The sequence below is a fragment of the Kosakonia oryzendophytica genome, from assembly GCF_027886705.1.
GTDB lineage: Bacteria > Pseudomonadota > Gammaproteobacteria > Enterobacterales > Enterobacteriaceae > Kosakonia > Kosakonia oryzendophytica.
Genome location: NZ_CP115659.1, coordinates 1,838,554 through 1,893,430, shown reverse-complemented (window position 1 = coordinate 1,893,430; position 54,877 = coordinate 1,838,554). Strand labels below are relative to the sequence as shown.

Sequence of the window (54,877 nt, the reverse complement as noted above, 5' to 3'; positions counted from 1 at the left end):
CTTATTTATTTTTTTATCAGACTTTATTATTTACATATAACATTGTTCATTAATATGTCAATTAAGTTAAAAATCGAAAATAGGTTTCATAAATTTCGATGCAAGTGGTTTTTAATACTAAAAAATATCTTATCAACTGGCTATTAACTTTTAAGTGTGTTCCAAAAATTCACTTGCTTATTCGCTAATAGGTCACTTCATCAGAAACTAGTTTCACCTCATATAGTCAGAGTACGTATTACCGGAATCCATTCCGGTAACACATTTTAGATATACTCATGTATCCCTCTGAATAACATTACTGATATTATCTATTTATGTCCATATCCCAGTCCAAAACACTATAATCATCAAAAGATCGTCCCGACTCTATATTTCTTATCAACATATCCTTGACATATAAATCATGAAAAAACATCACCCTTTTTAATAGCTCTGTTATATTTATATATTCATACTTTTCCTTTCCTGTACCATAAGCAGCCTTGTAATACTCAAACTCAGTTAATACTTCCTTCATGTGGATTCGTAGTGCAAACTCAACAACATCTTCATCATTTACATAAATCACTGCATCATCTTTGTTTACACTTGCCATGCTGTATATCCTGTCCACATACAACATTAGCGTTGCTGAAATGGCGAATATCATCGTTTCATCTTTTTTACTCAGATTATCTTTCTTCATCTATATCCTCTTTTTTGATTTTTAGTATTTAATAAAAAAACAGTTAGTATTAACAAAACACCCAAGCATTACGCACAAGCCGTTCTGCAACCTCTTCAAAGTTGACCTCTGTAAGGTTTCCTTGATTTCCTTCTTGTGTAGTAAACTTCTCAAAGTTATGACAAATATGATTAATAGTGAGTCGTATAAATGCGCTCATAAAATCAGCGTCATCAACAAGGTGCGAAATGCTGTCACTACACATATCCTGCATTGTTTTCCAGCTCGCTTCAAAAGAACGCTTTGCCAGATCATAGAACAGCTCAGTAGATGTATTTTTAATTTCAATATTTTTAGTCATGATTACTCCTCATTTTTACATGATATATTTTAACTTACTCTTATTTTCAGCCCCTCAATACGGGGCTAAAACAAAAAACTACTTTTGAGAATCTTTCATAAAATCCATTTCTTTATGAAATGCCTTTAATGCTTTCAATATAAAATCGTTATCAATGAGTCTTGGTGATAACTTTATATCAAAGAATGTATTCCTTACGACTTTAGGGAACATCTGTTTTGCTACTTTAATACTGTCCTTATAAGTATTCATCATGAAAGTTTCTTCATGCTTGAGTTGTTCTACTTGTTCAGGATGGTTCTGAATAATAGAACTCACACGCAATTCAAAGCATTGTTTAGATAAATGCAGTAATATCTTGTTTGCTTCTTTTTTCAGATCTTTATTCATGATTTCTTCCTCTTTATTTAATGCCAAGTTTAGGATAGATTTTTTTGAACTCTCTATAAGAGTATTTTAAATCTTCCATAACTTCATCAATCAAAAAAATACATTCCCCAACATTATTGTCTCTCACCCACTTGAGGAAGTCTGGTTTTGTGATATAAATAATATGATCCATAACCATATTCATATATTTTTTATCATAAAGGTGACGTTCAAATTGATCACCCATTATCTTAAACATGTTTTCCACATAAAGAGCTAAGTTATCCATTGCCATTCTTGAGAAAACTTCAGTTTTATCATTATCAAAGATAAATGATATTTCAGGCACATTTATATTTTTCATGTTATTTTCCTTTTATTAGTTAGATGTATTACGAGAAGCGGTTATAGCTTTATAAATCCACTCATCAACTTCGCTTTCAATGAAAGCAACAGCTCTTTCACCGATTTTTATTTGTTTGGGGAATTTCCCCGCGCTGATAAGTTTATAAATCCACGTCTTGCCGAACCCGGTTTTCCTTATTACTTCTGATAAGCGAATAAGTTTTAAAGTTTTATCTGTTTTGTTTTGAACCATGTTTATCTCCTGTTTTTTTACGTAATATCTTGGATATTTCGTTTTTTAGTATGTTGTTCGATGGAGATAATTCTAGGATTTTGGCTAGTTCTAAACTAGGGATGTTCACCAACCGTGAGTTTCGCGGAAATTTTGGAGGGATACTCTTTATAGGGACGTTCGCAGATTGTGAACATCCCTTGTGTTTACTTTTTGTTTTTATCCGAGGATTTATCGTTAAGTGTTATCACATCAACGATATCCCAATCCTTCAACATATTGTTTTTAATGTAAAAATCATTTAAAACCTTGAAGTACTCATCGTTATCAAGATAACTTTTCGCGTAATCATAATCAGTATCTTTGATGTTCTCACTACTTCTGGCCCCATTATTACCATGCAGGATGTCAGCTAAAATGGTGAAAGGTATGTTCTTACCTTCGTTGTAGAGCTGTTCCCATGAGATCAAATCCATCAAAGGGATGACTTTGTAATCAAGTATTCTTTCAAAGGTCTTATGACCAAACCTAAATTTTCGTTTCGGGGGTTTAGGCGTTTTCAGGTGCTTTTGCCATAGAGCAATCAGTACTTTCAGATGTTCTGCGAGATCGTCACTGCTGGCTTCTTCCAAGTCAATTTCAATCAGCATCTTGTTAGCAGGGTTCATGCCTCCTTGTTTCAGATACTCAGAGATGTAGTCGGAACTCACTGCAACAGGGTCTGTTTGCTCTGAAGTCTCCAGCCGATACATAGCCCGCCCATAGTTGAACAATTGAACTCTGGTCATTGGTCTTACAGCATAGCTATGCGACAGTCTGTGATTGTCTGAAATCCAGTCTGATTTAAGTATCACATCACCACATCGGATTGTGGCATCATGGTATATCGCTTGCATTTGATTATCTTTGCCTGCTGTTTCCCATTGTTGTCTTGTTTTGTAAGCCAACATCCGTCTTTCAAGCTCTGCATAGATTTGTTCTAAGGTGAGGTCTTTCAGGCCATCATATCGGCGTACATCAAACCAAGATAACGCTGCCCTGATTTCTTCCATTTCCTTTTGTGTAGTCATTGTTCTACCGATTGCTTTTGTGTTTCCTAAACGTTAGCCCATTCAACATGATAGAGAAAGTGGAAAAGAGGAGCGGGTTTTCAAAATGGTGTGAACACAGTAAGTGACCTTGGAGGTCAGTGCTTTCACCTTGACTAAACATGATTTATTTAATAAACAATAACCAATTGTTTTTCATCATTTATTTTAACAAAAATAACGACAACTTCATGTTGATAATGAAAGAAAATTTAGATACGTATAGTCAGATGATTATGACAACAACCAATTGTTTTTAATTGACATTTTTACCACAAGAAAACAATAATGATGGTAAATATGTTGGTAAAAATATGGCTATATTTAACAAAGGCAGTAATAACAGGAGATGTAGATGAAGTTCGAGTCCAGTCAGAGGAGCCAAATTTAAGAAGCCTGCTTACGAGCAGGCTTTTTGCTTTTCTACGTCATCACATTTCCGTATCCTCTGGCCGTTGCGAACCCCGCCACGAAACCGTATGGTGAAAGTCCCCTGCCCGTTGGGTTGTCATTGCTTTGTATGTTGAGGAAAAATGGACGCTTTATTTGTCTATGGGACGCTTCGTCCAGGCCATGCTAATGCGCATATTCTGGAAAATATCGGCGGCGAGTGGTTGCCAGGTTATGTAACGGGTACGTTTTACGCGCGTGGCTGGGGCGCCGCTGCGGATTTTCCGGGAATTGTGCTGAATAACGATGGCGCGCAGGTGCAGGGTTATCTGTTTTTATCCGACAACCTGGAGGCACACTGGCCAATGCTGGATAAATTTGAAGACGGCTATGATCGCGTCGAAGTGACGGTAACCACGGTAGATAACCGACACGTCACCGCGTGGATTTATCAGTTACAGCCAGCGGTGTAGCGATATCCAACTTAGGTGATTTACAGACATGATGGATATGAAGCGTTTGATTATTTCACTCTTGCTGATTTCTCCGGCCGCCCTTGCCACCGATGAGTTGTCGCCGCCCGAAAGTGCAGTCCTCATTTTTAATCGATGGTATATCGGGCCGCTTTAATCACGAGGCCTTAGCAAAGGCCTCGTCGCAGGACGGACATGAATGACGCTTGCGGGCCTGAGATATCCTTGCGGATAACCCTCATCTTTATTTCATCCAGTAATTCAGCACCACAGCGCACGTCCCGTTTGCGGCAATTGTCATGAGCAAATTGGGCTGGTTATTTTCACTGGTACAAATCGGAACAATATATACCAGCGAGTTTGGGGCCGGTCTTTGCGATTGTCCATTCATCACCACATGACCGCCAAGCGCATTTTGAGGGCAGACTGCACCCGTGGCACTATGAACACCGGGGTCGAAACCACATTTTTCTCGGTATATCGCTATCCAGGACTTATTATCAATTTTAGGATCATTGGTTGAGCCAATAACATTTAAGAATTGTTGTCCTTGATTCCAGGTGGTGATGCTATTAAAGGTCGATCTCACTTGCATGTCAGCAGGTGGTACGGATTTCACCTCACTGGTTGTTTGCGTATTTTGCGTATTTACTTTTGCACTACTTGTTTTTTCTCCGGTTTGCGATGAACTACAACTGCTCAGTGCTATAACAACCGCTAATAATGTAAATAGCTTTTTCGTTTTCATACGCCCCTCATATCTCAACAGATTAAGGATAACAAATGAATATATTCACTACATTTAAAAGCAGACGAACGTGTAAAGCGCGATTTCGGTACACGTATTTTCAGCACGAGTCATATTGCAGAGTCGCGCAGGAATTCTGGCAAGCAGATAATCATTTGCCGATGCTTTAATGGTAAATGGCGTGTGTAGTCTTCCGTGGGAATAAATTTCAGCCCAATATCTCCTCTGATCTGTTTTTTATAAAATCAGGTTTATATCAGATTCAGGATATATGCCTGACCCCCTTCGCTTTGTGGTTAAGTTTTCTGTTTTAATGCAGCAAAAATCACATTACTTTATGCACAAAAATGCAAACTTAACATTTTTTTGCAATTCAAATCACAAATCCCATGACAATATCTGCTCCGGAAGTACCCGGAAAATCTTCTGAGGGATTTCAACAGTATGCTGAAATGGGCCGAATCGCCCACGCTTTCTGACTGTTCAGGTGTGGCCTGGCACGCCGGACACGAGGTACCAGAACGCCTCGCTTTTGACCAACGTGTGACTTTTATTCCAGAGTACACCCGCAGTCATACCAGCACTTAAGCGTGCTGTCGCCCCCTTGTCAGGGTCGTGTCGCCTGTCTGTCGTGTTCGTTGAGGGGCAGATGTGCGAATATGTCTCTGTCAACAATCAGCGGGAAGTATCAATGGACATGGGTGAAAAGGTGAAAGAGTACCGGCTCAGAAATGCCTGGTCACAAGAGCAACTGGCTGAGCTGGCCTCTCTTTCAGTACGAACAGTGCAACGTATAGAAAATGGGCATAAACCCGGGCTGGAAACGCTCAGCGCACTGGCCTCCGTATTTAATGTCAACGTTTCTGAACTGTCCGGAAACATGACGCAGGCGGAGGAAACGCTGGATACGCATATCAGTGAGGCCAGACTCCGCGTTGAACAGGAAACGCGTTTTTATCGTGCACTCATTATTGCCCTGTTTGTCTGCAGCGTGCTGATGGTGGTCAATTATCTCTCCTCGCCAGGGAGCTACTGGTCTGTGGTGGTGACATTCATATGGGGTTCGCTTATTGCCTTTCGCGCCCTGAGGATCTTTGTCTTAAAAGATCGCATCGCCACGTGGCAGCAAAAAAGAGTTCAGCGCCTGCTGCGAGAAAAGAACGACCTTTCAGGCCGGGAAAAATAATCAGCAGTGAATAATGGCTGATTAATTCATTTTTATTTGCATAGCCGGGTTATTTTTATAGCCCGGAAACAGTCACGCCTAATCGACGAGGTGAAAACATGTCTTTTTTCCCGTATATCCAAAACACGCCTGCCTGGGTGTGGTTCCTTTTTATTTACCTGCTTCATCGCGGTATTAACGCCCTCTTCGACAGAGAAATGCGGCCGGGCAGATTGTTCTTTCTTCCGGTGTTTTTCCTGCTCTGGGGAATATATGGTATCACGCATGAAATATTTCATCCTGAGCTGAGTTTGTTCATGATGATAATTGGCGCACTGGTAGGCATTGCAGTTGGGTATCTAATATGGCGCTCACAACCGCCGCTCAAATATTCTGATACGCCGGGGCTCATTATTCGCGCCGGAACACCGTTAACCCTGGGGTTAATCATCATTGCATTTAGCCTCAAATATGTATTGACCGCAACTATTTATCTTCATCCCGAATTACGTGAAGCGCAGTCGTTTAGTCTTCTCTTCGGATTACTGACGGGGTTTGTCGACGGTATTTTCTGGGGAGGAACGCTAAGGGTCTTTGTGCCGTGGTATAAAAAAGATCGCCTGCGCAAACACACGCCAATTTAACCCTCGGGCTGTGGCGCAACACGCAAAAAAAGACGACAGTGAGGTGTCGTCTAAAAGTGGAACATCGCGAGCCCCTGTCAGGGTCATGGGAGCCTTCTTATGATGTCTGTTCAGTTCACGGCCAGCCGCAGACCTAAATCTTCCGGATAGGGGGCAAAGTAGTTCTGTTGCAACAGATAGCGATCCGGGTACTCGCCCAGGTAGTGTTTCAGTAGCGTCAACGGCGCCAGGATAGGCAGCAACCCGTTGCGATAATGAAGGATCACGTCGCGCAGTTCGCCCCGCTGTCGGCTGTTCAGATGTTCACGGAAGTACCCCTGAATGTGCATCAGCACATTGGTGTGGTTTTCCCGCGAGGCGGTTTTTTTCAGGATCGCCATCAGCTTTTCACGGTACGCCACAAAGAAGGCGTCCAGATCTTCCCACTCGTGCAATGAGGCAACAAACGGCCCAATCTTGCGGTAGCCCGCCTGATGGTGAGCCAGCAGTTGAAGTTTGTAGCGGCTGTGGAAGTCCAGCAACGCGCGGCGGGTCAGGCCGTTAGCCCGCAGGGTGTTAAGTTCATGGAGCGCAAAAACACGCTCCACAAAGTTTTCCCGCAGCACCGGATCGTGCAGGCGACCATCTTCTTCGACCGGTAACCACGGGTACGCTTCGAGTAGCGCGCGGGTAAACAGCCCTACCCCCTCTTTACGCCCGCGATTGCCCTTTTCATCGTACAGACGCACGCGCTCCATGCCGCAGCTTGGCGACTTGGCGCAGACGATAAAGCCCGACAGCGCGCCCAACCGGGGGAGATACGTGTCGGTAAATGCGGCCATTTTTTCCGTCACATCATCGTGTGGCGCATGGCTGAAGCGCATCCGGAAATCGCCGTCGCTGGTCTGAACCAGGCGCAATGCCGGGCGAGGCACAGGCAGACCGATGGCCATTTCCGGGCAGACAGGCTGGAAAGCCACCCATTGCCCGAGGCCGTCCATCACAAAGCCCATGCGTTTATGGCCACCGTCAAACCGAACAGCAGAGCCGGTTAAACAGCCGCTGATCCCAATAACAGGTTGCGTGTTCATGGCGATCTCCTCTTACTGCGCTTGTCGGGTGAAGAACAGCGTGACCGTTGCAACGGTAATGCCGAATTTCTTCATCCTGGTTTTATTAAAAAGATGTGTGCCGTCCTGCAGATACATCCAGTCATCAAAATGAAGCAGCCAGGTGCTGCCATTGGCTTTTACGTTCATGCTATAGCGCCAGTGAAAGGCATTGCCTGCCGCCTTGCCGGTTGCGATACCGTCAATGTCGCTTGCCGTACCTTCGTAGCGACCATCTGCCGTGCGGCGGATGTGCCACACGCGCTGCTGCTTTTCGCCATCGTCATAGACGAAGCGCTCATTCAGCGTCAGCGTCTCGCCAACCGCGTTGCCGTCGATCTCCACGTGGAAGCGACGCAACTGCTTACCGCTGCGATCCTGCACCATCCCCCACGCCTCGGTTTTCCCGGCGAAATAACGAAAAATATCCAGCGAAGGTTGCTGCTGTCGGTAGTCATCAACTTCCGTGCTACAGCCTGTCAGCAGCATCAGCAGCGCCAGGCCAAGTGTCAGGATGCGTTTCATTTTTCACCTCCGATCAACTGGTTACGCAGTTGTGGGTATTGCGTACGGGAATCGAGCCAGATGGCCAGAAAGCAGCGACTGAACGCTTCGGACTGGCGCTCGCCAAGCGGGGTAAAGCCTTTTTGCGCCGCAGATGCGCGATACCAGAACTGCCCCTGCTTATCGCTAAGCACAAAGGCCAGTTCAGCGCCCGGTGTGACGTCAGGCCAAAGGGCACGCAGCATTCGCAACCAGGCCCCGCTTTGTGGCTGATGCTCCAGAATCCCCTGCGCCTGCCACTGTTCACGGGTGGCATCGACCAGCGCATTGCGATCGATGTCACGCTGGTAGGTGATAATCAGGGCCTGCTCTTGTTCCGGCCCGTGATAGCGGCCATCCGGTGTGAGCAACCGGGAGGTGTAGACGGTAAAAGGCCCCCAATAGAGCGTCGCATCACCGACTTTTTGCCAGTTAAACCAGTCGGCGGCACTGACCGCCGGGGCCACCAGCGTCATCCATAACAACGCCAGTAACGAGGTTCTCATGATCGCTTCCCCATAAAAAGATGGAAAAACAGCATGATCACGAGCCAGCCGGAGGCCATCCAACTCACCACGATGAATGTCGGTTGCAGAAAGGTGATGGCACCCAGACGTTCGCCGATCACATACGCGACCGGACCACCAAGGGTCGCCAGCAACATCAGTAGTACCCCCGGCAGCGTCGTGGTGCAGGTCAGGCGTGTCCAGACGGTGGCAAACATCAGCCACAGCGCCGCCATCCATAGCGGCAGCAGCGCATCGCCGTCAAAGTGAATAAGCCCCGTCCACGCCCATAACGTATCGAGTCCACACCCCGCAACGGCGAGCAACAAAGCATGAAGACGGTGTGCAGGCGATAACATCATGCAGGCGAGGATCGCGAGGGCAAGCCACAGATACAGGCCGCGTTCACGAAACAGCACGACCAGCGTCCAGTAGAGATCGAACGCGACAGTCAGCAGAAAAACCTGCACATAACGTTTCATACCCGCTCCGCCGTCAATTGCACCACGCTGATCGTACGTGCGTTAAACCCGGCTTCGCAGTAGCCGAAGTAGTAGAGCCACATACGGCGGAAGCGGTCATCAAACCCTAATTTTTCGATATCGGGCCAGCCATTGAGAAAACGTTGCCGCCAGTGTGCCAGCGTGCGGGCATAATCTGGCCCCATGTCGAACAGGTTGCGGACAACAAAATCGGTGTGCCGCGTCATCAACTCACTCATCGCGGTGATGCTCGGTAAAAAACCGCCGGGGAAGATATAGCGCTGGATAAAATCAACGCTTTTGCTGTAGTCGCGGTAACGTTGATCCTGAATGGTGATGGCCTGAATCGCCATTTTCCCACCCGGACGTAACCGTGCCTGGCAGGTGCGGAAGAACGCAGGTAGATAACGTTTTCCCACGGCTTCAATCATCTCGACAGAGACCAGTTTGTCGAACTCGCCGGTCAAATCACGGTAATCGCACAACAGCACCTCGACACGATCCTGCAACCCTGCACGGGCAATGCGTGCGGTTGCCCAAGCGTACTGCTCCTGTGACAGCGTGGTAGTGGTGACGCGGCAGCCATAGTGACGGGCAGCATATTCCGCCATCGCCCCCCATCCGGTACCAATTTCCAGCAGGTGATCGCTGGCTGTTAACGCCAGTTGTTCGCACAGACGAGCCATTTTTGCCTGCTGGGCCTGCGCGAGATCCTGATCCTCTGCGGTAAACAGCGCGCTGGAGTAAAGCAGGTCTGCATCCAGAAATTGCGCGTAAAACGCATTGCCCAGATCGTAGTGAGCGGCGATATTCTCCCGCGCCTGCTTGCGGTGGTTGCGCCGCGTCCAGTGCCGCAGTCGCTCAATGGGTCTGCCAAACAGCTGAAAACCGCTTTCCAGGCGCCCCAGCACCTTGCTGTTGAGTGCCAGGATCTGCAATAACGCCGTGAGCTGATTCGTCTGCCATTCGCCATCTATCCAGGCTTCAGCGGCGGCAAGACTTCCCCCCGTGAGCAGACGCCAGTAAACCCCTGGCACAAGGATCTGCACATCGGCGCGCAACGCAGCCGACGCATCACCAAAATGAAAGCTCTGCGCTCCGTCCCGCACCGTGAGCGAGCCTTGACGAATACCATTTAGCAGGCGGAAGAGCACCCATCGCGCGATGCGGACGTTGCGCGAAAGTTCGGGTTCAAGCGCAAAGGCGGGATCGGTCATGGGCGTTCACTCCTGCTAACGGGGTGGTTATAGAGCGGCACACGCTTAAGCCATAGCCGTAGCGCCTGCCAGTAAATGGCGAAGACCGTTTTCAGCGTCATCAACGGAATGCGAATCAAGAGAGACGTCAGGTTTGTGCGCGTCAGCGGCTCGCGGTTCAGCAGCAACGTGGCGTCAAACACTTTTGACTGTTGGTGATTCTCGATGTGCATGCGCAGTACATTGCCAGGGCTGTTGAAGCGCCAGTGGTAGATCATGTCCATCGGGTTAAAGGGGGAGACGTGAAACGCTTTTTCCAGTGGACTCGCCTTGTCATCGACGGCGTAGTAGTGACGCTCGTTCCACGGGGTGTTGCGCACTTCCGCCACGACCCAACGCAGGGTGTCCGTATGGTCATAGCAGTAGTAAAAATTGACCGGATTAAAGTGGAACCCAACGTAACGCAGTTGAGTCAGCAACATGACGCGGCCATCCGGGCGTTCCCCGGTCAGGCTTTCCAACTGGTTAAGGACATTTTCTTTAAGCGGTACGCCCAACGGGTAATCCGCATCGCAGAAAGCGGCAGCGGCAAACCGGTTACGGCGGATCCCCACGGCTGGGAGCAAATCGAGCTCATCCAGATCGAGCCATGCCATAAAAACGCGATAGCAAAACTGGTGCGTTTTCGGCTGGAGTCGACGATGGCGTAAAACGCCCTGATACAGGCAGCTGTTCATCTCAGTTGCCCTCCCCGACAGCTATTCCTTTCACCACATCCAGTGCGCTGCGCACGCCATCTTCGTGAAAACCGTTATACCAGTACGCCCCGCAATACCAGCTCCGTCGGTGACCGTTAATCTCACCGCGACGCGCCTGAGCCCGCCAGCTTTGGGGGTTAAAGAGTGGGTGCTCATAGACAAAGCGCTGCCAGACATAGCGCGCGTCGACCGGCGAGTCCGGATTGAGGGTGACACAGAACAAGGGGCTGCCTTCAGGCAGACCTTGTAAGATATTCATGTTGTAAGTGACACAGGCACGATCCTGATCCCGTTCGCTCAGACGATAGTTCCAGCTTGCCCAGGCACGCTCACGTACCGGCAGCCAGCGCGGATCGCTGTGCAAGACCACCTCATTGCGCTGCCAGCCAATAGCGCCCAACACTTCACGCTCGGCAGGCGCAGGATCGACCAGCATCGCCAGTGCCTGTGCCGAGTGGCAGGCGAAGATCACCTGGTCGAAGCGCTGCTCTGACGCATCAAGCCGGATCGTAACGCCGTCGTCATGGCGCAAGACCTGCTGCACCGGCGTGTTTAGATGTAACGTCAGGCGGTCGCCCAGTTGCGCCAGCAAGGCGCGGATATACTCACGTGAGCCGCCTGGCACCACATACCATTGCGGGCGATCGGCAATATCCAGTAAACCGTGGTGCTCAAAAAAGCGCAAAAACAGCGGTAGCGGGAAGCGACGCATCTCTTGCAGCGACGATGACCAGATGGCAGCCCCCATCGGCAAAATGTAGTGGCGCGCAAAAAAGTGGCTGAAATGGTGCTGTTCAAGGAAGCTTTGCAAGGTGGCATTCTCGTCCACACCTGATCGCAGCGCCTGTTTTGCCAGCCGATTAAAACGCACGATCGCGTTCAGCAGTCCCCAAAATGCCGGGTTAACGAGATTGCGACGCTGCGCAAACAGCGAGAGGAGCGTATGCCCGTTATATTCCAGGCCACTCTGTGGGTTATGAACCGAGAAGCTCATCTGCGTTTTTTGCCCATTGATGCCCAGTTCGCTGAGCAGGCCCATAAAGCGCGGATAAGTGCGATCGTTATAAACGATAAACCCGGTATCAATGGCATACGTACCCTGCGGTGTGGAGATATCCACCGTCGCGGTATGCCCTCCCACTGTCGGTTCTGCTTCAAAAATCGTGACACGATGATGCCCGGCCAGGCGCCAGGCACAGGTCAGCCCGGCAATACCGCTTCCGATAATGGCAATGTTCATGAGCGCACCATCCTGCGCAGCAACACGCGCTGGAAACATTCAGGTAGCCCCGCCAGCAGGCGCAGGAGCAGGCTGAACCCGGTCGGAAAAGCGATGTGATTTTTCCCTTTCGCCAGGCCGCGACGGATGGCTTTCACAGCATCATTGACGCTTACCTGGCCAGGCATAGCGAAATCATTTTTGCGGGTCAGCGGGGTGTCCACAAACCCAGGTGAGACAACCGTGACGGTTATCCCTTTGGGTTCCCAGTCCAGTCGCAGGCTGTTAGCAAACCAGGTCAGCGCAGCTTTAGATGCACCGTATGCTTCGGCCCGGGGAAAGGGCAACCAGTGCGCCATTGAACTGACCAGCACCACGCGATTTCCGGCAACGAGCTGTTCTTGTAGCGCAGCCAGGCAATTTACTGGTCCCAGCACGTTGGTAGTCAGCACCCGTTCCACCAATGCAGCATCCACCACGCCGTGATTGAAATATTCACACGTACCCGCACAGAGAATGACCAGATCGGCATAACATTGCGCCAGTGCCTGGCGACAGGCCTGCGGATCGGTCATGTCGAACAGGCGTACCGTGATATTCGGGCTGTACTGATGGAGTGCTTCCAGTCGCAGCGGATCCCGTCCGCACGCAATGACGCTATGGCCATCATCGGCCCAGGATTTTGCCAGCCCTTCCCCGATGCCGGAGCTGGCACCCGTGATGAGGACGGTCATCATGAGCGCACCCTCCTTTTCACGCCACGAATGGCCCAGCTCAGCAAAGGAAGATGTTCGTAGATCATCTCCCCCGCATCGTAGTAATCACGCTGGCGAATAATCAGGTTGTCCTGCACCTCCACCATAGAGCACCCACCAAGCGCAAGCGCCTTCCCGGCGGAAATGCGTGGATGTGACCAGTGCATCGTCCAACTGACGGCATAACGCTGCCCCTCGCAGACCGGAACGTCGATGGAAAAGCGGCAGTGCTGCACATTAACCAGCAGCCGTGTGAAATACCGCTGGATCGCAACCAGTCCCCGATGCTCACCAAAGGGATCGATGAGTTGAGCGTCCGGGTGATAGAGCGTCGTCAGCGCCGAAGGGGGCTGGTTATCCAGCCCGGCGTAGTACTCAACAAACCGGTTGATGACGGAGGAGAGTGTGCTCATGAGTTTCACCAGGGTTCAGAACAACAGAGTAATCGCATAATTTAAACTTACACAATTACTTTTATTTGTCCAAGTTTTGGTGAAAATATTTTTTATATGTAATAATTATCAATAAGTTATTTATTGTTTCTTTGTGCAGTTGTTTTGCTTTTTTTACGCACACAGCCGTCTTCCGCTCACACGAAGGTTGAGTGGGAAACAGGTGCCGCGTGGGGAAACGGAATCAGAGAGGGATGACGTCCAGGGAAACAACCTGCTGCTGCCAGAGTTCAATCTGCTTTTTGCGCGCAGCGGTGAGTTTGCCGGTAGTGACCAGCAGCCATTTTCGTTCCGGGAAGATTTCAGGCGCAAGCGTGGCAGGCGGAACAGGAAGCACGTCAATGCGGTGGCCCTGCCCGGTACGGGTGAGCGCTTCAAGCCAGATTTCACACGGGTCGGTAAGGTGCCAGCCGGTGATAAGGTAATTATCCCCCGGCGCTTTTTTATCCCCTTCAAGGCAAAACGAGGTGTAGGAGATGATGATGCCGTCGAGCACTTCACGCAGGGTCATCATGGCTGGAATGTTAGCCGAGACTTTACTGCGCAATGGGCGCAAAACTTCCGTGACCAGTTCCGGGCGAGGATATTCGCGGCCTGAGTCGTAGATCAGCTGGCGCAGGGACTCGATTTTGCCCTCTTTCAGCCGCTGTAACATGCTCTCTTGCAGGGTGAGCCAGTTGTTTGTTCTGCGCGCACCGGGCCGTGCCAGCAGAGGTTTCACCTGGCTGACTGGCACCCCTTTTTTCACCCAGTCGAGGATTTTGAGCGCCTGCTGAACATCATCATCGCTGTACAGCCGATGGCCTCCCTCTGTGCGCAGCGGTTTGAGCAGGCCGTAACGACGCTGCCAGGCGCGTAGCGTGGTTGCGTTAATCCCGCAAAGCTGGGCAAATTCACCGATGGAGTAAGACATGGGTACGCCTGATAACAAAGAATACTCTCAATATACTACGAATATTTCCGGTCTGGATGAAGTGCGCCCTGCTTGCGCTACACTTTACGCCCAACTGTGCAAATGAAAGGAGTTCTCATGAAGCTATGGCCTGTGGTGACCGGCGTTGCTATCGCCCTGACGCTGGTTGCCTGCAAATCCCCAACACCGCCGCAAGGCGTTCAGCCCATTACCGGGTTTGATGCCCGTCGCTATCTGGGAAAATGGTATGAAATCGCCCGTCTGGAAAACCGCTTCGAACGCGGCCTTGAACAAGTGACCGCTACTTACGGCAAGCGTCGTGATGGCGGCATTAGCGTGCTTAATCGCGGGTACGATCCGGTGAAGAAAATATGGCGTGAGAGCGAAGGAAAAGCCTACTTCACCGGCACGTCCACCACAGCCGCGCTGAAAGTGTCGTTCTTTGGCCCGTTTTACGGCGGCTATAACGTGATCAAACTGGATGATGATTACCAGTATGCGCTGGTCAGCGGCCCTAACCGCGACTATCTGTGGATCCTGTCACGCACGCCAACCCTTCCGGAAGCGGTAAAACGCGATTACCTCAACACTGCGCGAAGTCTGGGCTTCAGAGTCGATCAACTGGCGTGGGTAAATCAGTAACGCTGTGTGCAAAAGCATTGTTGGTAGAGACGCCGTGCTTTTTAATACTCACGATTCTGGTCTGAAATGACTCGTCAGGAGGCAAGTCACGCCCGCTCTGCGCGAGAGGCGGAAGCTCGCTGTTGTTTCTACCAATGTGACGACATGATTTGATTCGCTATGAAGCAGCACACTGAATTGGCTGCCTGGACAGAGGTTATACCGGAGCAGATAAATTATCAGTCATCCAGGAAACTGCCAGGACAAGAATCTAATGAAACGCTACTTCAGACGACGGGAAAATGAGCGGGTACCAGTGATTGGTTACATTAGTTTAAGCGACGCAACCCGCGAAATAACGGACCACATCATTGGGTCTTACAGCGTTCTCCGGGCGTATAAATAATACGGTGGGTTACCACCAAATACATCGGAAAAAAGCCACTGGAAAACCTTAACACAGTGGCCAGTTTTATTAACCGCTACAAAGAGTATCTCTATGTCGACTGCACTGGCACTGAATGTATAGATAGATTAACCGATATTAATTATCGCGCAATTTAAAAGCAAATGGATATACATAAATAAGGTATCTGTTCTGGTAATTTACGCAACCAAGCGTTTGACCTATACAATTAACGGGCTATTTTCACCTCTCCACACAATCGCAACATAACCTCGACACCGCCTCCACTTTCATTTGTTAACTTTCGGAGTCAAATCATTTGAAAGGAGAGAGTGCAGATGTTTCCACGAAACGAAACTCGATTCGTTCTATTTCCTGGCTGCCAATACATGCTGATTGGATTTAACAATAATAAAGACAAAACTACGATTCTTCTCCTGTATACCGGTAGCAATAATACTGACTTAAAAAAATCAACCAATATCCACTAGCTTACTGACCAAATCGACAATGCCATACGTCTTATAATCTGGCTGGCGGCAATTTCTTGGGGCTTAATTATCGGCACGCCAGGTTCCCGTTGGCTTGCTTTTTAAAGGAAAAATAATGAACAAACAAAGGATCCTACTAGTCGAAGATGATGATGAAATCGCTGCTGTTCTTAAGGCATATCTGGAAAAAGCACAATTTTGTGTGGAGCATGCTGAAAATGGTGTAATTGCACTTGACCGTTTTCGCATGACACAACCCCAGTTAGTTATTCTCGATGTCCGCATGCCCGGCTGGCAAGTATTAACTGCATTACGTCAGAGTGAGAACACGCCAATAATAATGCTAACGGACGACGACGATAATATTGACAAGCTTTCGTCACTCGGTACCAGTGCGAATGAGCACATTGTGAAACCCTTCAACCTTGCAGAAGTCGTGGTACGCACAGAGGCTATCCTGCGCCGCACAACACACGATAATGAGCAGCACGTCATTTTATCCAGTCGCTCAATCGAGATAAATCTCGCCAGACATCGGGTGAGGATACGCCCGACAAATCTGGAGATTGCTCAATGGTTAACAATGACCGAATTTCGTCTTTTAACGCAATTCGTCCGTGAGCCGGAGCGTGTTTATAGCCGTGATGAATTGATAGAGACTTGTATGTTGAAAGGCAACACGCTACCCCGCACTGTTGACAGTCATATCAGTAAACTGCGCAGAAAGCTTGAGGAAGCCGGAGCAGCGAATTTATTGAAAAGCGTCCGTGGTTTTGGCTACCGTCTGGGTGAAAAGAAGTGGCTAAAGGACTCAGCAAACAACTGAACATGCTTATGGATGCCGGATACGCTGAGTTTAAGGAAAACAGTTATGATCTTACTCGAAAATTCCCGCACAGCATAACTCCGGAAATAGCCAAGATCACATGTAAAGAACATGACAAAAGGCCAAAAATGAGCATCTAATATGAAAAGCTGGGCAGAGAAAAATTCATCACGTCCAAATGTGGCGCTGCTTCTTTTTATATTGAAACACCGCATTCATGAAAAGCACTGATACAATTTTAAGGCTTCGGTTTAGTGCTAGCTTCAGTAGCAAACTCAATTAAAGGATACTCTATTTGCTTTTTGGCATACACACTCAGCAAAGCTGAAATATTAAAATGAATAATCATAATGAGGATTACTTATAATACATCATCAATTTGGGTGTGGTTCGTGAGCATGAAAATGAGATGACAATATAGCAAGAATAATTTTTGGTAAAATACTCAAACGGATTATCGCATACGCATAATAAGCAATCAGCAGAAATATATAACTCAATGAGCTGGTGTTATAGTCAAAGGAGTAAGTGCATTTATAATTATATAACTCAGCAATGAAATATAGCCACATTTTAATGTTCGTGGTGCCGGGTGCCTCCCGGTGAGCCTTTGGCCAGTTCCCGCACAAGCTCGCGTTTATCATGGCTGTTATCTTCAAACTGTTACGCCCCTCCGCTTAGGGGGATTCACCACATTTCGTTTATATATTATAAAATATAATTCCCAAAGTTTTTTATGCTTAAACATCTTTCAACTCATCATTTGTTTACGTTTTATTTAATTTCAACACCCCACCAAACCAAGAAAAAAACCCAACTATAGTAAATACAAAAACGCTCCCAAGGAAGATAACATTTATTATTTTTCTGATCTTACGTTTATGCCTTGTTTAATATGTGTAGATTTTATTTTTGCACAAAAAATTAATTACAGAGAGACTAAAGTTTATAATTAAGGGGCCGATGACTTACTCGACCAATACCAAGCCTGGAATTGGCTAAATAAATTAAAAAGGAGAATTCACATGTCCGTTATTAATACGAACACGTTATCGCTAATGACTCAGAATAACCTGACTAAATCTCAGTCCTCTCTGGGATCGGCGATTCAGCGACTATCTTCCGGCCTGCGTATTAACAGCGCTAAAGATGACGCGGCTGGCCAGGCGATAGCTAACCGTTTCACTTCTAACATCAACGGTCTGAATGTTGCTGCGCGTAACGCGAACGACGGTATCTCTCTGGCGCAAACCGCTGAAGGCGCGCTGGGCGAAATCAACAACAACCTGCAGCGTATCCGTGACCTGACTGTTCAGGCACAGAACGGTTCCAACTCTGCGTCCGACATCGACTCCATCCAGGCTGAAGTTAACCAGCGTATGGAAGAAGTTAACCGCGTAACGAAGCAGACCGATTTCAACGGCATCAAAGTGCTGAACACCGGTTCCGGCAGTAGCACTTATAACTTCCAGGTCGGCGCGAAAGACAGCGAGAAAATTGGTATAGACATCAGCTCCAGCGACAGCTACAACCTGGCTGCGGCAGGCACTTCCGGTGCCACGCTGAATACTAAAACAATGGCTTCCGGTGATACCGTTAACGGTATCCAGCGCCAGACTCAGGCTGTTGGTTTCGACGTTCTGCACGGAAAAGTCACCGGCGGTGCAGCTGGTTCAGCTTCCGGCACCACGCCGCTGGCTGACATCGATGCGGCAATCAAATCTGTTGACTCCCAGCGCAGCCTGCTGGGGGCATCCCAGAACCGTTTTGAATCCACAATCACAAACCTAAAAAATACGGTGAACAACCTTTCTTCCGCACGCAGCCGTATTCAGGATTCTGACTACGCAACAGAAGTGTCAAATATGTCCCGCGCACAGATCCTGCAGCAAGCAGGTACTTCAGTTCTGGCTCAGGCTAACCAGGTTCCACAGTCGATGCTGTCCCTGCTGCGTTAATCACAAAATAGCTTATTACCGAAACCGCCTTTATGGGCGGTTTTTACTATTAGCTGGACTGAACACGGCACGGTAGATTCATGCTGTCCGTCGATGAGTCATCACTAAAATGTGAAGGGATGAAAGCACATCAGGAGCGCTGCGGTGATGCAAATTTTGCAGCAATCATTTCAGATGTGGGCTGTATCCCTCCAAGACTCCACTGTTCCGGTTCATGTTCGTCGATCCGGATCCATACTGAACGGCGGAATTCAGGATCGCCTTTCCCCTCAATTTCAACAATAAGGTCAGTCATTCGACGTAGCAGCTCTTTTTTTTGCTCCGCATTCATTATTCCTTTCATGGTTTGCACATTTACGAAGGGCATTGTATTCTCCTTAAATAACTGAGTCTTAAAATCATACCCAGATTAAAAGGCAAATACATATATGTCAAAAGATAAATCATTACCGTACTTGTTGCCTGAGCTTTGCGGGCTTGCTGCGGCGGCAGAACTCCTTGGCGATCAATGGGTTTTGTTGGTTCTCAGGGAGGCGTTTTACGGGGTCACTCGCTTTGAAACTATACGTGCTCATACAAAAATCACGAAGCAAACATTGGCAAACAGATTAAAAAAAATGACTGAACTCGGCCTGCTTTGCAAAATCCCCTATCAAGAAGAAGGGGCACGTGAACGGTATGAATATGTTCTCACCGAAAAAGGTCGCAGCCTTGCGCCGATTCTGATCTCCATGATGGAGTGGGGTCATAAAAACATATTGCACGACTCACCGCATATTGCCTTATCGGATAAAGAAAGCGGAGAAGTACTGCATAGCGCCTTTGTCACGGCAGACGGTAAGGTTGTTGATCCAAAAAACATTCAGATAATCGCGTTTGAAAGCCAATCCGGAAAGGAGCGGATAAGTGACATAGGCAAAATATAAGAAAGCCGACTCAGCAGAGTCGGCTATTGTTCTGGTCAGAGCTTGAAGCTACCAACAACATTTTCGAGTTGGACAGTTTGTTCTTCCATGGACTGCGCGGCCGCCGCCACCTCCTCCACCAGTGCCGCATTCTGCTGCGTTGCGCTATCGAGCTGGTTGATGGCGAGGTTGATCTGGGCAATCCCGCGACTTTGTTCATCGCTGGAAGAGCTGATTTCTGAGATCAGCACACCCACGCTTTCAACTTTGTCCATCAGTCCGTCCATCGTTGTCCCCGCCTGGCGAACCAGTCCGCTACCCTGCTCAATGCTGCTCACTGACTCTTCAATCAGTTTTTTGATCTCCTGAGCTGAGCGGGCACTGCGCTGCGCCAGTGAACGCACTTCAGCGGCCACCACAGCGAACCCTCGCCCGTGCTCACCCGCCCTGGCCGCCTCCACAGCTGCGTTAAGCGCCAGGATGTTGGTCTGGAAGGCGATGCCGTCAATCACACTGATGATTTCCACCACTTTAGAGGAGGACTCATTGATGTTGTTCATCGTGGAGACAACGTTGTTAACCACACTGGCCCCTTGTTTCGCCGCCGCCGAAGCTTCTTTCGCCAGTGTATTCGCCTGCAACGCATTCTCGGCGTTAAGGCGCACAGTGCTGGTCAGTTCTTCCATAGACGCTGCCGTTTCCACGATCGAGGCCGATTGATCTTCGGTGCGCGAGGAGAGGTTCAGGTTACCGCTGGCAATCTGGCGCGAAGCTGAGGAGATCGCCATTGAGCTATTTCCTACCTGCTGCATCAGCTCGTTAAGGAACGAAATAAACTTATTGAAGTTATTGATAATAGCGTTAAATTCCGGGCTCTTACTTTGCGCAAGACGCTGCGTTAAATCCGCACCGCCGCTGGAGAGCGCTTCAATATTACGATTGAGCAACGTCACATTATGGAAAATATTGCGCACAATAATCATCATGATAAAGACGATAAGTATCCCGATAATCGCCTGTACGATGGTGAGCTTGGTCATAATAGCGTCAGACATACTCACCAGGTGGCTGCTCGGAATATCAACCGCCATGAACCACGGGCTGCCGCTAATGGGCAGAACGAACAGGGAATGCGCGCCGTCTTCACCATCGTAGCTCCCGCGCACTTCCGTTGTTTTACCCTGCTCTAACAGACTAACTAACGGTGCCGCTGCCGGAATACCGAGATCGCGGACATTTGAGAGCGCAGGTTTATCCTGTACGGACGAGCCGTTACCGACGATTTTGCCATCTGCTTCAACAATCAACACGCTGCCGTTTACCGCTTTGCCCATATCGACAGCCAGCTGGTTAAAGAAGCCCAACGTCACGTCGATGGTCGCCACACCCCAGGCTTTGCCGTCTTTCCAGATCGCCATTGCACAGTTAGTTCGGGGTTGCGGGCTGGCCGCATCCTGATAGGCTTTCGCCCACGCACACTCTCCTTTTGGCGCATTCATGCCGTCTTTATACCAGGGTTGCTCCCAATATTTTGCCGATTCCGGCTGGTTCCAGACGGTGTTGACTTGCAGGTTGCCGCCTCCGTCGCGGGCATAGAAGGTACTGAATTTGTCCCGAGCCGGATCACGCTGACCAGGAAGAGGCCAAATCCCACCGCCGAACACGTTTAAATCCCCATATTGGTTAACCAGGCGCGGTAATAATCCATCGATTTGCTCACTTTGCAGACCGACAACCAGTTCAGTGATTGAGCGTTGCTGAGCCTTAACACGGTTCATCTGCTCTTTAATCGCGTTACTTTGTAATTCAACCGTCGCCTGAATATTTTTGGTCTCAGTTTCAATAATCTGCGGAGAGACGAAGTGCTTGATAACAATATAGGTTACTATCAATAAGATAACGAAAAAGCTTATAAGCAACAGGCCTATTCGGCCCTGGGTATTTTTCCATGTCATAATAGCAGCACCCGTTCTGGTTGATATTATGTGTAATAACGGCATTTAGTTGAAATTCTTTAATTTAAATCGCGCCGCCGTTTCATATAAAAGCGGCATCTATAGGCCGAAATAACGTTTTATAAAAAAACGTTCTGCCGTTCACATTTTTTAATGTGCCACACATTTTTCTTTAAAAGACAATATCGTCGTAATGAGTCATTTCCCGTGGGTAAATTTTCTTTGATGAAATCAATATTATTTTATCGATATGCGTACATTCTGATGAAGCAGAACAGTACGGGCAGTAACATGCGCGTTCGTACTTTTTTGTCAGGCAAGGTGTCTACGCTCCGGAACGGTAAAGTCATGCTCCTGTGAGGTTCTGACAAGGAGAGTGTTGACCCGACGAGAATACTCGCGGGTCACCATTACAGAGAGGGATTTCGCAGCAACAAACAACAAGGCAGGCTGACGCCTGCCTGTACATTTTTCGCGATAACGTTAGCTAAGTTTAAAAACGGCTACCGTCTCTTCCAGTACCTGCGACTGCTCTTTCAGCGAATGTGCCGCCGCAGAGGCTTCTTCAACCAGGGCAGCGTTTTGTTGCGTGACGGTATCCATTTGTGCAACAGCCTGGTTTATCTGCTCAATGCCCCGGCTCTGTTCACCGGTCGAGAGGGCGATTTCCGCCATTAAGCCGGAAACATGCTGAACGGTGGTGATAATTCGTTGCATGCTTTCACCCGCCTGCGACACCCTTTCACTCCCCAAAAGCACTTGCCTGCTTGAGGCCTCAATAAGTTCCTTAATCTCCTTCGCGGCCAGAGACGAGCGTTGCGCCAGATTACGCACTTCGCTTGCAACGACAGCAAACCCGCGCCCTTGTTCTCCGGCCCGTGCTGCTTCAACTGCGGCATTCAGCGCCAGGATATTGGTCTGAAAAGCGATATCCTCGATTAAGGAGATAATGGTGTCTATTTTGCCGGAGCTGGATTCAATCTCCTTCATCGACATCACCGCATTTTCAACAATCGTATTCCCTTCCTGTGCGGAGTCACGCATTGTTGCGGCAAGCATGTTCGCCTGCTGCGTGTTTTCAGAGGTGTGCTTAACGGTGGACGTCAGTTGTTCCATGCTGGCTGCGGTCTGCCCAAGCGAAGCCGCCTGCTCTTCCGTACGGGCGGAGAGATCGGTGTTACCGGCAGAGATCTCTTCTGCGGCGTGTGCCACGCTCTGGCTGGAAGCACGCACCTGGGTAATGATCTCGACAAGGGAAAGACGCATCTGCTCCAGTGAACCCAGCATCTCGCCAATTTCATCTTTCGAGCCGTTGACCACGGGAATATGTAACTCACCCGCGGCCATCTGCTGGCAATGGATACGTGCGGTATCCAGCGGCGAAAGTACCCGACGTCTGAGCAGAATAAAGATAGCGGCAATAATCAGGGTAAACAGCGCGACAAAAACGCCGAGGGTGACCATGCTGTTCACAAAGCGACTCTGCGCGTCGTTGTTAAGGCGCTGGGCGTATTTTTCGCGGAAAGCGAGCAGGTTATCCAGTGTGATTTCAAACTGGCGATCAAGTTGCGGAATCGTCGTACTGACCAGTTGGTTGAACCGCACCGTGTCGTTGGCACTCGCCGCATCCATCAACGGACGCAGCCCTTCGTCAACATAGGTTTGCCAGGCACGACGATAGGGAGCGGAAAGCGCCTCTTCACCGGCAACCGGTGGCGCAGCCTGATAATTATTAAATGCATCCGTGGCTTTTTGCATCACTGCTTTTGCACTCTCAAGCGACGCCTGCGTTTTCTGTTTATCGCCCAGAGAAGCATTAATCATCGCTTCCATAAGCCGCACGCGCAGGGTGCGACTGTGGTTGATCGGATCAATAACCGACAACACCACCCGAATTTCTTTATTCACATTGTCCAGCGACTGGTTACTGCGAGTCAGTGACCAGAGGTTAGACGCTGAACTGACAAGAAAAATACAGAGTAAAAGGCCGAAAACGAGAAACGAAAAACGCCTTACAGACATGTTTTATCCCTTGGATGAATTTGTTTAAAAAATGACTGCACATTGCGTGCAGCGTACAACAATAATGTTATCGACCATTTCGCATTGAGATTTAACTCAATTTTATTTATTTTCTTAAATCAAATGGTTAGATAGAATATATTACTACCAAAATAAATAAAATAATGACGTTCTGCTTAATTCAAAACTCTTTTTTAATATGTGCATACCAGCAATCAGAAAATATTTCTGGTAACACTGGCGGTGCCCGCCTGGCAAATGATACTCAGCACGAAGAACGTTAATACCTGGCGCTATTTATATAAAACGCTGGTTCGATTTTAAGCCCTCGTAAGCACCACTGTTTTCTAATGGTGAAGAGTGAAAAGAGGGTTTGACAATAATCTGATTTGTTTCTGCTAAAGACACAAGCTGAGGAAGCGTTAATCCTGCGACTTTCTCAATCACGTCATGGCTAAGGCCATTGCTTAGCTGGCTAACATCTCCGGGTTCGCTTGCCAGACGCTGAACGAGTAAGAGGTATGCTAAATTTAATTGATGAATATCATGAAGAAGGTTGTTGTGTTTAATCATTTTTGCACCAGAGAATATATCTAATTAACTGAAGCCTCCCCTGGCAACATCATCCGTCGGCCGCAATAATATATATATAGTGCAAATTAGCTATAAAAATAATGTAAACTTATTTCAGGACGTTAAAAAATAATTAATTATCATTTCGTTAATACAATTATTACCGTTGTCTCGCTACGTTTACTATTGCGTCCGGTTATTTTTACCGCTGCAACTGATTGTAATTTAATGGATATATCAACAATGGGATGAAAATATATTATATTTTCAAAATAAGCACATCTGAACCTTAAGAATAATTAAGAAATAGCGGGCACCGGCGTTAACATATATTTATCTTCCCTGTGTTCCTGTTGGGTGCAAAAAACCGTAAAACAAGAGCGGACACGCAAGGTGTCCGCAACTGTTACTCATTGCCCCATTGATTGAGAAAGTTCGCCACATCATCAATACGACGATCGTCGATACCGGCTTCAGTGGCCATCTCGTGCTGCGCATTCTCACTGATCTCTTCGTTATTCATTAAACGGGTAATCAGCAACTGGAAATAGCGCGCCAGCGCGTCACGTTCTGACTCGTTCACCGGCGAGGCTGACTCGGTCGAGTACTCATCCACGATGTCATAAAACTTAAGCGGTGTATCGTTGTTCATCAATCGTCCCCAGAGGTTAAAGTGGTGTCCGTTGCGGCTTGCATTGTCTGGCCTGGATAATAGCACTCTTATTTTATTTTTCTGCCATCCATGTCGGAGATAAATGTTTAAGCAGCGGTGGATTCGCCAGTCGGCTGAAAATTAGTTATCATCCGCTCCCACTCTTTTTGCGGGCAGCCTGATGTCTACCCTTTTCGATACCTTTATTGCCCCGCCATGCCCGGCCCCGATAGAAACGCTCTATCAGGATGATCATCTGGTGCTTATCAATAAACCCTCCGGACTGCTCAGCCTGTCGGGGAAAAACCCGCACAATCTCGATTCAGTGCATCATCGTCTGGTACAGATATTCCCTGGCTGCACGCTGGTTCACCGCCTTGATTTCGGGACGTCCGGGCTGATGGTGATTGCCCGAAATAAGGCTATTAACGCCGCCCTGTGTCAGCAGTTTAGCCAGCGCAGCGTAACCAAAACGTATACTGCTTTACTTTGCGGGCATCTGGAGGAGGATGAAGGGGTAATAGACGCAGCGATTGCCAAAGATCCGGCAAGCTTCCCGCTGATGACGATTTGCGCCATCCACGGCAAACCCGCGCGTTCCCGCTATCAGGTCATTGAACGGATTTATCGCGAGTCGGAAAACGGGACGTTACTGCCATTGACGCGGGTACACCTTACGCCGGAGACCGGGCGAACCCATCAACTGCGCATTCACTGCCTGCGATTGGGCCACCCTATTTTGGGCTGTGATCTCTATGGCGGTCGTCTGCTGCCGGGCACGGAGCAGACACCGCGGTTGATGCTCCATGCCAGCGAGTTGCAGTTTATTCATCCGGTCAGTAAAACGTGGATCCACGCCCGCCATGCCAGTCCCTTCTGAAAGCCAGGCGCCGGGCGTCGTATCCGGGGATTACCACATCAAATCATCGGGCACTTTAAAATCGGCATACGGATCGTCTTCATCCTGTGCTTCCTGACTCAGCGCACTGTTTAATACGATACTGCTGGCATCACGCTGGGCAATTTTATCCGCTACGCTTGCCGGGATAATCGCATATTCACTCTCACCGTTGTTATCTGCCGCCAAACGCGCAATGGCGAGACGGCCATTAATCAGTTGGGCCTGCGTCTGCTTATCCACCTCGATTTTTTTGATGACATTATTATCGGTGAAGTTAAAACCAATATCGCCTTTTGTAAGGGTGATGCGGTTCATTTCAATGAGCTGCTTCACCTGCGCTTTATACTCTTTCGATAATGCAGCCTGTTTTTGTTGTTCGCTGAGTTGCTTATCACGCTCAAGCTGCGCTTTTTTATTTTCTTCCACTGCTTCTCTTGCCTCACGTGCCTGAACACGTGATTTTTTAGCGGTTCGCTGGACCTTGGCCATTTTTTTACTGGTGACCAGCCCCGCTTTGAGCATCTGTTCTTGTAAGGTGAGTTTTGTCATCGTTGTCGCTACCCGTTAATTAATATGGATGATGTCAGACTTTGAGCATTTTTACCGTGGTATCAATGTCTATCTCATCTTCCGAGAAGATTAACGTCGTTCCCTGAAAGGTGGTGATCGCCAGTTTTTTCAGCGTACGCATTTCGCCCGGCTGCGCGGCTGATTTCGGCCTGATATTCCCCATTAACAAACCGACGGAAAGCACCGCATTCTCTTTGTCGATACGGGCATCGGCAGGCACGTCTTCGCTGTAAACGAGGTAAGATTTGATCGACGTGAGCTTAATGCGCTCGCCGGCGATATAGATGTATTTACTTTCCGGGATGACTTTTACCGCATAGGCGGAGAGTCCCTTGTTATTGGTGGTGGGTTCAAAGGTCACCGCCGCATCTTTTTTAATCAGATCCGGGTTGGCGACCTTAATCACATGAAAATAGCGATTATCGCCATTTTCATCTTTGATAAATCCAAAGCCTTTATCTTTAAACCACGTTGTGATTGTTCCGTTCATCGCCATTACCGCCTGATTAATCGTTTATCTACTCAATTTTTGCAGCGCGCAGTGTAATGCACAATGCCTGCGCAGACCACGTCTTTACGGTCAGTCCGGAGGATAAATTTCCTTGATACGTCTATGCCATGCTACATGTCCGGCATGCACCGATCCCGCAGCGCAAAGCGCTGTACCAGAAATTCTAACAGCAGATGCAACGCGCGTAGCGGATGCTTTCGCAAGCGGTAAACCGCGTCAATGTTCATCGCTTCCGGTTCACAGACTGGCAGGACTCCGTGCGTTATCGTTGGAGCATGCTGTACACTGCGCACAGGCATTACAGGCAGCATTTTACGACCAATGACGGCGTGTTGCCCCGCTCCCGGCAACCGGCATACCTCTGGATGTTCTGAATCAAAACTGGACGCCCTGATGGGCTAACTCAACCGCGAGGCTTTTATGATCGTCACCACAACACCGCGCCTCATCATTCGCGCCTTTACCGACAACGACGCCGCGGCGCTCTTCGACTATCTCGCTTCGCCTCGCGCCCCCTGTTTTTATGATGAGAAACTCAGTTCCCTCGCCGACGCAGCAGAAGAGGTTAATAAACGGTCGCGTGATGCCAGTCAGTTCGCCGTGTCTCTGAAAGAGAGTGACACGCTGATTGGTCACCTGTTTGCCGAAAACCGTGAAGAGCCGGATCCGAATACCTGGTGCGTAGGCTGGCACTTTAATGCACGATATGAAGGTCAGGGTTTTGCCACGGAATCCGCCTCAGCGTTGTTTGATTATTTGTTTAGCGTAAAAGACGCCAGACGCCTGTATGCCTATGTTGAAGACACCAATCTTGCTTCGCAGAAACTGTGCGATCGTCTTCACATGCGCCAGGAAGGCTGTTTCAGGGAGTTCGTCTCGTTTGTCACGGAAGACGGCGAGGAGAGATATGACAACACCTTCGTCTACGCCCTGCTTAAAAGAGAGTGGCAGGCAAGGAATCAATAACGTGTCGGCGGAACGCCAAACATCTGGCGAAAAGCAAACGTGAAAGAAGCCGGGCTGGAGTAGCCAAGATCCAGCGCAACCTGGGTGACGCTCCGGTTATTTTTGAGCATCACAACCGACTCAAGCAGTCGCACGCGTTTTTTCCACTCGCTGAACGCCACGCCGGTCTCCTTTTTAAAACGGCGCGAGAACGTGCGCACCGACATGCCGCAACAGGACGCCCACAGCTCAATGCTGTGCGCGTCGCCGGGCGACTCCTGTATCTGACGGCACACGTTCATCAGCAAGGGTGAACCGGGCCACGGCACCGAAAACCCGGCATCAGGCAACTGTCTGAGCAGCGTGACCAACACGCGCACCAGTTGCGCATCGTCCCCCTCTTCGTCATACATTTCCGGCACATGTGCCGTCGCGTAGTGAATAAACTCACGCACGAAATCGCTGACGATCACCACTTTGCTGCCGCTGTGTTCGATAGCGGCGAAGCCCGCGTCCACATACAGGCTTTCCAGCCGAACATGATGACTGGACAGAATGCTGTGCGGTACATGAGCCGGGATCCACACGCCGTAAAGAACAGGCACGACCAGGGTTTTGCCTTCTATTGCCACGCGCATACTCCCCTCGCGCGCATAGAGAAACTCCGCAAACGGATGCTGATGTTGCTCCACACCCGTATCGTCCGGCAGCGGATAACTGCGAAAGTAGACCGGGCGAGGCAGAGACATCAACACAGGCGCTGGCTGCCCGAAAACAGGCTGACAGGGAGAAGACACAAGCTTAGGGCACATTACAACCTGACCTCTATTCGATGAAGTTTGTCTTGATACCACAGCGCAGGCCGGGCGGGTTTACTGAATAATGAGCGGGCATTAAGCATATTTCACTCAGTTATGAATAATTTACCACCCGGCCATCAGGGAGATAACCTCTTTTCGCAGCAGGTTCGCTCTTCGCGCCAGGCCGCTTATGGCGGGTAGATGTTCCGGCTGACCGACGAAACCGTTGAAGGAAAAATGATGGCTAACGAATGTACCGCCGTTGATGTGAGTAAACCAGACCAATGGCTGCGGATCGTGCAGGAGCTGTTATCACAGGCCGGTATTGTTATTAATGGGTTCAACCCGTGGGATATCCGGGTGCATGACAAACGCTTTTTCAAACGCGTGTTACAGCAGGGCTCTCTGGGTCTCGGCGAGAGTTACATGGAGGGGTGGTGGGATTGCAAGCGCCTCGATATCTTTTTTGAGCGTCTACTGAAGGCGGGTGTGGATCAACAGCGCCCTGCCCGCCTTTACGATCTTGCCCGTATTGCCTTTGCGCGGCTTACCAACCCGCAGTCCCGCAAACGTGCCTGGCAGGTTGGTGAGGTGCATTATGATCTCGGCAACGACCTGTTCAGCCGCATGCTCGATCCCAACATGCAGTACTCTTGCGGTTACTGGAAAGAGGCGGAAGAATTATGCGAAGCCCAGGAGCACAAGCTGGCGCTGATTTGTGAAAAACTTCAGCTTAAACCGGGAATGACACTGCTGGATATTGGCTGCGGTTGGGGCGGATTAGCACTGTACGCCGCCCGGCATTATGGCGTCAAAGTCGACGGTATTACCATTTCGGCGGAGCAAAAAGCGTATGTGGAAATGCGCGGCCACGGGCTGGATATCAACATCCTGCTCCAGGATTACCGCGACCTGCACAAACAATATGACCGCATCGTCTCCGTCGGTATGTTCGAACATGTGGGGCCTAAAAACTATGCCACCTATTTTGCAACCGTGGATCGTTGTCTGAAACCAGAGGGGCTTTTCCTGCTGCACACCATTGGGTCAAATCAAACCGGGCATAACGTCGATGCCTGGATTAATAAATACATTTTTCCTAACGGCTGTCTGCCCTCGGTAAAACACATTGCCACGGCCAGCGAACCCCGGTTTGTCATGGAAGACTGGCATAACTTTGGTCCGGATTACGATAAAACGTTGATGGCCTGGCATAGCCGTTTTAATGAGGCGTGGCCACAGTTAGCCGAGAATTACTCTCCTGAATTTCGCCGCATGTTCAACTATTATCTGACTGCCTGCGCGGGCGCGTTTCGCGCCAGGAATATCCAGCTCTGGCAAATCGTCTTTAGCCGGGGCGTCACCGGTGGACTGCGCGTGGCACGCTAACGCTTCCCACCGGTTTGATTGTTCAATGACATTCGTCCATTGGCGGATAATATAACCCTGCCCCCCTGGCAGACTTTCGCCGCCTGCATAAGCTGTTTCTTACGGCTGAGCAGTACGCCACGTCCGCCAGGGTACGCAGAATTATCCTTATCGCCGGATGGCTATAGTGCCCCCAGTTGCTTCATTAGCGTCAGATTATCTTCGATATGCCAGTTTGCCGTGATTTTGCCTTTTTCCACCTGATAAATATCCGTAGCAATAAAATCGACGGTCTGGCCTTTTCCTTTTAATTTCCCAAAGGTACCGGTGAAATGCCCGCGAAAGTGAAGATGCGACACAACGCGATTGCCAGCAATGATCATCTGTTCAACCTCACAACGCAGATCCGGCACTGCTGTACGAAACCCTCGCGAAGCCAGGATGGCCCCTTCAGGTCCTTGTTTGCGGCCTTCCGGTGGCGTTTTATCGATAAAATCCGCCGCCAGCGCCTTGCGTGCCAGTGTTTCATCACCGGTATTCCAGAATGTTGCATAGCGTCGTGCCGCCGTCTCAACATCCATCAGGTGGGGTTGCGCCATCTCCTGATCCACAATTAACTGTGCGGGTTGAATAAGCGCCTCATCGGCAGCGTGAGCAGCATAAGAAAGCGGCAAACACACCATTACTGCAGCACGCGTTAAATAATATTGTGGTCGTTGCATTGTTTATTCCCTGTTCCTGACATCAGTAGAGTGATATACGGGGTAATCGGTATAGCCTTTGTCACTCCCGCCAAATAGCGTGGCGGGATCGTTTATTTCTTCTAACGGCAAATGATTCTTTAGCCGATACGTTAAATCCGGGTTTGAAATAAATGGGCGACCAAAAGCCACCAGATCGGCCAGATCATCATGTAAAATCTTGTCGGCTTTATCCTTGGTATAATTACCCGCGACGATAAGGGTGCCATTAAAGGTTGCGCGTAACGCTTTGCGGAACGCTAACGGTACCTGTGGCGCGTCGTCCCAGTCCGCTTCCGCCAGATGAATATAAGCAATGCCTTTTTTATCGCACCATGCCGCCAGCGCCAGAATCGCGTCAATCACTTGAGGGTCATTCATGCCACGCTGAGTAATGAAAGGAGAAAGGCGAATGCCTGTACGCTCACTGCCAATCGCATCACTTATCGACGCCAGCACCTCTTGCGCAAAACGGATCCTGTTTACCAGGCTACCACCGTATTCGTCCGTACGATGATTAGAGGTACGCCGCAAAAACTGATCGACCAAATAGCCGTTTCCGCCATGCACCTCAATGCCATCAAAGCCAGCCTCGACCGCATTGATGGCGGCCTGACGGTAATCCTCAATCACCTGCTGAATGTCAGCATGGCTCAATGCTCTGGGCGCAGTACAGTCAACCATCTGCCCTTCACCTTTCTCATTGACCACCCATACTTTGGCCTCAGAGGGCAATGCCGAAGGGGCAACAGGTTTACCGTCAGCGTGAAAACGCGCATGCGACATGCGGCCAACATGCCACAGTTGGGAAAAGATGATCCCTCCGGCATGATGAACGACTTGCGTCACCCGGCGCCATCCTGCAATTTGCTCTGCGGAGTGTATGCCCGGTGTCCAGGAGTATCCCTGTCCTTGCGGGGAGATTTGCGTTGCTTCCGTAATCACTAACCCTGCACTGGCGCGCTGCTGATAGTAATCAGCCATCAGTGCCGTCGGAATATTGCCCGGCTGCGACGAACGCGCACGGGTCATGGGCGCCATAACGATCCGGTTTTTCAGACTGATATGCTTCATCTGATAACGGTCAAAAAGTGAATGTTTGTCCACCGTAAACTCTCCTGTCTGCCATCAATAACGTCACTTTACTTATCGAATTTAATTTTGATAATTGCAGTGGAAGCTGATTCTCTTTTCAGGAAATCCGAATAATGGGCAAACTCGAAGATCTGACGCTACTGGTAGAAGTGGTGAAAGCCGGCGGGCTTTCTGCTGCGGGCCGACGGCTGGCACTCTCACCCGCGACAATGACCGCCAGGCTGAAAGCGATTGAAGAGCGTTACCAAACCCGTCTGTTTAATCGTTCCACGCGCGCAATCAGCTTAACGCGCGCCGGAGAGGCTTTTTTTCATGCCGCGTTGCGGGTGCTGGATGAGATGTCTTATGCAGAGTCCATTCTCACGCAGAAAGAGGGGGTCCTCAGCGGAAACATCCGTATTTCCGCACCGTCAGATTTTGGTCGGCAGTACCTGGGCCCCGCCCTGCTTGATTTCACCCGACTGCACCCGGAGGTGAAAAGTACGCTCTATCTCAGTGAAAATGTCGTCGATCTGGTGTCAAATCGTCTCGATATGAGCGTACGCTTTGGCAATCTCCCTGACAGCAATTTAGTCACCCGGCATATCCGGCCAAACCACAGGGTACTGGTTGCGTCAGTAAACTACCTGCAGCAGGCTGGCACACCCCAAAAAATTGAAGATTTGCATCAGCATCAATGCATTGCGATGGAATTACGCGGCATGCTGATGAATGAATGGCGGTTTGAGCAACAGGGAAAAGCCAGCACCGTTCGTATCACGCCGGCCCTGGTCTGTGATGATGGCGCACTGCTCCGCCAGTGGGTACTTGCCGGTGCGGGCATTGCTGCTAAATCATGGTGGGATGTCAAGCACGATGTGGAGCAAGGGCAGCTTAACGTCCTGTTTGCTGATAGCTTTATCGGTTTTAACCGGCTGGATAAAAAGGATGTCGGCTTGCAGTTTGTTTACCCGCAACGGCGACTGCAACCGCTACAGGTGACTGCTTTCACTGAATTTTTCATCGACTGGCTTGAAAAAACATAACCGGCGTCCGCTTTCCCGCAGGCCTGCCTTGCACAGCAGTATCAAGCCCGCGTGTCTGCGGGCTTGTCAGTAAATGCGGTTACCCTCCAGCCAGAGTTCAGTCTTTTATTTTCCTGACTAGCTCTGCCTCTCCCGCCTCGGTATTTTGTCACTCGCGCAGAATGCCGACGTTAATCCCGCCAGCCCATAGCCGGAGCAACATGCTTAAGGATCGACTCAATCACATGCGTATTATAATCAACGCCCAGTTGATTCGGCACCGTCAGTAGCAGTGTATCCGCTTCGGCAATCGCTTCATCCTGCTTTAGTTGCTCGATCAATTTGTCCGGCTCGGCCGCATAACTGCGACCAAAAATCGCGCGGGTTTTCTCATCCAGGAAACCGACTTTATCGCTATCATCACGGCTGCCGCCAAAATAGGCGCGGTCGCGGCTGTCCATCAGCGCAAAAATGCTCCGGCTGACAGAGACGCGCGGCGTACGGGTGTGTCCGGCTTCGGCCCAGGCATCACGGTAAGCACGGATCTGTTTTGCCTGTTGAATGTGGAAAGGCTCGCCGGTTTCATCATCTTTCAGCGTCGAGCTTTGCAGGTTCATCCCCAGTTTTGCCGCCCATACCGCTGTCGCGTTTGAGCCTGCCCCCCACCAGATGCGATCGCGCAGACCTTCAGAATACGGCTCCGGGCGCAGCAACCCAGGCGGATTGGGGAACATTGGTTGCGGGTTCGGTTTGGCAAAGCCTTCGCCTCGCAGCACGTCCAGCAGCACTTCTGTGTGGCGGCGCGCCATATCAGACTCCGTTTCCCCTTCAGCAGGCTGGTAACCGAAATAGCGCCAGCCATCGATCACCTGCTCCGGGGAACCGCGACTGATGCCGAGTTGCAAGCGACCGCCGGAAATAAGATCCGCCGCGCCGGCATCTTCCGCCATATACAACGGGTTTTCATAACGCATATCGATAACACCCGTACCTATCTCGATATGGCGCGTTTTCGCACCGATAGCGGCCAGTAACGGAAACGGCGAACTGAGCTGACGGGCAAAATGATGCACCCTGAAATAGGCGCCGTCCGCACCTAACTCTTCGGCGGCCACGGCCAGATCGATGGATTGCAGCAAGGCGTCAGCGGCCGAACGCGTTCCGGATTGCGGCGACGGCGTCCAGTGACCAAATGACAAAAATCCGATCTTCTTCATGACGTAGTTGTCCTTCTCTTCAGGGAAATAATCAGCAGAAGAGCACCGGCGACTGTGCCTGCATGCTTCTGCTTTATGTCTCCCCTACTCTACGCATTGCATGCTACGAATAAATATCCTTTGTTTAACATACTGGTTCAAATTAATTGACCAACTCGACGACCTTGTCGTGTGAGCAGGTACGAGTCAGGGGCGTCTGTGTGTTGTTCTTTTCGTTCGACTTTGCAAAGATGTTTTGCACACGATTTCAGACCTGTTACGCCAGCCGGAACAGGCTCGACTTCCTGCGACGTGTGCGGCGTCGAACGGGTTTTGTTTTGAGGATGACGCTATGACCCCCTTTCATCAACTTTCAGCCACGACTCTGGGCGGCCAGTCTGTTTCTATGGTCGACTACGCGGGTAAAGTGGTTCTGGTCGTGAATACCGCCAGCCATTGTGGCTTCACGCCACAATACGGCGGCCTTGAAGCACTCTACGCGAAATATGCCGCCCAGGGTTTGGTGGTGCTTGGTTTCCCCTGCAACCAGTTCGGTAAACAAGAACCGGGTAGTGCCGACGACATCGCGCAGACCTGTCACATTAACTACGGTGTGACCTTTCCGATATTCGAGAAAGTAGAGGTCAACGGCGCCGCAGCACACCCGGTATTTCGTTATCTGAAAAACGAATTACCCGGCGTACTGGGTGGGCGGATCATGTGGAATTTTACGAAGTTCCTGATTGGACGCGACGGTAAACCACTCAAGCGTTTTGCACCGTTCACCACGCCGGAGAAAATGGAAGCCGCAATCCTTGCTGCTCTTGACATCCGCGTGTTTCGGTAAGTCGAACCATTCGGTTCTGAATGTAAAAAGGGGACCACCCCATCGGCGATCCTCCTTTTAAGCATGACGAATTAGCTTTGACAGAAGCGGAGCCGGTTGCCAAACGGGTCATGGACTTCCATCACATCCCCCCAATCTTGCTTAACGATTTCCGGGCGGCCATATCCATAGTGTTTACCGTGTAGTTCATTTCTGAACGACGCAATATTTTTCATCGGAATAAATAGTGTTGCGCCCGGGCTGGCATCACCATGATGTTCAGAAAGATGTAACTGCAACCCCTCTCGGGCAATACCCATATACAGGGGTAACTGGGGTTCGAACCGATGTTCAAACTCAACGCTGAATGACAGAAATTCCAGATAGAACTCCTGTGCTTTTCGGACATCAAAAATGCGCAGAATAGGTATGGGCTTACTGAAATGAATTTGAGAGGAGGAAACCTGCGGGAGCAATGTTGCTGCTGCGGTGTTCCAGTCTCGGAAACCTAACTGGTGAGAAACTATTTCGAGTGCAATGGAATAAGGAATCTTGTGATCGCGCAATTCAAGAGAGGCTTTTAATTTGGCAGCCATTTGTTTTGCTTGCTCGATAGAAATCATATTTTCTCCTGTCGTCAGGAAATGAGGGGGCTCGCATTGCCACAACCCGACCGTCAAGAGTTGTAAAATTAATGAGGTTGAGAACAAACATGCTTTCACCTTTTCCTTTCCGGAAGCGAGCGGCGGGTAGCATGGACCCTGAATGAGGGTACACAGCCTCAGGAAATTTCACAAGTTTTCAGATATAAATGGCGGGATCGACTCCTTCTTCACTTTATACATAAAGGTTGTACTGTGAAAACGATTGTCAATAGATTGAGCATAAAGGGGTATCGTACCGGCTGTTTGCCAGCCAAGAGATCGGTATAATTCACTGGCCACGTCACCCGTTCGTGTATCCAGTACAAGTAAAGATATGCCCTTTCCCCAGGCCATGTTTTCTGCCTGACTCATTAATTGCCGTGCAATACCCTGACGACGTGATTGAGGATGAACAAGTAATTTTGAAATTTCCGCACGGTGGCGACCATTAGGCATGCCACAATAATTAATGATGACTGTTCCGGCTAACACTCCATTGTCACGGGCTACCAGTAACTCACAATCATGGCTTGCAAGACTGTAAATTTTATCTTTCCAGAAATTATCGATGGATAAACGATCTGCCGGGTCGGTGAACCCTACACTTGCCCCGCCCTTGACACAAGACTGCAATACATCGCCTAATTCGGATAAAACCAGGTGAGCCTCTTCAGCGTTGAGCTTTTGATAGTCGATCATGATTTACATACCACCAATAAATAATGTGCACCCAGACTGTCATGAGCCCTGAATGATGAAGATCCTGATAAATGAAACCGCAAGCTATCGCCTTTTTTCAAAGACCAGGCTTCTGCATTCTGCGTAATCGTTAATTCACCATCATATAACCAGAGATAGTGTTCAAGTCCCTGTACCGGTGGCTTCTGATATTCTATGAAAGCACCGGGTCTTAGCTTCCCATCAATCATTTCGCATTTATATTGGTTTGAAGGCGGTATTAACAAGCGGCGCTCAAATCCCTTCTCGTCATCCAGCCACAACGTTTGCTGATCTGCCCGAAACAGATTCTCTGCCACTTGCTCGACCTCATTGAGAAGGCGGGACATCGTCATTCCGTAGACGCTACAGAGTTGATTGAGAACTTCGGCTGTTGGACTGACTTCACCGCGTTCAATCCGTGATAACGATGCCCGGCTTATCCCCGATGCAGAGGAAAGTTCATCCAATGACTGGTTATGTTGCAAACGCAGCGCAGCAAGACGCGCAGCCAGCCTCTGCCTGTAATCGGTGCTACTCATCTTCACCTCCCTTAAATGAGATAAATTTCTCTTTTATGGGATATTACTGAAAACGGATTGCCCGTCAAGCTGAACAGTCGGGTCAGCCGCATTCCGGCGTCGGAATTCGCCCGGCGGCATACCGACGTATTTCGTGAAGGCGACGTTGAACGCACTCGCAGATTGGTATCCTGTCCGGAAGGCAATCTGTTCGATTTTATCCTTGCCACTCATCAAGGCTTTCCTGGCTAACGACATTCGCCAGAAGAGCAAGTACTGCATGGGTGACATGCCGACTGTCTCGCTGAATATGGCAAAAAAAGAGGATCGGGACATCGCACAGTCACGAGCAAGGTGTGCTATTTGCCAGTCAGCGCCGGGTTTTTCATGAATGAGATGCAGCGCTGTGGCGATCTTTTCGTGTTGTAACCCTTTCAGGATACCTGTCGTTTTCGACAGATCCTGGTCGCTGCGCAATGCCTCAACCAGTAACAGTCGCAAAAGCTGCGTCAATACCGCGTCACGCCCGGGTCGCCGGGTCCGGCTTTCATCCAGCAGGAGGTCAAACAAGGTGATGAAACGCCGTTCTCCTTTAATCAGGATCGCGTTGGGCAGTAAAGCGACAATAAGCTGTTTGTCCGATGTGTCGAACTGACAGTGACCCACATTCATGAGCAGTTCAGCCGACCCGGTTGTTGAGCCAATTCGCACGTGTCCGTCGCCAAGCAAGGTTGGCTCCGTAATGCCAGCGAGAGGCGGGGTGCCCGCATTGGTGTTCTCAAACGTGTAAGTGGCGGGTATCAGAACGAAATCCCCGGAAACCAGTAACGTGGGGGCCTTACCGTTAATACTTATCAGGCATTCGCCTTGCAATACAGCACAGTAAAACGCTTCTCCGGAAGACTCCCGGATAATACGCCACTGACCCGCGCCCTCAACGAGTTTTGTATGAGTTGGCCTGGGGTTGAGTAAAGCAACAATATCGGTTAACGGATCTGACATTGGACTCTCTCTCAATGAAAGTGGATTTTTGATTATATATTGTCCAGTTCGTGGCGGCTATGATTGCGGCTCTAGTCAACAGAGAGGATTAACCCATGCCAACTGCACTGATTACCGGATGCTCTTCAGGTTTTGGGCTGGCAACAGCAACACTTTTTTTAGCCAAGGGTTGGGACGTGATTGCCACAATGAGAACGCCTGATGCGACGCTTTTTCCTGGAAGCGACAGGCTGACGATATTGCCGCTGGATATCACTTCCGAGGGCAGCATTGCGGATGTAGTGAAAAAGGCTGGCGCGATTGACCTGCTGGTCAATAATGCTGGCTTTGGCGCCCCCGTCCCCGTTGAACTGACGCCCCTGGCAACCGCGCAGCAATTAATGAACACCAATGTCCTGGGCACACTGTCATTAACGCAGGCATTTCTCCCGCTGATGAGAGCGAAAAAATCAGGGGTGATCATCAATGTTTCTTCATCCGTGACGACCAAAGCGATGCCGCTGATTGGGCTTTATCGTGCCAGTAAAGCGGCGTTGAATGCATGGAGCGAATCATTAGCCATCGAAGCCAGGCCTTTTGGTATTCGCGTTCATGTTGTGTTACCGGGCCGCTCGCCCGAAACGAAGTTTGGCCAAAATGCGCAGGCTTATTTTGGTGGGCGAGACGATCCTGCGTATGGAAAAATGGTCGATGAGTTTATCCAGATGGTTGGCAATTCCCACGCGCCAGTAACGCATGCCGAAGATGTGGCGGAGGCCATTTTTGCCGTCGCGAACGATCAACACGCCCCGCTGTATACCGCTGCCGGTGAAGATGCCCTGCATTCTCTCACCGAAGCGCAGCATCGCTCCCCTTTTTCATACTGATTGTTCCGGGCGAAGATGAGACAAGTAAGGGCAGAGAGAGGGTATCCCTCTCTCTGTTTCTCAGCCACGCGCGGCAAGAAAGTGGCGGCGACTGTCAGTGAAACTCACGCTGCGCAAGCTGCGTTGTGAGCGTTTCGATACGCTCGGCCATTTGTCGGGTCAATTCGGTCAGATGAGTATTCTGTTTCAGCAATTCCAACAATTGTGCCGACTGCTCCTCAGCGACCATCTGGCGCTTCGCCATTGCATCATCCAGATCTTCGCGGTGTTGTGCATCGGCCAGCGCATGTGCCTGATCGCGCTCCGCCTGTCGGGTTTGCGCCAAAAGGATCAGTGGAGCTGCATAAGCAGCCTGAATACTGAACGCCAGGTTGAGCAAAATAAAGGGATAGGGATCAAACGTCACAAAGCCCGCAGTATTGAGGACAATCCACACGATCACCGCGATAGTCTGCCCAATAAGGAAAGTCGGCGTACCAAAAAAACGTGCGAAGGCTTCTGCTCTCAACGCAAACCATTCTTCGCCAAACGTATGCGTAATACCTTTCAAGGGGCGATATAAACGAAATTCTTTATCTGTATGCATATCAAAACTTCCTGCTTCGGGGCATTGCCAGCATCGCCAAAAATTCAGGTATCTGCGGAAGCTGATACCCAACTGTTCGAAAATAGAGAGTACCCTGATGTATACCTGACCCTTCTCCTTCAGAAAGATCCCGGCCATTTAAGATCTGCTCATCGCGCATTGTCGCCTGTCGTGTTTTTTGTAGAGAATGGTTTTGAAGGGGAAAGGTTAATGAGTTTCCCCTAACCAACGCCCCCCGGTATCTTTTAGCCTGTACACAGATCGGCAACAACAGCGTAGAGCCAATAAGGAAGAACTGACTGGGCGCGCCAACAAATGCCCGGTCGAGGCTGTAAAGTGGATTACAGGTGTTCCGGGGTCGATAACCCGCGATCCGTCGCGGTGGTGATATTCACCGGCATGCCCGATCGTCGTTCTAACTCGTCCGTTGCCCGGTTCACATTCACCTCACTCCCCTGCATCACGGCACGCAGCGCTGGCGTAATGGGCAGTGGCACTTTGTTCGTTGATTCAAATTCAGTGCGGTTGCGCGACAACGGCTCGTGAACTTCAATCCAGCGACTGCCGTCCGGCTCGGTGGTGGCTTTCACCGGTTGATCGATAATCTGCACGCGGGTGCCGACAGGCACATTATCGAACAGGTATTTAATGTCAGCATTGCGTAACCGAATGCAACCCTGGCTGACACGCAGCCCGATACCAAAGTTGGAATTGGTGCCGTGAATGGCGTACAGCTTGCCAATATAAATGGCGTACAGCCCCATCGGATTATCCGGCCCGGCCGGAACGAACGCTGGCAGGGTTTTCCCCTGTTTGGCGTATTCACGTCGGGTATTGGGCGTCGGACTCCACGTTGGTCCTTCCTGCTTACGCTCTACGGCGGTGACCCAGTTGCGCGGCGTTTCGCGCCCCGCCTGGCCGATGCCAATCGGTAAAATCTCCACCGTATTCGTCTCTTTCGGATAATAGTAAAGGCGCATTTCCGCGACGTTCACCACAATGCCTTCGCGCACCGTGGCAGGCAAAATAATCTGCTGCGGTATGGTCAGTTGCGATCCCGCTTTCGGTAGAAAGGGATCGGCATCGGGATTGGCTTCAAGCATATTACTCAACCCCTGACCGTATTTCGCGGCGAAAGCTTCGAGCGGCAACGTGTTGTCATGGGGAACGGTGATAATTTGCGGACTGCCCACCAGCCGGCTGCCCTCCGGCGGCAATGGGTAGCTCACCGCCAGCGCGTTTGGCGCAGAAAACAGCGCAATCAGACTGCACAGCAATGTGAATCGGGGCATCATTTCCTTCCCTCAGGGCCAGCAGATATTTTTTATATCATAGCCCGGTTTATGCTTTTTCTCCCTTTTTACAGGGCGTTACCCTCCCGGGCACCAAAACGTCATGCACGATCGCCGACCGTTCAATCCGAAAGAGAGCGTTCACAGTAAAAAACCCCGCCGGAGCGGGGTTTGCGTTTTTGCAGTTTAGCGTCAGGCTTTGGCGCGGCTGGCGATAATGTCGTCCGCCACGTTGCGCGGCGCTTCCGCGTAATGGTGGAACTCCATGCTGTAGGTTGCACGCCCCTGCGACATGGAGCGCAGCGTGGTGGAGTAGCCAAACATTTCGGCCAGCGGCACATCGGCGCGGATAATCTGGCTGCCGAAGCGCTCTTCCATCCCCTGCACCATACCGCGACGGGAAGAGAGGTCGCCCATAATGTTACCGGCGTACTCTTCCGGCGTTTCCACTTCAACATGCATCACCGGCTCGAGGATCGCCGGGTCCGCTTTGCGTGCGCCCTCTTTGAAACCAAAGATCGCCGCCATGCGGAAGGCCATTTCCGAGGAGTCGACATCGTGATACGAGCCAAACGTCAGGGTCGCTTTCACATCCACCACCGGATACCCCGCCAGCACGCCGGTGCCCATGGCTTCACGCAAGCCTTTTTCCACTGAAGGAATATACTCGCGCGGCACCACGCCGCCTTTGGTGGCGTCTTCGAAGACAAAGCCGCTGCCCGGCTCCAGCGGCTCGAGGGTCAACACGACATGGCCGTACTGCCCTTTACCGCCAGACTGGCGCACAAACTTACCTTCAATGTCTTTCACCGTTTTACGCAGGGTTTCACGGTAAGTGACCTGCGGACGACCGATGTTCGCTTCCACGCCAAACTCGCGTTTCATACGATCGACGATGATTTCCAGGTGCAACTCACCCATCCCGGAAATGATCGTCTGCCCGGACTCCTCATCCGTGTGCAGGCGGAAGGAGGGGTCTTCAGACGCCAGCCGTTGCAGCGCAATCCCCATTTTTTCCTGATCCGCTTTGGTTTTCGGCTCAATCGCCAGCGAAATCACCGGCTCCGGAAACTCCATGCGCTCGAGGGTGATCACCGCATCCGGATCGCTTAACGTGTCACCGGTGGTGACATCTTTGAGACCTACGCAGGCGGCAATATCTCCCGCGCGCAGTTCATCCACTTCGTGGCGATCGTTAGCATGCATCTGCACGATACGCCCGATGCGCTCTTTTTTGCCTTTGACCGGGTTGTAAACCGCGTCGCCTTTTTTCAGCACGCCGGAATAGACGCGAATAAAGGTCAACTGGCCAACATACGGGTCGGTCATCAGTTTGAACGCCAGCGCAGAGAATGGCTCTTCATCGCTGGGATGACGCTCAGCAGGCTGACCTTTTTCATCCACGCCCTGAATGGCCGGAATATCCAGCGGCGACGGCATCAGTTCCACCACCGCATCAAGCATGCGCTGCACACCTTTGTTTTTAAAGGCGCTGCCACACAGCATCGGCTGGATCTCCCCAGCAACGGTGCGTGCACGCAGCCCGGCGATAATGTCAGCTTCGTCCAGCGAACCGGTTTCCAGATATTTATCCATCAACGCTTCACTGGCTTCCGCTGCCGCTGAGACCATTTTTTCCCGCCACTCCTGCGCGGTCGCCAGTAATGCCTCCGGCACCGGGCCATAGCTAAAGGTCATGCCTTGTGTGGCGTCATCCCAGATGATTTCGCGCATCTTGATTAAGTCCACCACACCGGTGAAATGCTCTTCTGCGCCAATCGGAATAACAATCGGCACCGGGTTAGCTTTCAGGCGATCGATCATCATCTGCACCACGCGGAAGAAATCCGCGCCGGGGCGGTCCATCTTGTTAACAAACGCCAGCCGCGGCACGTGATATTTGTTGGCCTGACGCCACACGGTTTCCGACTGTGGCTGCACGCCACCAACGGAGTCATACACCATCACTGCGCCATCGAGCACACGCATGGAGCGTTCCACTTCAATGGTGAAATCCACATGCCCTGGGGTGTCGATAATATTGATGCGGTGCGGCTCAAAGCCACGATCCATACCTGGCCAGAAGCAGCTTACCGCCGCAGAGGTAATGGTTATCCCACGCTCTTGCTCCTGCGCCATCCAGTCAGTCGTTGCCGCGCCATCGTGTACTTCACCCAGTTTGTGGCTCATCCCGGTGTAAAACAGGATGCGCTCAGTGGTGGTTGTTTTACCGGCATCGATATGCGCGGAGATACCGATGTTGCGATAACGTTCGAGAGGAATGGGTCGGGGCATGATGCGTCCTTAGTCTTTTGACGGTTCGTTCGCGGCCGGAATTGGCCGCTATTCATTCACGGCACTTATCATAGTACAACTGTACGAGTATATTCGAACTATTTTTGCTATTCTAACGATTGGTTGAGCTGCAATTGACGACGTGGCTTAAACAACGCAGTTTGCGTATAGTACCGGCCAGCCGCCGATACGGGCCGCTGCTGAAACCAGCAGCGCTACCGCCGACACAGGAAGATTATGATCGCTAACCACCCTGAACGTGAGCAATTTCGCCTCGAAAATGTGCTCTTTGCCCTTGGCAACCCTCTGCGACTGGCCATTATCAGGCGGCTTGCCGACGGCAGCGAACTCAGTTGCAATGCACTGCGCCCGCAGGACGTGGCGAAGTCCACCATGACCCATCACTGGCGTGTATTGCGCGACAGCGGCGTGGTCTGGCAACGGCCACAAGGTAGGGAAAATATGATTTCGCTGCGCCGGGAAGACCTGGATATCTGTTTTCCCGGCTTGTTGGATACGCTGTTGCAGGTAATGCAACGCGAAGAGTAAGCGTTATTTCGTTTCCGGCAGCACAATGTTGCTGCCCGCCAGTGTGCCCATGTTGTTGTAAATGGCGCAGGCGGCATCCACCAGTTGCATCGCCAGCGCCGCACCGCTGCCCTCACCTAAACGCATTCCCATATTGATATAGGGTTCCAGTCCTAAGTGCTCAAGCGCAATGCGCGCGCCTTTTTCGGCGGAAAGATGCGACGGAATGAGATAAGGCTTGATCTGCGGCGCAATGCGGCACGCCGCCAGCGCCGAAGCATAGGAGAGAAAACCGTCCAGCACCACCGGCAGCCCACAGGACGCCGCGCCAAGGATCACCCCACACATCCCCAACAGATCATACCCCCCGACTTTAGCCAGCACTGCAAGGCCATCGGCAGGATCCGGTTGGTTAACCGCGATCGCTTTACGCACAACCGCCGCTTTATGACCCAGCTGTGATTCCGGTAGATTTGCGCCGATACCCACCACCGATTCAGGCGCTTCGCCGGTCAGTACGCTAACAATCGCCGCCGCTGGCGTGGTGTTCGCCATCCCCAGTTCCCCAACGCCGAACAGGTTTACCCCCTGCTTCGCCAGTTCACGGGTATAGCGGACGGTTTCCAGCAGCAGTTCTTCTGCCTGCTGCGTGCTCATCGCCGGGCCAGCCGCAATATTGCCGCTGCCGCGCGCCACCTTCATATTCACCACACCGGGGATGGGATCAGCGTCGATACCGACATCCAGCACATGCACTTTTGCCCCAGCCTGCGCCGCCAGCACACACACACCGGTGGTTGCCTGGGTCATATTCGCCGCCTGAATAGCGGTGACCTCGCGCGGGGAGACCGCCACGCCTTCGTGCCATACGCCATGATCCGCGCACATCACCACAATCGCTTTTTCCCCTACCTGTAGGGTGCCCTTCAGTCCAGGCATTCCCGCCAGTTGAACCGCCAGCGCTTCCAGCCGCCCCAGGCTGCCAACGGGTTTCAGTAAACCATCAAGATGCTGCTGCGCGTGTGCCATCGCCATGTGATCGGGGGTGGGAATCGCTGCCAGGAATGCGGTCAATGTCTGCATAGTGTTTCTCATTATGTTGCGGGCTGTTTATAACAGCGCCAGAAGGAATACCAGTTCGCCAAGCTCGATTGCCGCGCCCAGTGTGTCGCCGGTCTGCCCACCCAGCGTACGTTTCAGCATCTGCCCGAGCACGAAGATAGCCAGCAGGGTTGCCGCCAACGCGATCCCCCCTTTTGTCCCTAACAAACCGACCACCGCCAACGCCGTTATCACCAGAGTGACCAGCGTATCCCGACCGGACACCTTGCCAATAAACAGATTCCCCAGCCCCTCATCGCGGGCATAGCGATGGCCGAACATCAGTAATACCGCTCCACCGCGCCCCACTGCACAGGCGGCAGCCAGCGCGGCAATCATGCTGGTGTCGCGCAGTTGCAACTCGCTGAGGGTCAGGATCTTCGCCACCACCACAAACACCAGCGCCAGACCACCGTGGGTACCAAGGCGGCTGTCGCGCATGATCTCCAGCATCCGCTCACGTCGGCGGGCGGAAAACACGCCATCGCAGGTATCCGCCAGACCATCAAGGTGAAAACCACCCGTCAGCAACGCCAGTGCCAGCACACAGAACAACGCCGCCAGCGGCCCACCGCACCAGGGTTGCAGCCCCACCAGCACGATGCCGCTGAGCGCGCCCAGCAGCAGCCCGACCAGCGGAAAAGTCACAATGCCACGCACATAATCCGCCACATCCAGCCCCTGCACACAGCGCCCGGGCACGGGTATGCGGCTGATAAACGACAGCGTGGCGAAAAAAAGCTTCATCATTTGATTTTGACTCCAATACCGGACACCACCAACCAGACATGATCCGCCGCCTGCGCCAGCCGTTGATTCACGCGGCCAGCGATGTCGCGAAAGTGACGTGCCAGACGGTTTTCCGGCACGATGCCCATCCCCACTTCATTGGTCACCAGCACCACCGGTGACGGGCAGGCCGCACAGGCGGCAATCAGCATATCAATCTCTTGCTGCACCTGTGCTTCCAGCGTCGTGTAATCCCAGCTATCGGGATCGTCGGCGCCGCCATAAGCAAACAGTAGATTGGTCACCAGCGTCGTGATGCACTCCAGCAACACCGCTTCATTGGGGGCATTGTCAGGGGTAATAATTTCAGCGAGCTGTTGCCATCGCTCTTCAGTGCGCCAGTGCGCCGGGCGACTGTCCCGGTGATGCTGAATGCGCGCCGCCATCTCCTCATCGAAAATGTGCGAGGTAGCGATATACAACACCCCGTCGGCGCTGGCGACCAGCGACTCGGCATGGCGGCTTTTGCCGCTGCGCGCACCGCCGGTAACAAGGGTTAACATGCTGGCTCCTGATGTTGCTGCATAATCTGATAAATGCGTTCAATATCCACATGCTCACGCATGGCACTGGCCAGCAGATCGAACTGCTGCGCTTTATACTGCGCATAACTGACGGCAGCATCCAGCGGTGGCATGCCTTTACGCTGACGCAGGCCGTTGATGAACGCGCGGGTAAAGGCATCGCTGTCAAACAAACCGTGCAGGTAAGTGCCGAACACCTGCCCATCGTCGCTGACTGCGCCATCCGCCACGCGCTGCCCCGCTTTGTGCAGCCACAATGCCGGACGGCACCCACTGTGCAATGTGGTTTCTCCCAGATGGATTTCGTAACCACGCAAGCCAAGCCCGGCGCAGCCCGCCATCCAGCCAGGCAACGTCTCCTGCAAGGTCGCGTCGACAAGCGTTGTGGTTTTGTCACGGGCAAAACGGGTGACGGTATCCAGCAGCCCCAGACCTGGCAATGTCCCCAGCCCGGACTCTACCTCGTCAATGATCATCTCACCAAGCATCTGATAACCGCCGCAAACGCCGATCACCGGTACGCCCGTATGATGCGCATCCAGCACCGATTTTGCCAGCCCGCACTCACGAAGCCAGGTTAAATCGCTAAGGGTGTTTTTACTGCCCGGCAGAATCACTGCATCGGCGCTGTGCAGCGCTTCCGGGGTGCGCACATAATGTACGCGCACATCCGGCTGGGCCGCCAGCGCGTTAAAATCGGTAAAGTTAGAAATGTGCGGCAACTGCACCACAGCAATCTCTACCGCCCGCTCACCGGTGCGCAGATATTTACCACGCTGCAACGCCACGCCATCCTCATCTTCCAGGTCGATGTCCAGCCACGGCATCACGCCGATCACCGGCACGCCGGTCAGTGCTTCAATCTGTTTAATGCCGGGGGTAAGCAGCGCCACATCGCCGCGAAATTTATTGATAATTACCCCTTTGACCCGCCAGCGCTCATGCTCCTGCAACAGCGCCAGCGTACCGTAAATCGCGGCAAACACGCCGCCCCGGTCGATATCTGCCACCAGGATAACCGGGCAACCGGCCATCTCCGCCATCCCCATATTGACGATATCCCGGTCGCGCAGGTTGATCTCCGCCGGGCTACCCGCCCCTTCCAGCACCAGCGCGTCATACTCCTGCGCCAGGCTGTGATAAACATCGATAATCTGCTGGCGCAGACGCGGTTTATAGTCGTGGTAGCTCACCGCGTCCATATCGGTCGCGACTTTGCCCATCAGCACCACTTGCGCCTTGCGGTCGCTGGTGGGTTTAAGCAGCACCGGGTTCATTCGCACATCGGGGAGGATACCTGCGGCCTCGGCCTGAAATATCTGCGCACGTCCCATCTCCTGGCCGTCCGGCGTAATCCCCGAGTTGAGCGCCATATTTTGCGACTTAAACGGCGCGATCTTGAGTCCGTCCTGATGAAAAATACGACACAGCCCGGCGACCAGCACGCTTTTGCCCACATCCGAAGCGGTTCCTTGCAGCATAATAGCCTGTGTCATGACACCTCCTTCACCGGCATCGCCCGCATACGGGCATAAAATTCATCTTCGCTTTTGCACAGCGGAAACCCCAACTCGCTGTGCAATTTAACCAACCACGGCTGCGTCAGCCCGGCTTCTTCTATCAGCGCCCGGCGGGCAAACACCTCGCCTGGCGCACCGTGCGTCAGCAACTCGCCGCGTCGTAGCACGTACACGGCGTCGCAGATTTCATAGATTAAATCAATGTCATGACTGGAAATCACCACATGATTTCCTTGCGCAACAATGCGCCGGATAAGGGTCAGCATCTGCGTACGCCCGGCGGGGTCGAGCCCGGCAGTAGGTTCATCCAGCAGCAGATATTTTGCCTGCAACACCAACGCACCGGCGATGGCCACGCGTTTTTTTTGCCCGTGGCTCAGGCACTGAATAGGCTGATGACGAAACGACTGTGCATCCACCAGTGTCAACGCATCCTCTACGCGGCGGGCGATCTCGGCTTCCGGCACGCCGATATTGCGCAAACTAAAGGCAATATCGCTATCAATATCGGTATAGAAAATTTGCTGATCGGGATCCTGAAATACGGTCGTGACCTGCTGGCGCAGCGCCAGCAGTGCGCGTTTACTGTAATCCAGCGGTTTCCCCTGCCACTGCACCGTCCCCTGTTGCGGGCGTAAAATGCCGCTCAGGTTCATAAACAGCGTGGATTTGCCACAGCCGTTCGCACCAACCAGCCCGGTTACCGGCTGGCGGGAAAAGTCGAGACTGAGCCCTTTCAGTATGGGTTCATCCTGGTAACGGAACCACAGGTTATCGGTGGCCAGCATGCCAGATCCTCACAGGTGAAAATCACCCTGATAAAGTTTGATATCCAGCGTGGTCGCCAGCGCTTTGTAGCGCAGCAGCACGCGGGTAAATAACAGGCTGACCAGCATCGCCAGCGAGCGGTACCCCTGGGGCAAGGTGCGGTAACCAAAACGCAGCGTCTGCGCCCGGTGAATCGCCGCCGCTTCCTCCAGCAGGATAAAGATAAAGCGCCAAATGAGCAGGATCTGTTCCGTCAACAGGCGCGGCACGTGCGCGCGCTTCAGCAGCAGAATCAACTGCGGAAACGGCAGATTCAGCACCAGCCAGAAGGTCGCCGACAACGCCGCCAGACTACGCCACAGCGTGGCGTTCGCTGCCGCCAGCCCTTCCGACAGCACACCAAGCCAGACGTGACCCAGTTGCACGCCGAACAGTAAATGCAGCGGTTCTCGGGTCACACTGAACAGGATCGTTACGATGCCCACCAGTAAAAATCCCAGCGGAATTGCCATCCAGCGCAGCCAGCGCCACAGCGACATGCGCAGCAGCCAACAGGTGAACGCAGCGATAAAAACCAGCAAAATCCCCTGTCCGAGTGGCGGCAGAGAAAACGCCAGCGCCATCATCAATAGCCAGCAGAAGAACTTGCGCTCCGGCGCGAGCGTAGCCCAACGGCTCTGGTAGCAGAGCCGATCAAGACCGTTCGCTATCACGCTGTCTGCCTTTCATATAACCGAGAATGTAGAAAATCACCGCTGCGCCAATCGAGCCTTGCAACGTAAACAGCAGGCTTTCGATCTCGCCGCTTGCCGGTTTATACAGCGGCTGGAACCACGGCTGGTAATGCGGCGCAACCGCCTGGATCTGGCTTTCCGCTTGCCCATCGGAACCACCGTATTCGCCGCCATGGTCGATAAAGAAAGGCATGATCACCAGAGCAATCACCATCGCCAGTAAAATCAGGGTCTTTTTCATCTTACTCCTCCTGTGAGGTAATAAGCTGTCGCCGGGTAAGCTGATCGTCGATCATCACGGTCAGCAGCCCTTCAGCAATGGCAATGGGGATTTGCGTCAGGCAGAAGATGCCCATAAATTTCACCACCGATCCGGTCATCCCGTGCAACGGATCCGGAAAGGCGACACCCAGTTGCACCGACGTCACGAAATAGGTCACCAGATCGGCGAGCATGGCACAGAGAAACACCGCCACATCACGGCGGAATCCCGCACGGCAAGCCAGTTTCCACACCAGGTAGCCCGCCACCGGACCAATCACTGCCATCGACATGCCGTTAGCGCCAAGCGTGGTTAATCCGCCGTGCGCCAGCAAGAGTGCCTGAAACAGCAGCACAATCGCACCAAGGACCGCCACCACGCCCGGACCAAACAGAATCACCGCCAGCCCCACGCCAGTTGGATGGGAACAACTGCCGGTCACCGAGGGAATTTTCAGCGCCGACAAGACAAAAATAAACGCGCCACACAGCGCCAGCAGCACTTTCTGGTTGGTGTCATCCGCGACAATGCGGCGCAAGCGCACCAGTCCGTACCACAGGCAGGGCAGGAATAACAGCCACCAGGCCAGCGCCCACATTGGCGGCAGGAAACCTTCCATGATGTGCATGGCAAACGCCTCCTGCGGCACCACCATCAGCAACATGGCGGCGGCGAGGCCACTGAAAGACAACGGGTTCAGTTGGTGCACTTTCATACCCTCACCCACTGTTTATTGACCAGGATAGTCGAAAAATAGGGTAGCGGCTGATCGTCGCTAACCTCACCCAGATGCCGCCAAGATTGCTCTCCCGGTAGCGTGGCTTCCGACATCATCAGGGCGCAGTTGAGCAAGCCCGCCTCATGCAGCAACGTTTTGATGCGGGCAAAACGGCCATACACTTTCATCAGCACCAAGCTGTCGTGCTGCTGTAACGCCCGCCGGATATCACTCTCCGGCGCGGTGCAGGAGAGAACCGCCAGCGACTGCTGCTCCATGGCCAGCGGCGTCTGTGTGCGCGCGGCAATGGCGGCAAACGATGTCACGCCTGGGACGATCTCCACGTGTTCCGGGTGTTGCAGGCGTTGCAACAAAAACACCCAGGTGCTGAATAACATCGCATCGCCAAGGGTGATAAAACCGACCTGCTTACCGGCCTGCACTTCCGCGTCCAGCGCGGCGGCAACCTCATCCCACACGGCTTCTTTTTCCGCGCTGTCGGCGCTCATTGGGAAATGGCAACAGCGCACGTCAGTCTGTTCGCCCAGGTATTCCCGCACAATGGAGAGCGCCAGGCTGTCTCCCCCTTTGCGCCCGGCAGGGGCATAGAGCACATCCAGGTTACCGAGGATACGCGCGCCGCGCACGGTGATCAGATCCGCCGCGCCAGGACCGGTGCTCAGGGCGTAAAGTTTGCCGCTCATGCTGCGGCCTCCAGCGTCTGCGCCAGCGCCTGTTGCAGATGGCGGACAAACATCGCCCGCACATCGGCGTTTTCCCCCAAGCCTTGCAACCACGGTGTGGCGGCAATACCAACCCGTTCAAACTGCGTTTTCCAGGAGTCGTCATCGTCAGACGCCATATCGTTAATCGCGTGATCGCCTGCCACCAGCATCAGCGGCATCAGGTGGACGGCGTTGACCCCTTCATGGCGCAACCCATCAATCAGCAGATCGATCTCCGGGTAACTCTCCACCGCGCCAACCCGCGCAGGAAAACGATGAGCGGCCATCATATGGTCGAGACAGGCGTACGCGGAAAACGCGTGATGACTGGCACCATGGCCCATAAACACCACTCGCTCATTCGGGCCAACCTGTGGCATCTGGCGGGATAGTGCCTGCATCAGGTGCAGATAATCGTCATGACTGCTGAGCAGCGGCGCGCCAATCACCAGCCGTTGAAACAGCGGGCGCAGGCTCTGCACTTCACGGACAATTTTTTCGTACTCATCACCGTTAATGATGTGCAATGACTGGATCGCCACATCCTGGTAGCCCGCATCCGCGAGTTTTTGCAGCGCCTGCAGCGGGGTATCGATATGCAGGTTGTCGCGCTGTTTCAGTTTGCGGATGATCATGCCGGAGGTGAACGCGCGAAACAGCGTGCGCTCCGGGCAACTGGCCGCCAGCTCACGCTCACAGGCAACAATATTTTTCTCACACGTGTCGTGATAACTGGTGCCAAAGCTCACCACTAAAAGTGCTTTTTTCATTCTGTTCTCCTCACTGTGTCGCCAGCCAGCGTCGCAACCGCCGTGAAAATGCGTCCTGACTGTCCAGTCTCTCTTCGCCCACCACGACTGTCTGCGGACGGGTAATAACAATGCACGGAATGCCGGCTGCAAGTGCAGGCTCTATTTTTTCCAGGTACCCCCCTTCTGCACCGGAGGCTTTGGTGATCATTACTTCGACCCGGTACTGGCGGTAAAAGGCGGCGTTAAACTCCGCGCTGAACGGACCGCAGAGCGCAAAAATATCGCCCACGCCAAAGCCCTGCGCCGCACAATGCGCCACCACGTCCGGCACCGGCAACACCCGTGCCAGCAGCGTTTTGCCCGGTAATCCCTCGCGCCAGCGCGCCAGATCTTTACTGCCGGTGGTGAGCAAAATGCGCTCGCCCAGCTCACGGGCTTTCTCACAGGCGTCTTCCAGCGAGGCAACATAAAACAACAACGGATGCGTTAAATCCGGCACCTGCTCCGGACGCTGGTAGCGGCTTAACAACACCTGCGCCTGTTCACAGGCATGGGCAATATTGCGGCTTACCACATCAGCGTAAGGGTGAGAGGCATCAATCACCCAGCGGGTGCGATTTTGTTGCAACCAGGCCACCATCTCGCTCGGTTCCATGCGGCCGCAACGCACCTGACCGCGAATATTCCCCGCCAGTTGTTGCCCGGCTGGCGTCGCCACCGACAGCGTGTACTCCACACCCGCCGCGTCCAGTTGCTGGCAAATCTGCCGCGCATCGCTGGTTCCGCCAATCACCAGCACGTCGCCCGCCTTCACAGGCTGTAGCCTCGCGGGGTGATCATCAGCCCGTTTTGCACATAGGTGGCGCGGTTGCCGACGATCACCAGGCTGGTCATATCAACAGGTTCAAAGTCCATCGTGCCCAGCGTAGTCAGCCACTTCTCCTCTTTTTTCCGCCCGGCGGATTTCACCACACCAACCGGGGTATCTGCGTGTTTACTGGCCGCCAACAAGTCAAACGCGCGTGCCAGGTGGCCTTCACGACCCCGGCTGCGCGGGTTGTAGAAACAGATCACAAAGTCCGCTTCACCGGCAGCAACGATACGCTTTTCAATCACTGACCATGGCGTCATCAAATCGCTGAGACTGATATGGCAGAAGTCATGCATCAACGGTGCGCCAAGCAATGCGGCGGCAGCGATACTGGCGGTCATACCCGGTACCAGACGGACGTCCACATCCCGTTGTTGTTTGCCGACCAGCTCCAGCACCAGCCCGGCCATACCGTATATCCCGGCGTCGCCGCTGCTGATCAGCGCCACGTTATGCCCGGCCTGCGCCAGTTCAATCGCCGCCTGGCAGCGTTCGATCTCTTTGCACATGCCGGTTTTGATCACCTGTTTATCACCGGTAAAGGCTTTCACCAGATGGGTGTAGGTTTTATAACCAACAACGATGTCCGCCGCTTGCAACGCTTCGACCGCTTCCATGGTCATCATTGCCTGTGAGCCAGGGCCAATCCCGATTACCGTTAACATCAGTGTGAAACTCCCAAAGTAATAGTCACGCCCTGCTCGCGCAGGGTCTCGCCCACCAGTTGCCCCTGGCTCATCAGCCAGGCGGCCGGGCCGGAAACGCTCCCGACACCGGCGGTTTGCCGCACAAATTCGGAGGCGGGAAAATGGTGTTCGTGCTGACGCAGCATGTCAGCGCTGAACACTTCAAACGGCACATGCAGGCTTTGCGCAAGCTGCACCAGCCCTTGCTCATCTTGTTTAAGCGTGATGCTTCCCACCGCGCGTAGCGCAAGCGGATCGAAAGCGTGTGCATGCAGTTGCCGCTGCAACAACATCGATAACAGCGCAAACGGCGTATCCCGCCGACAGCCAATGCCCGCCACCACACGCCTGGGCACCAGCTTGTAGACCGGTAGTGAAAGCGCAGGTAACTCAGCCTGCGTCGTCACGCAGACCAATGCATCCAGCTCCGGTAACGCATCCAGATCCGCCACCGTAATAAAGCCACGCGTATCACAGCCTGCAACGTCTTCGCGCATTGGTGCGTCGCACCACAGGCCGATGCGTTTACCGCTCACCAGCATGTGGTTGATGGTCTTTACCGCCGGGCGGAAGCCATCCATCCGCGCGTCAAGCTGGCTTGCCAGCATATCCAGCGCCGCCAGTTCGTTAACATCTGTGGCGGTGGTGATCACCGGATCGGCGTCCAGCACCCCGGCCAGATAGCGCGCCAGCGCATTGGCCCCGCCGTAGTGCCCGGAAAGCAGGCTGATCACATGCTGCCCGCGCTCATCAATCACGATCACCGCCGGATCAAAAAACTTGTCATTGACCAGCGGGGCGATAACGCGTACGGCGATGCCCGTCGCGCCAATAAAAATCACCGCCGAAGAGTGGCTGAACGCCTCACGCAAGGTCTGTGCAAAACCGCCTTCAAAGGGCGCAAACCCCTCCCTGTGCAGCTTCTCACTGGTAAAGCAGGTCATCGGCAGCGCCGGTTTCAGGCGCTCAGCCAGCGCCATACCGCCGGGGGTCAGGCAAAACAGCGCAATGGATTCAGGCTTTACGGTATTCATGGCTAAAGTCCGCCGCATAGAGCCGGGAGTAGTGATACTCCTCCCCCAGAAACGCGCCCACGAGGATCAGCGCGGTTTTGCGGATCCCGGCCTCGCGTACCTTGTCGCCGATATCGGCCAGCGTGCCGCGTACGGTCTGGCTCTCCGGCCATGTCGCTTTGTAAATAACGGCGACAGGCGTAGTGTTTGGATAGCCGCCTTCGATCAATCGCTCCGCCACGCGGTGAATGCGTTGTACGGAGAGGTAAATCGCCATGGAGGTCTGATGAGTGGCGAACGACTCCAGCTGTTCGCGTGGCGGCACCGGCGTACGCCCTTCCAGGCGGGTGATGATCAGGCTCTGCGACACCTCCGGCACGGTGTACTCCACCCCCAATTCCGCCGCCGCGCCCAAAAACGCACTGACGCCCGGGACCACCTGCCAGCGGATACCACGGCGGGTTAACACTTCCCCCTGCTCGCGCACTGAGCCATACAGCGAAACATCGCCGGTTTGCAGCCGCACCACCACTTTTCCGGCTTTAACCCCGGCTTCCATCAGATCGATAATCTGCTCAAGGTGCAGTTCAGCGCTGTCATAGCACTCGGCATCCGCCGGGCAATAATCCAGCAGTTCGGTGTTGATCAACGACCCGGCGTAAATCACCACCTGCGCCTGTTGCAACAACCGGTAGCCTTTGAGCGTAATCAGTTCCTTATCGCCCGGCCCCGCGCCAACAAACCAGACGGTATGCGCCTCCACGGTCTCAGCCATGGTGTTTCTCCTTTTCGCAGGAAATCAAATAAACGGGATTATTCGGTTTGAAGTAGTGACCACTGCCAAGCCCGGTGAGCCGGGAGACTTGGATCTGCTGGCACTCCAGCGCGGTTACATGGCGGGCGGCAAGGTGCGACAGTGCAGTGTTGAGGTTTTCCTGCAGGATAAAGGTCATCACCAGTCGGCCTCCGGGATTCAGTTGCGCCAGCGACCAGTCAATCAGTTGCGTCAGGTTGCCGCCGCTGCCGCCCATAAACACGGCGTCTGCCGGTTGTTCAACAAACAACGGTGCGACTCCGGAAACAATGGCAATGTTGCGGCAGCCAAAATGCAGGCAGTTCTCTTCCAGCAGCCCAAGCGCTGCCGGGCTGCGCTCAATGGCGGTCACCCGCAACTGTGGATGAGTGAGCGCCGCTTCAATACTGA

General features: G+C 52.0%; 64 protein-coding genes (1 of these 64 cut by a window edge). 14 read left to right on the top strand and 50 right to left on the bottom strand.

Features of this window, described 5'->3' with window-relative positions; all coding sequences use genetic code 11:
- Nucleotides 1-307: 307 nt before the first annotated feature.
- The 6 genes from O9K67_RS09165 to O9K67_RS09140 form a co-directional block, all read right to left on the bottom strand.
- Nucleotides 308-688 carry a hypothetical protein gene (locus tag O9K67_RS09165; RefSeq protein ID WP_023344901.1) on the bottom strand — a complete coding sequence of 127 codons (381 nt, stop codon included), beginning with the start codon at nt 686-688 and terminating at the stop codon, nt 308-310.
- 49 nt (nt 689-737) lie between these two features.
- Nucleotides 738-1,028, bottom strand: coding sequence for a hypothetical protein (locus O9K67_RS09160; protein WP_061494225.1), 291 nt, complete (start codon nt 1,026-1,028; stop codon nt 738-740).
- Nucleotides 1,029-1,106: 78 nt separating this feature from the next.
- On the bottom strand, nt 1,107-1,418 hold the full coding sequence (locus O9K67_RS09155) for a hypothetical protein (protein WP_032260077.1): 312 nt from the start codon (nt 1,416-1,418) through the stop codon (nt 1,107-1,109).
- Nucleotides 1,419-1,431: 13 nt separating this feature from the next.
- Nucleotides 1,432-1,761 carry a hypothetical protein gene (locus O9K67_RS09150; protein WP_032260079.1) on the bottom strand — a complete coding sequence of 110 codons (330 nt, stop codon included), beginning with the start codon at nt 1,759-1,761 and terminating at the stop codon, nt 1,432-1,434.
- Nucleotides 1,762-1,776: 15 nt separating this feature from the next.
- Nucleotides 1,777-1,995 carry a helix-turn-helix transcriptional regulator gene (locus O9K67_RS09145; protein ID WP_002911792.1) on the bottom strand — a complete coding sequence of 73 codons (219 nt, stop codon included), beginning with the start codon at nt 1,993-1,995 and terminating at the stop codon, nt 1,777-1,779.
- A gap of 185 nt (nt 1,996-2,180) precedes the next feature.
- On the bottom strand, nt 2,181-3,044 hold the full coding sequence (locus O9K67_RS09140; protein WP_061494224.1) for a DUF6387 family protein: 864 nt from the start codon (nt 3,042-3,044) through the stop codon (nt 2,181-2,183).
- A gap of 551 nt (nt 3,045-3,595) precedes the next feature.
- On the opposite strand from O9K67_RS09140, the gene O9K67_RS09135 reads away from it, so the two are divergent.
- Entirely contained in the window at nt 3,596-3,925 is a 330-nt protein-coding gene (locus O9K67_RS09135; protein WP_061494223.1) for a gamma-glutamylcyclotransferase family protein, read from the top strand.
- 244 nt (nt 3,926-4,169) lie between these two features.
- Here O9K67_RS09135 and O9K67_RS09130 read toward each other — a convergent pair whose 3' ends face one another.
- Nucleotides 4,170-4,673 (bottom strand): hypothetical protein, encoded by a 504-nt coding sequence (locus O9K67_RS09130; protein WP_148654699.1) that lies wholly within the window; start codon nt 4,671-4,673, stop codon nt 4,170-4,172.
- A 691-nt stretch (nt 4,674-5,364) separates the two neighbouring features.
- Between O9K67_RS09130 and O9K67_RS09125 the strand changes: the two genes are divergently transcribed.
- Both O9K67_RS09125 and O9K67_RS09120 read left to right on the top strand, forming a co-directional pair.
- Complete coding sequence (locus O9K67_RS09125) at nt 5,365-5,859, top strand: helix-turn-helix domain-containing protein (RefSeq protein WP_061494222.1); 495 nt, start codon at nt 5,365-5,367, stop codon at nt 5,857-5,859.
- A gap of 98 nt (nt 5,860-5,957) precedes the next feature.
- Nucleotides 5,958-6,482: a DUF6622 family protein gene (locus tag O9K67_RS09120; RefSeq protein ID WP_061494221.1), complete on the top strand. Its 525-nt coding sequence runs from the start codon at nt 5,958-5,960 to the stop codon at nt 6,480-6,482.
- Between the two features lie 110 nt (nt 6,483-6,592).
- On the opposite strand, the gene O9K67_RS09115 is transcribed toward O9K67_RS09120, so the two are convergent.
- From O9K67_RS09115 to O9K67_RS09070, 10 genes are all read right to left on the bottom strand, one after another.
- A complete protein-coding gene (locus tag O9K67_RS09115) occupies nt 6,593-7,552 on the bottom strand; it encodes a YbgA family protein (protein WP_061494220.1) in 960 nt (319 codons plus the stop codon).
- A 12-nt stretch (nt 7,553-7,564) separates the two neighbouring features.
- Nucleotides 7,565-8,095: a DUF3833 domain-containing protein gene (locus tag O9K67_RS09110; RefSeq protein ID WP_061494219.1), complete on the bottom strand. Its 531-nt coding sequence runs from the start codon at nt 8,093-8,095 to the stop codon at nt 7,565-7,567.
- The gene (locus tag O9K67_RS09105) at nt 8,092-8,619 is read right to left on the bottom strand and encodes a hypothetical protein (RefSeq protein ID WP_061494218.1); all 528 of its coding nucleotides are present in this window, start codon (nt 8,617-8,619) and stop codon (nt 8,092-8,094) included. The genes O9K67_RS09110 and O9K67_RS09105 overlap by 4 nt, the downstream gene beginning before the upstream one ends.
- The gene (locus O9K67_RS09100; RefSeq protein WP_061494217.1) at nt 8,616-9,101 is read right to left on the bottom strand and encodes a DUF2878 domain-containing protein; all 486 of its coding nucleotides are present in this window, start codon (nt 9,099-9,101) and stop codon (nt 8,616-8,618) included. The genes O9K67_RS09105 and O9K67_RS09100 overlap by 4 nt, the downstream gene beginning before the upstream one ends.
- A complete protein-coding gene (locus O9K67_RS09095) occupies nt 9,098-10,318 on the bottom strand; it encodes an SAM-dependent methyltransferase (RefSeq protein WP_061494216.1) in 1,221 nt (406 codons plus the stop codon). The genes O9K67_RS09100 and O9K67_RS09095 overlap by 4 nt, the downstream gene beginning before the upstream one ends.
- The gene (locus tag O9K67_RS09090) at nt 10,315-11,034 is read right to left on the bottom strand and encodes a DUF1365 domain-containing protein (RefSeq protein ID WP_061494215.1); all 720 of its coding nucleotides are present in this window, start codon (nt 11,032-11,034) and stop codon (nt 10,315-10,317) included. Before O9K67_RS09090 ends, O9K67_RS09095 begins: the two co-directional genes overlap by 4 nt.
- Before the next feature lies 1 nt (nt 11,035).
- Nucleotides 11,036-12,295 (bottom strand): NAD(P)/FAD-dependent oxidoreductase, encoded by a 1,260-nt coding sequence (locus O9K67_RS09085; protein ID WP_061494214.1) that lies wholly within the window; start codon nt 12,293-12,295, stop codon nt 11,036-11,038.
- Nucleotides 12,292-13,011: an SDR family NAD(P)-dependent oxidoreductase gene (locus tag O9K67_RS09080; protein ID WP_061494213.1), complete on the bottom strand. Its 720-nt coding sequence runs from the start codon at nt 13,009-13,011 to the stop codon at nt 12,292-12,294. The genes O9K67_RS09085 and O9K67_RS09080 overlap by 4 nt, the downstream gene beginning before the upstream one ends.
- On the bottom strand, nt 13,008-13,442 hold the full coding sequence (locus tag O9K67_RS09075) for a nuclear transport factor 2 family protein (protein ID WP_061494212.1): 435 nt from the start codon (nt 13,440-13,442) through the stop codon (nt 13,008-13,010). Before O9K67_RS09075 ends, O9K67_RS09080 begins: the two co-directional genes overlap by 4 nt.
- A gap of 223 nt (nt 13,443-13,665) precedes the next feature.
- Nucleotides 13,666-14,394, bottom strand: a complete 729-nt coding sequence (locus O9K67_RS09070; protein WP_061494211.1) for a MerR family transcriptional regulator — start codon at nt 14,392-14,394, stop codon at nt 13,666-13,668.
- A 117-nt stretch (nt 14,395-14,511) separates the two neighbouring features.
- Here O9K67_RS09070 and blc point away from each other — a divergent pair, with 117 nt between their 5' ends.
- The 3 genes from blc (at nt 14,512) to O9K67_RS09055 (ending at nt 18,696) form a co-directional block, all read left to right on the top strand.
- Nucleotides 14,512-15,036, top strand: a complete 525-nt coding sequence (gene blc / locus O9K67_RS09065) for an outer membrane lipoprotein Blc (RefSeq protein ID WP_061494210.1) — start codon at nt 14,512-14,514, stop codon at nt 15,034-15,036.
- 991 nt (nt 15,037-16,027) lie between these two features.
- Nucleotides 16,028-16,738 carry a response regulator gene (locus tag O9K67_RS09060; RefSeq protein ID WP_061494209.1) on the top strand — a complete coding sequence of 237 codons (711 nt, stop codon included), beginning with the start codon at nt 16,028-16,030 and terminating at the stop codon, nt 16,736-16,738.
- 1,025 nt (nt 16,739-17,763) lie between these two features.
- On the top strand, nt 17,764-18,696 hold the full coding sequence (locus tag O9K67_RS09055; protein WP_061494208.1) for a flagellin N-terminal helical domain-containing protein: 933 nt from the start codon (nt 17,764-17,766) through the stop codon (nt 18,694-18,696).
- Between the two features lie 130 nt (nt 18,697-18,826).
- On the opposite strand, the gene O9K67_RS09050 is transcribed toward O9K67_RS09055, so the two are convergent.
- Complete coding sequence (locus tag O9K67_RS09050) at nt 18,827-19,063, bottom strand: tautomerase family protein (protein ID WP_061494207.1); 237 nt, start codon at nt 19,061-19,063, stop codon at nt 18,827-18,829.
- Between the two features lie 61 nt (nt 19,064-19,124).
- Here O9K67_RS09050 and O9K67_RS09045 point away from each other — a divergent pair, with 61 nt between their 5' ends.
- Nucleotides 19,125-19,622 (top strand): winged helix-turn-helix transcriptional regulator, encoded by a 498-nt coding sequence (locus O9K67_RS09045; RefSeq protein ID WP_061494206.1) that lies wholly within the window; start codon nt 19,125-19,127, stop codon nt 19,620-19,622.
- Between the two features lie 35 nt (nt 19,623-19,657).
- On the opposite strand, the gene O9K67_RS09040 is transcribed toward O9K67_RS09045, so the two are convergent.
- The 4 genes from O9K67_RS09040 to O9K67_RS09025 form a co-directional block, all read right to left on the bottom strand.
- A complete protein-coding gene (locus O9K67_RS09040) occupies nt 19,658-21,556 on the bottom strand; it encodes a methyl-accepting chemotaxis protein (protein ID WP_061494205.1) in 1,899 nt (632 codons plus the stop codon).
- A 483-nt stretch (nt 21,557-22,039) separates the two neighbouring features.
- Entirely contained in the window at nt 22,040-23,578 is a 1,539-nt protein-coding gene (locus O9K67_RS09035; RefSeq protein ID WP_061494204.1) for a methyl-accepting chemotaxis protein, read from the bottom strand.
- A gap of 297 nt (nt 23,579-23,875) precedes the next feature.
- Nucleotides 23,876-24,151 (bottom strand): flagellar transcriptional regulator FlhD, encoded by a 276-nt coding sequence (locus O9K67_RS09030; RefSeq protein WP_071889929.1) that lies wholly within the window; start codon nt 24,149-24,151, stop codon nt 23,876-23,878.
- Between the two features lie 406 nt (nt 24,152-24,557).
- Nucleotides 24,558-24,803 carry a YmjA family protein gene (locus tag O9K67_RS09025; protein WP_061494203.1) on the bottom strand — a complete coding sequence of 82 codons (246 nt, stop codon included), beginning with the start codon at nt 24,801-24,803 and terminating at the stop codon, nt 24,558-24,560.
- Nucleotides 24,804-24,984: 181 nt separating this feature from the next.
- Here O9K67_RS09025 and O9K67_RS09020 point away from each other — a divergent pair, with 181 nt between their 5' ends.
- The gene (locus O9K67_RS09020) at nt 24,985-25,683 is read left to right on the top strand and encodes an RluA family pseudouridine synthase (protein WP_061494202.1); all 699 of its coding nucleotides are present in this window, start codon (nt 24,985-24,987) and stop codon (nt 25,681-25,683) included.
- 30 nt (nt 25,684-25,713) lie between these two features.
- Here the strand turns inward: O9K67_RS09020 and O9K67_RS09015 are convergent, their stop codons facing one another.
- The gene (locus O9K67_RS09015; RefSeq protein ID WP_061494201.1) at nt 25,714-26,253 is read right to left on the bottom strand and encodes a DUF2058 domain-containing protein; all 540 of its coding nucleotides are present in this window, start codon (nt 26,251-26,253) and stop codon (nt 25,714-25,716) included.
- A gap of 34 nt (nt 26,254-26,287) precedes the next feature.
- Entirely contained in the window at nt 26,288-26,770 is a 483-nt protein-coding gene (locus tag O9K67_RS09010; RefSeq protein ID WP_061494200.1) for a cold-shock protein, read from the bottom strand.
- A gap of 435 nt (nt 26,771-27,205) precedes the next feature.
- Between O9K67_RS09010 and O9K67_RS09005 the strand changes: the two genes are divergently transcribed.
- A complete protein-coding gene (locus tag O9K67_RS09005) occupies nt 27,206-27,751 on the top strand; it encodes a GNAT family N-acetyltransferase (RefSeq protein WP_061494199.1) in 546 nt (181 codons plus the stop codon).
- Here O9K67_RS09005 and O9K67_RS09000 read toward each other — a convergent pair.
- Nucleotides 27,745-28,479, bottom strand: a complete 735-nt coding sequence (locus O9K67_RS09000) for a helix-turn-helix domain-containing protein (RefSeq protein ID WP_245191391.1) — start codon at nt 28,477-28,479, stop codon at nt 27,745-27,747. The two genes, O9K67_RS09005 and O9K67_RS09000, sit on opposite strands and share 7 nt — an antisense overlap.
- A 291-nt stretch (nt 28,480-28,770) precedes the next feature.
- Between O9K67_RS09000 and cfa the strand changes: the two genes are divergently transcribed.
- The gene (gene cfa / locus O9K67_RS08995) at nt 28,771-29,919 is read left to right on the top strand and encodes a cyclopropane fatty acyl phospholipid synthase (RefSeq protein ID WP_061499865.1); all 1,149 of its coding nucleotides are present in this window, start codon (nt 28,771-28,773) and stop codon (nt 29,917-29,919) included.
- Nucleotides 29,920-30,080: 161 nt separating this feature from the next.
- On the opposite strand, the gene O9K67_RS08990 is transcribed toward cfa, so the two are convergent.
- Entirely contained in the window at nt 30,081-30,581 is a 501-nt protein-coding gene (locus tag O9K67_RS08990) for an ester cyclase (RefSeq protein WP_408612868.1), read from the bottom strand.
- A gap of 42 nt (nt 30,582-30,623) precedes the next feature.
- Nucleotides 30,624-31,745 carry an alkene reductase gene (locus O9K67_RS08985; RefSeq protein WP_061494196.1) on the bottom strand — a complete coding sequence of 374 codons (1,122 nt, stop codon included), beginning with the start codon at nt 31,743-31,745 and terminating at the stop codon, nt 30,624-30,626.
- Between the two features lie 101 nt (nt 31,746-31,846).
- Here O9K67_RS08985 and O9K67_RS08980 point away from each other — a divergent pair, with 101 nt between their 5' ends.
- Nucleotides 31,847-32,758, top strand: a complete 912-nt coding sequence (locus O9K67_RS08980) for a LysR family transcriptional regulator (protein WP_061494195.1) — start codon at nt 31,847-31,849, stop codon at nt 32,756-32,758.
- Nucleotides 32,759-32,928: 170 nt separating this feature from the next.
- On the opposite strand, the gene O9K67_RS08975 is transcribed toward O9K67_RS08980, so the two are convergent.
- On the bottom strand, nt 32,929-33,954 hold the full coding sequence (locus tag O9K67_RS08975) for an LLM class flavin-dependent oxidoreductase (RefSeq protein WP_061494194.1): 1,026 nt from the start codon (nt 33,952-33,954) through the stop codon (nt 32,929-32,931).
- Between the two features lie 331 nt (nt 33,955-34,285).
- Between O9K67_RS08975 and O9K67_RS08970 the strand changes: the two genes are divergently transcribed.
- The gene (locus O9K67_RS08970) at nt 34,286-34,780 is read left to right on the top strand and encodes a glutathione peroxidase (RefSeq protein ID WP_061494193.1); all 495 of its coding nucleotides are present in this window, start codon (nt 34,286-34,288) and stop codon (nt 34,778-34,780) included.
- Nucleotides 34,781-34,851: 71 nt separating this feature from the next.
- Here O9K67_RS08970 and O9K67_RS08965 read toward each other — a convergent pair whose 3' ends face one another.
- The 4 genes from O9K67_RS08965 to O9K67_RS08950 form a co-directional block, all read right to left on the bottom strand.
- Nucleotides 34,852-35,382 carry a glyoxalase superfamily protein gene (locus tag O9K67_RS08965; RefSeq protein ID WP_061494192.1) on the bottom strand — a complete coding sequence of 177 codons (531 nt, stop codon included), beginning with the start codon at nt 35,380-35,382 and terminating at the stop codon, nt 34,852-34,854.
- A 168-nt stretch (nt 35,383-35,550) separates the two neighbouring features.
- Nucleotides 35,551-36,102, bottom strand: coding sequence for a GNAT family N-acetyltransferase (locus O9K67_RS08960; protein ID WP_061494191.1), 552 nt, complete (start codon nt 36,100-36,102; stop codon nt 35,551-35,553).
- A complete protein-coding gene (locus O9K67_RS08955) occupies nt 36,099-36,662 on the bottom strand; it encodes a helix-turn-helix domain-containing protein (protein ID WP_061494190.1) in 564 nt (187 codons plus the stop codon). Before O9K67_RS08955 ends, O9K67_RS08960 begins: the two co-directional genes overlap by 4 nt.
- Before the next feature lie 33 nt (nt 36,663-36,695).
- The gene (locus O9K67_RS08950) at nt 36,696-37,643 is read right to left on the bottom strand and encodes an AraC family transcriptional regulator (protein WP_061494189.1); all 948 of its coding nucleotides are present in this window, start codon (nt 37,641-37,643) and stop codon (nt 36,696-36,698) included.
- A gap of 95 nt (nt 37,644-37,738) precedes the next feature.
- Here O9K67_RS08950 and O9K67_RS08945 point away from each other — a divergent pair, with 95 nt between their 5' ends.
- On the top strand, nt 37,739-38,509 hold the full coding sequence (locus tag O9K67_RS08945; protein ID WP_061494188.1) for an SDR family oxidoreductase: 771 nt from the start codon (nt 37,739-37,741) through the stop codon (nt 38,507-38,509).
- A gap of 94 nt (nt 38,510-38,603) precedes the next feature.
- On the opposite strand, the gene O9K67_RS08940 is transcribed toward O9K67_RS08945, so the two are convergent.
- The 3 genes from O9K67_RS08940 to fusA form a co-directional block, all read right to left on the bottom strand.
- Nucleotides 38,604-39,095 (bottom strand): DUF1003 domain-containing protein, encoded by a 492-nt coding sequence (locus O9K67_RS08940; RefSeq protein ID WP_061494187.1) that lies wholly within the window; start codon nt 39,093-39,095, stop codon nt 38,604-38,606.
- Between the two features lie 341 nt (nt 39,096-39,436).
- Nucleotides 39,437-40,390, bottom strand: coding sequence for a L,D-transpeptidase (gene ldtA, locus O9K67_RS08935; protein WP_134317950.1), 954 nt, complete (start codon nt 40,388-40,390; stop codon nt 39,437-39,439).
- A 189-nt stretch (nt 40,391-40,579) separates the two neighbouring features.
- Nucleotides 40,580-42,682: an elongation factor G gene (gene fusA, locus O9K67_RS08930; protein WP_061494185.1), complete on the bottom strand. Its 2,103-nt coding sequence runs from the start codon at nt 42,680-42,682 to the stop codon at nt 40,580-40,582.
- Between the two features lie 237 nt (nt 42,683-42,919).
- Here fusA and O9K67_RS08925 point away from each other — a divergent pair, with 237 nt between their 5' ends.
- Entirely contained in the window at nt 42,920-43,231 is a 312-nt protein-coding gene (locus tag O9K67_RS08925; protein ID WP_061494184.1) for an ArsR/SmtB family transcription factor, read from the top strand.
- Nucleotides 43,232-43,234: 3 nt separating this feature from the next.
- Here the strand turns inward: O9K67_RS08925 and cobT are convergent, their stop codons facing one another.
- The 15 genes in view from cobT to O9K67_RS08850 are tightly spaced (at most 27 nt apart) and all read right to left on the bottom strand, a layout consistent with a single transcriptional unit that may run on beyond the window.
- Nucleotides 43,235-44,293, bottom strand: coding sequence for a nicotinate-nucleotide--dimethylbenzimidazole phosphoribosyltransferase (gene cobT, locus O9K67_RS08920; RefSeq protein WP_061494183.1), 1,059 nt, complete (start codon nt 44,291-44,293; stop codon nt 43,235-43,237).
- Nucleotides 44,294-44,320: 27 nt separating this feature from the next.
- Nucleotides 44,321-45,061: an adenosylcobinamide-GDP ribazoletransferase gene (gene cobS, locus O9K67_RS08915; protein WP_061494182.1), complete on the bottom strand. Its 741-nt coding sequence runs from the start codon at nt 45,059-45,061 to the stop codon at nt 44,321-44,323.
- Nucleotides 45,058-45,603 carry a bifunctional adenosylcobinamide kinase/adenosylcobinamide-phosphate guanylyltransferase gene (gene cobU / locus O9K67_RS08910; RefSeq protein ID WP_061494181.1) on the bottom strand — a complete coding sequence of 182 codons (546 nt, stop codon included), beginning with the start codon at nt 45,601-45,603 and terminating at the stop codon, nt 45,058-45,060. The genes cobS and cobU overlap by 4 nt, the downstream gene beginning before the upstream one ends.
- The gene (locus O9K67_RS08905; protein WP_061494180.1) at nt 45,597-47,120 is read right to left on the bottom strand and encodes a cobyric acid synthase; all 1,524 of its coding nucleotides are present in this window, start codon (nt 47,118-47,120) and stop codon (nt 45,597-45,599) included. The genes cobU and O9K67_RS08905 overlap by 7 nt, the downstream gene beginning before the upstream one ends.
- Complete coding sequence (locus O9K67_RS08900; RefSeq protein ID WP_061494179.1) at nt 47,117-47,932, bottom strand: energy-coupling factor ABC transporter ATP-binding protein; 816 nt, start codon at nt 47,930-47,932, stop codon at nt 47,117-47,119. Before O9K67_RS08900 ends, O9K67_RS08905 begins: the two co-directional genes overlap by 4 nt.
- A gap of 9 nt (nt 47,933-47,941) precedes the next feature.
- Complete coding sequence (locus O9K67_RS08895) at nt 47,942-48,622, bottom strand: energy-coupling factor ABC transporter transmembrane protein (RefSeq protein ID WP_148654734.1); 681 nt, start codon at nt 48,620-48,622, stop codon at nt 47,942-47,944.
- A complete protein-coding gene (locus O9K67_RS08890) occupies nt 48,606-48,887 on the bottom strand; it encodes an energy-coupling factor ABC transporter substrate-binding protein (protein WP_061494176.1) in 282 nt (93 codons plus the stop codon). Before O9K67_RS08890 ends, O9K67_RS08895 begins: the two co-directional genes overlap by 17 nt.
- Nucleotide 48,888: 1 nt before the next feature.
- On the bottom strand, nt 48,889-49,623 hold the full coding sequence (gene cbiM / locus O9K67_RS08885) for a cobalt ECF transporter S component CbiM (protein ID WP_061494175.1): 735 nt from the start codon (nt 49,621-49,623) through the stop codon (nt 48,889-48,891).
- Complete coding sequence (locus O9K67_RS08880; RefSeq protein WP_061494173.1) at nt 49,620-50,330, bottom strand: cobalt-factor II C(20)-methyltransferase; 711 nt, start codon at nt 50,328-50,330, stop codon at nt 49,620-49,622. The genes cbiM and O9K67_RS08880 overlap by 4 nt, the downstream gene beginning before the upstream one ends.
- Entirely contained in the window at nt 50,327-51,121 is a 795-nt protein-coding gene (gene cbiK, locus O9K67_RS08875; RefSeq protein WP_061494171.1) for a sirohydrochlorin cobaltochelatase, read from the bottom strand. Before cbiK ends, O9K67_RS08880 begins: the two co-directional genes overlap by 4 nt.
- Before the next feature lie 10 nt (nt 51,122-51,131).
- The gene (locus tag O9K67_RS08870) at nt 51,132-51,917 is read right to left on the bottom strand and encodes a cobalt-precorrin-6A reductase (protein ID WP_061494169.1); all 786 of its coding nucleotides are present in this window, start codon (nt 51,915-51,917) and stop codon (nt 51,132-51,134) included.
- A complete protein-coding gene (locus O9K67_RS08865) occupies nt 51,914-52,639 on the bottom strand; it encodes a precorrin-3B C(17)-methyltransferase (protein WP_061494167.1) in 726 nt (241 codons plus the stop codon). Before O9K67_RS08865 ends, O9K67_RS08870 begins: the two co-directional genes overlap by 4 nt.
- The gene (gene cbiG, locus O9K67_RS08860) at nt 52,639-53,694 is read right to left on the bottom strand and encodes a cobalt-precorrin 5A hydrolase (RefSeq protein ID WP_061494165.1); all 1,056 of its coding nucleotides are present in this window, start codon (nt 53,692-53,694) and stop codon (nt 52,639-52,641) included. The genes O9K67_RS08865 and cbiG overlap by 1 nt, the downstream gene beginning before the upstream one ends.
- Nucleotides 53,675-54,448: a cobalt-precorrin-4 methyltransferase gene (locus O9K67_RS08855; RefSeq protein WP_061494164.1), complete on the bottom strand. Its 774-nt coding sequence runs from the start codon at nt 54,446-54,448 to the stop codon at nt 53,675-53,677. The genes cbiG and O9K67_RS08855 overlap by 20 nt, the downstream gene beginning before the upstream one ends.
- Nucleotides 54,441-54,877 carry the 3' portion of a decarboxylating cobalt-precorrin-6B (C(15))-methyltransferase gene (locus tag O9K67_RS08850; RefSeq protein ID WP_061494162.1) on the bottom strand. Its footprint extends 133 nt past the window's final position, so the window shows 437 of its 570 coding nt (coding positions 134-570); the start codon falls outside the window, past its right edge — the gene reads right to left on this strand; it ends in the stop codon at nt 54,441-54,443. The genes O9K67_RS08855 and O9K67_RS08850 overlap by 8 nt, the downstream gene beginning before the upstream one ends.

Coding starts and splice junctions, on each gene's coding strand:
- O9K67_RS09165 (WP_023344901.1), bottom strand. CDS start 688: ATGAAGAAAGATAATCTGAGTAAAAAAGATGAAACGATGATATTCGCC.
- O9K67_RS09160 (WP_061494225.1), bottom strand. CDS start 1,028: ATGACTAAAAATATTGAAATTAAAAATACATCTACTGAGCTGTTCTAT.
- O9K67_RS09155 (WP_032260077.1), bottom strand. CDS start 1,418: ATGAATAAAGATCTGAAAAAAGAAGCAAACAAGATATTACTGCATTTA.
- O9K67_RS09150 (WP_032260079.1), bottom strand. CDS start 1,761: ATGAAAAATATAAATGTGCCTGAAATATCATTTATCTTTGATAATGAT.
- O9K67_RS09145 (WP_002911792.1), bottom strand. CDS start 1,995: ATGGTTCAAAACAAAACAGATAAAACTTTAAAACTTATTCGCTTATCA.
- O9K67_RS09140 (WP_061494224.1), bottom strand. CDS start 3,044: ATGACTACACAAAAGGAAATGGAAGAAATCAGGGCAGCGTTATCTTGG.
- O9K67_RS09135 (WP_061494223.1), top strand. CDS start 3,596: ATGGACGCTTTATTTGTCTATGGGACGCTTCGTCCAGGCCATGCTAAT.
- O9K67_RS09130 (WP_148654699.1), bottom strand. CDS start 4,673: ATGAAAACGAAAAAGCTATTTACATTATTAGCGGTTGTTATAGCACTG.
- O9K67_RS09125 (WP_061494222.1), top strand. CDS start 5,365: ATGGACATGGGTGAAAAGGTGAAAGAGTACCGGCTCAGAAATGCCTGG.
- O9K67_RS09120 (WP_061494221.1), top strand. CDS start 5,958: ATGTCTTTTTTCCCGTATATCCAAAACACGCCTGCCTGGGTGTGGTTC.
- O9K67_RS09115 (WP_061494220.1), bottom strand. CDS start 7,552: ATGAACACGCAACCTGTTATTGGGATCAGCGGCTGTTTAACCGGCTCT.
- O9K67_RS09110 (WP_061494219.1), bottom strand. CDS start 8,095: ATGAAACGCATCCTGACACTTGGCCTGGCGCTGCTGATGCTGCTGACA.
- O9K67_RS09105 (WP_061494218.1), bottom strand. CDS start 8,619: ATGAGAACCTCGTTACTGGCGTTGTTATGGATGACGCTGGTGGCCCCG.
- O9K67_RS09100 (WP_061494217.1), bottom strand. CDS start 9,101: ATGAAACGTTATGTGCAGGTTTTTCTGCTGACTGTCGCGTTCGATCTC.
- O9K67_RS09095 (WP_061494216.1), bottom strand. CDS start 10,318: ATGACCGATCCCGCCTTTGCGCTTGAACCCGAACTTTCGCGCAACGTC.
- O9K67_RS09090 (WP_061494215.1), bottom strand. CDS start 11,034: ATGAACAGCTGCCTGTATCAGGGCGTTTTACGCCATCGTCGACTCCAG.
- O9K67_RS09085 (WP_061494214.1), bottom strand. CDS start 12,295: ATGAACATTGCCATTATCGGAAGCGGTATTGCCGGGCTGACCTGTGCC.
- O9K67_RS09080 (WP_061494213.1), bottom strand. CDS start 13,011: ATGATGACCGTCCTCATCACGGGTGCCAGCTCCGGCATCGGGGAAGGG.
- O9K67_RS09075 (WP_061494212.1), bottom strand. CDS start 13,442: ATGAGCACACTCTCCTCCGTCATCAACCGGTTTGTTGAGTACTACGCC.
- O9K67_RS09070 (WP_061494211.1), bottom strand. CDS start 14,394: ATGTCTTACTCCATCGGTGAATTTGCCCAGCTTTGCGGGATTAACGCA.
- blc (WP_061494210.1), top strand. CDS start 14,512: ATGAAGCTATGGCCTGTGGTGACCGGCGTTGCTATCGCCCTGACGCTG.
- O9K67_RS09060 (WP_061494209.1), top strand. CDS start 16,028: ATGAACAAACAAAGGATCCTACTAGTCGAAGATGATGATGAAATCGCT.
- O9K67_RS09055 (WP_061494208.1), top strand. CDS start 17,764: ATGTCCGTTATTAATACGAACACGTTATCGCTAATGACTCAGAATAAC.
- O9K67_RS09050 (WP_061494207.1), bottom strand. CDS start 19,063: ATGCCCTTCGTAAATGTGCAAACCATGAAAGGAATAATGAATGCGGAG.
- O9K67_RS09045 (WP_061494206.1), top strand. CDS start 19,125: ATGTCAAAAGATAAATCATTACCGTACTTGTTGCCTGAGCTTTGCGGG.
- O9K67_RS09040 (WP_061494205.1), bottom strand. CDS start 21,556: ATGACATGGAAAAATACCCAGGGCCGAATAGGCCTGTTGCTTATAAGC.
- O9K67_RS09035 (WP_061494204.1), bottom strand. CDS start 23,578: ATGTCTGTAAGGCGTTTTTCGTTTCTCGTTTTCGGCCTTTTACTCTGT.
- O9K67_RS09030 (WP_071889929.1), bottom strand. CDS start 24,151: ATGATTAAACACAACAACCTTCTTCATGATATTCATCAATTAAATTTA.
- O9K67_RS09025 (WP_061494203.1), bottom strand. CDS start 24,803: ATGAACAACGATACACCGCTTAAGTTTTATGACATCGTGGATGAGTAC.
- O9K67_RS09020 (WP_061494202.1), top strand. CDS start 24,985: ATGTCTACCCTTTTCGATACCTTTATTGCCCCGCCATGCCCGGCCCCG.
- O9K67_RS09015 (WP_061494201.1), bottom strand. CDS start 26,253: ATGACAAAACTCACCTTACAAGAACAGATGCTCAAAGCGGGGCTGGTC.
- O9K67_RS09010 (WP_061494200.1), bottom strand. CDS start 26,770: ATGGCGATGAACGGAACAATCACAACGTGGTTTAAAGATAAAGGCTTT.
- O9K67_RS09005 (WP_061494199.1), top strand. CDS start 27,206: ATGATCGTCACCACAACACCGCGCCTCATCATTCGCGCCTTTACCGAC.
- O9K67_RS09000 (WP_245191391.1), bottom strand. CDS start 28,479: ATGTCTCTGCCTCGCCCGGTCTACTTTCGCAGTTATCCGCTGCCGGAC.
- cfa (WP_061499865.1), top strand. CDS start 28,771: ATGGCTAACGAATGTACCGCCGTTGATGTGAGTAAACCAGACCAATGG.
- O9K67_RS08990 (WP_408612868.1), bottom strand. CDS start 30,581: ATGGTGTGTTTGCCGCTTTCTTATGCTGCTCACGCTGCCGATGAGGCG.
- O9K67_RS08980 (WP_061494195.1), top strand. CDS start 31,847: ATGGGCAAACTCGAAGATCTGACGCTACTGGTAGAAGTGGTGAAAGCC.
- O9K67_RS08975 (WP_061494194.1), bottom strand. CDS start 33,954: ATGAAGAAGATCGGATTTTTGTCATTTGGTCACTGGACGCCGTCGCCG.
- O9K67_RS08970 (WP_061494193.1), top strand. CDS start 34,286: ATGACCCCCTTTCATCAACTTTCAGCCACGACTCTGGGCGGCCAGTCT.
- O9K67_RS08965 (WP_061494192.1), bottom strand. CDS start 35,382: ATGATTTCTATCGAGCAAGCAAAACAAATGGCTGCCAAATTAAAAGCC.
- O9K67_RS08960 (WP_061494191.1), bottom strand. CDS start 36,102: ATGATCGACTATCAAAAGCTCAACGCTGAAGAGGCTCACCTGGTTTTA.
- O9K67_RS08955 (WP_061494190.1), bottom strand. CDS start 36,662: ATGAGTAGCACCGATTACAGGCAGAGGCTGGCTGCGCGTCTTGCTGCG.
- O9K67_RS08950 (WP_061494189.1), bottom strand. CDS start 37,643: ATGTCAGATCCGTTAACCGATATTGTTGCTTTACTCAACCCCAGGCCA.
- O9K67_RS08945 (WP_061494188.1), top strand. CDS start 37,739: ATGCCAACTGCACTGATTACCGGATGCTCTTCAGGTTTTGGGCTGGCA.
- O9K67_RS08940 (WP_061494187.1), bottom strand. CDS start 39,095: ATGCATACAGATAAAGAATTTCGTTTATATCGCCCCTTGAAAGGTATT.
- ldtA (WP_134317950.1), bottom strand. CDS start 40,390: ATGATGCCCCGATTCACATTGCTGTGCAGTCTGATTGCGCTGTTTTCT.
- fusA (WP_061494185.1), bottom strand. CDS start 42,682: ATGCCCCGACCCATTCCTCTCGAACGTTATCGCAACATCGGTATCTCC.
- O9K67_RS08925 (WP_061494184.1), top strand. CDS start 42,920: ATGATCGCTAACCACCCTGAACGTGAGCAATTTCGCCTCGAAAATGTG.
- cobT (WP_061494183.1), bottom strand. CDS start 44,293: ATGCAGACATTGACCGCATTCCTGGCAGCGATTCCCACCCCCGATCAC.
- cobS (WP_061494182.1), bottom strand. CDS start 45,061: ATGATGAAGCTTTTTTTCGCCACGCTGTCGTTTATCAGCCGCATACCC.
- cobU (WP_061494181.1), bottom strand. CDS start 45,603: ATGTTAACCCTTGTTACCGGCGGTGCGCGCAGCGGCAAAAGCCGCCAT.
- O9K67_RS08905 (WP_061494180.1), bottom strand. CDS start 47,120: ATGACACAGGCTATTATGCTGCAAGGAACCGCTTCGGATGTGGGCAAA.
- O9K67_RS08900 (WP_061494179.1), bottom strand. CDS start 47,932: ATGCTGGCCACCGATAACCTGTGGTTCCGTTACCAGGATGAACCCATA.
- O9K67_RS08890 (WP_061494176.1), bottom strand. CDS start 48,887: ATGAAAAAGACCCTGATTTTACTGGCGATGGTGATTGCTCTGGTGATC.
- cbiM (WP_061494175.1), bottom strand. CDS start 49,623: ATGAAAGTGCACCAACTGAACCCGTTGTCTTTCAGTGGCCTCGCCGCC.
- O9K67_RS08880 (WP_061494173.1), bottom strand. CDS start 50,330: ATGAGCGGCAAACTTTACGCCCTGAGCACCGGTCCTGGCGCGGCGGAT.
- cbiK (WP_061494171.1), bottom strand. CDS start 51,121: ATGAAAAAAGCACTTTTAGTGGTGAGCTTTGGCACCAGTTATCACGAC.
- O9K67_RS08865 (WP_061494167.1), bottom strand. CDS start 52,639: ATGTTAACGGTAATCGGGATTGGCCCTGGCTCACAGGCAATGATGACC.
- cbiG (WP_061494165.1), bottom strand. CDS start 53,694: ATGAATACCGTAAAGCCTGAATCCATTGCGCTGTTTTGCCTGACCCCC.
- O9K67_RS08855 (WP_061494164.1), bottom strand. CDS start 54,448: ATGGCTGAGACCGTGGAGGCGCATACCGTCTGGTTTGTTGGCGCGGGG.